The organism is Sphingomonas cannabina, assembly GCF_021391395.1.
GTDB classification, from domain to species: domain Bacteria; phylum Pseudomonadota; class Alphaproteobacteria; order Sphingomonadales; family Sphingomonadaceae; genus Sphingomonas; species Sphingomonas cannabina.
The window spans coordinates 1,310,005-1,365,657 of the sequence record NZ_CP090059.1 but is presented as its reverse complement, the minus strand read 5'-3'; the positions used below and the strand labels follow the sequence as shown (position 1 = coordinate 1,365,657).

Here is a 55,653-nt window from a genome sequence, read left to right as displayed (position 1 = left end):
TCGATCGTCATGGGACACCTCAGGCAGCAGCGGGAACGCGCTCGGTCAGCGCATGGAAGCGGGGAAGGACATGCTGGCCGATGCGATACGCTTCCTCGAGCGAGGACGGCGCGGTCAGCACGAAATGGGTGATGCCGAGCGCCGCCAGCGCGGCCAGCCGCGCCGCCACCTCGTCATAGGTGCCGACGATCGCGTCGCCGCCGATGGCGATGCGGTTCGCGTCCGCCCGGGCCTCGTCCTGATCCTCGCGGGCGAGCACCGGCTGGATCAGCCCGAAGGCGACCGACCGACCCTCCCTCAGCGCCAGCGTGTCCAGCGTCTCGACCAGCGCCCGGAGCTTCGCCAGCGGTGCCGCAGCGAAGAGATGCACGTCGGCGGCGCGCGCCGACAGCGCCAACGCCTCCTCGCTCTCACCCTGGAGGAATACGCGGGGAAACGCCACGCGGTTGAGCGGCGCGTCGAAACCGCCATCCTGCACCTCGAAATGCCTGCCGGCGAAGGAATAGGGCCGCTCGCCATGGACGCCGCGCGCGACCTCGAGCAGTTCCTCGATCCGTTCGACGAGCTCGTCCTCCGGCACGTGATCGCCGTCGCGGGCGCGGACGGCGGGATCGGCCGACGGCGCGATCGCCCAGCCGAGCCGGCCGTGCGCCGCCCGCTGGAAGCTGACCGCCTGCTTGGCGGCATAGACCGCCGAGCCGGACCAGGCCGGAAATTCCGCGATCAGCGTGATCCGCCGCACCTCGCGCGCGATCGCGGCCGCGACGATACGGCTGTCGTCCGATTGCGGCCGATGCGGCAGGAACACGCCATCGAACGCCGTCTGCGCCGCCGCCTGCGCGATCTGGGCGTAATAGTCGTAGCGGTTCAGCGTCGGTGTCCGCACGTCGCGGAACAGCGTCGGCCCGCGCGGCCGCGCGCTCGGTTCCGACCGCGCCGGCTCCTCGGCGACGTCGATCTGCCAATAGCTGTGGATGGTCATGCCGCGTTCCTCTCGCTTGCGAAGGCGGGCAGCCCCAGTCGGCCCGCGAACACCGTCTCGTCGAGCGGCCGGCGGCCACTGGGGCTCTCGCCCGCGTGGAATTCGGGATGGAGCGTATCGAGGCTCCCCAGCCGCCCGAGCGCGACGATCATCTCGACCGCATGGTCTTCTGGCACCGCGAGCCGCTCGCGTGCGGCCGCGCGGTCGAAGCCGCCGATGCCATGGGTATGCCAGCCGAGCAGCAGCGCCTGATGCGCGAAGTTCGTCCAGGCCGCGCCGGTATCGAAGCTGTGCGAGACGTTCGCCACGATCTCACCGCGCCGTTCGACCTGCAGCACCGAGAGCACCACGATCAGCGCCGACGCCCGGCTCGCCCAGAGCGCGTTGCGCGGCGCCAGCAGGCCGACGAAATCCTCCCAATGCGCGTCGCCGTGGCGCGCGATCAGGAAGCGCCACGGCTGCGCATTCGATGCCGACGGCGCCCAGCGCGCCGCCTCGAACGCGCTCAGCAGCACCGCATCAGGCACCGGCTCCGCGGTGAAGCTGCGCGGCGACCAGCGGTCGACGAACAGCGGCTCGACGGGATGATCCGGCCGACGCGCCATCAGCGCTCCTCCCGCGCCGGCAGGCGCACGAGATTGGCGGGATCGCTTGGCGTCGCGGTCAGCTCTGCGAGGATCTCGTCCTTGAGCTTGTGGAGCAGCGGCGCGCCGCGCTCGCGCGGGTGCGGCAGGTTCACCTCGACGATCCGGCGGATGCGGCCGGGGCTCGGCGCCATCACCACCACGCGGTCGCCGAGGTAGAGCGCCTCCTCGACGTCGTGCGTCACCATCAGCATGGCCGAGCGCTGCGCCATCCAGATGCGCTGCAGCTCGTTCTGGACATGCACCCGCGTCAGCGCGTCGAGCGCGCCGAGCGGCTCGTCGAGCAGCAGCAGCTTGGGCGCGGTCACCAGCGCGCGGGCGATCGCCGCGCGCTGCGCCATGCCGCCCGAGAGCTGGTGCGGATAGGCCTGCTCGAACCCCTTGAGGTTCACCAGCGCGATATGGTCGGCGACGATCTGCGCCCGGCGCGCCTTGGGCGTGCCGGTGTTGAGCAGCGCCAGCTCGATGTTCTGCTCGAGCGTCATCCAGGGAAACAGGCGATGGTCCTGGAAGACGATGCCGCGATCGAGGCTGGTGGTGGCGATCCGCTCGCCGTCGAGGCGGATCTCGCCGCCATAGTCGTGATCGAGCCCGACGATCAGCCGGAGCAGCGTCGACTTGCCGCATCCGGAGGCGCCGACGATGCTGACGAACTCCCCGGGCTTGACTGTCAGGTTGATGCCCTCGAGCGCCGGCCGCGGCGTGCCGCCGATGGTGAAGCTCTTATGGAGATCGGTGATCGACAGCGCGCCGCGCGGTACAGGTGGCGCCTCGGCGGCCGGTTTCGGCAGGGCTTCCTGAAACATCATGGTCTCCCGGTCAGAGGGGCGCCGCCTGCCAGCGCAGCAGATGCGCGCGGAGGCGGCGGAAGAGGTGATTGATGACGAAGCCCAGCAGCGCGGTGGCGATGATCGCGACCAGGATGATGTCGAGCCGCTGCTGCATCTGCGCGAGCTGCATCGTCACCCCCAGCCCGCCGCCGGTGCCGAGCAGCAGCTCGCTCGCGATCGAAGCGATCCAGGAGAAGGCGAGCGCCTGGGTGAGTCCGGTCAGGATCAGCGGCATCGCCGCAGGCAGCAGGATCAGCCGGAAACGCTGCACGGGCGTGAAGCCATAGACCTGCCCGACGTCGAGATAGCGCCGCTCGACATTGGCGACGCCCTCATAGCTGTTCAGCATCGACGGGAAGAAGGCCGACATGCTGACCACGATCAGTTCGGTTCCCCGACCCGTGCCGAACCACAGGCCGAGCAGCGGCAGCCAGCCGATCAGCGGCACCTGCCGGACCGCATGCAGCAGCGGGCCGAGCACGCGGTCGAGCGGGCGCCAGACCGCCATCGCGACGCCGATGGCGATGCCGAGCGTGCCCCCGATCGCCAACCCGGTCAGGCTGCGCGACAATGTCGCGAACATGTCGAGGAACAGCGAGCCGTTTCCGGCGAGCTCGACGAAGGCGGATCCGATCGAGCCCAGCGGCGCGAAGGCGAGCGCGCGGGCGTCGCCGGAGGTCGCCTGCCATTGCCACCAGGCGAGGATCAGCGCCGGCGCTGCCAGCCCGATCGCGACCCGCGCCCAGCGGCGGGACAGCAGGGCGCTCATGCCGTCCTCCACCGCGTCGCGCGGCGCTCGATCGCCTTGGCGCCGCGATCGAGCGCGAAGCCGATCAGCCCGCTCACCACCACGCCCGCCAGCACCACGTCGATGCGGAAGAGCTGGCGGCCCATCTCCATCATCTGCCCGATCCCGCTGTCGGCCGCGAGCAGCTCGGCGGCGACGAGCACCACCCAGGCGCGGGTCAGCGCCACGCGCAGCCCGGTCAGCACGGCGGGCACGGTCGCAGGGATCAGGATGCGGCGGATGAGGTCGGGCAGCTGAAGGCGATAGACCCGCGCCACCTCGAACCAGGCCCGGGGCACGCCGCGCACGCCGTCGAAGGTCGCGAGCGCCACCGGGAAGAACGCGGCGAGCGCGACCACCGCCACCTTGAAGGGCTCGTCGATGCCGAGGAAGATCACCAGCATCGGCACGAAGGCGATCACCGGCACCTGCCACAGCGCCAGGAACAGCGGCGCCAGCGCGGCCTCGGCCAGCGGCGACAAGGCGATGCCCGCCCCGAAGGCGAGGCCGGCGGACGCGCCGATCGCGAAGCCCAGCGCCAGCCGGAACATGCTCTCACCGATGTGGCGCTGCAACTCGCCGGTCTCGGCGAGCGAGGCGAGCGCGCGCGCCACCTCGCTCGGCGGCACCAGCACCTGCGCCGGGAACACGCCGCTGAGGCAGGCAAGCTGCCACAGCGCGAGCAGGACCAGCGGCGCGATCAACGCGGAGCGCGCCGTCACGAGTCCGTCCTTGCCGCCACCGCCGACGCGGCCGGCGCGTTCCAGAAGCCTTCGAGCTTCAGATTGTGCAGCGATCGGGTGACGAACCGGTCGTCGAGCAGCCGGTCGGCGTCGATCTTGCTGCGCACCAGCCCGCGGTCATAGGCGTAGGCTGCGGCAGCGCGGTAATGCTCCGCGACCTCGGGCCGGAACAGCGGGGAGAAGCGATCCCGCCACGGGATGCCGGACTCCGCATAGTCCCTGGCGATGACGTCCTCGGGCACCGATCCGCGTGCGGCATCGCGGATCACCTCGGCACGGTTCTCCTCGCGCGCGGACCAGGCGGCGGCGCGGACATAGGCATCGACCACCAGCTGCGTGAGCTGCGGATTGTCGTCGACGAAATCGCCGCGCCCGAACAGCTCGGCGCGCATCTTCCAGTCCGCCGGCGCCTGCTTGGTCGACCAGATCACATGGCCGATCCCCTTCTGCTCGAGCAGCAGCCCGTCGAACAGCAGGAAGGCCGCGTCGACGTTGCCGGAGGCGAGCGCCGCAGGCGTGGCGGCGGGGTTGATGTTGACGATGGTGAAATCGCTGAGCTTCAGCCCGTTGGCGTCGAGCAGCTTGGAGAAGGGCAGCTCCCACGGCCGCCCGCGGTGGAGCGCGATGCGCTTGCCCTTGAGGTCGGCGATGCTCTTCGCCGCGAGGCCGTTGCGGACGACCAGGTAGGAGTTCTGTCCGCTCCCGATCGGCGCGACCAGCTTGAGCGGTACGCCCCCCGACACCGCGATGATCGCCGGGAAGTCTCCGTATCCCGCGAAATCGATCCGCTTGCCGGAGAAACCCTCGTTGATCAGCGGCCCGCCGACCGCGGTCGGCACCGGCGTGAAGGCGAGCTCGACGCCGCGCTTCGCCAGCTCCGACTTGAGCCAGCCCTGCTCGATGACCACGCCGGTCAGTCCGTTGTAGACCTGCCGTCCTTCGTAGGGATAGGCGATACCGGCGATGGTCACGGTCTTGGGCGGATCGCTGGCCCGGTCCCGGCCAAGGAACTGAAACGCGACCGCAGCGGCGACCAGGGCGAGGACGACCGCACCGATCCACAGGCTGCGCGATTTCGGATTTGCCACGTCGTGAGGCTCCTTTCCGCCGGCACGATGCACTTCACGTGCCAAGCGCGGGCCCCAGAGCGGGAAGCCGGAACCAGGCGTTGGGGGGCCGTTTCACTGCGCAATTCGAAGCAGCGCGCCGCATGGAACTGCGCGAAATGCAGCGGTCCGGTCGACAGGGGTATGAGCCGATCAGCCTCCGACGACTTGGCACGTCCTTTGCTCAATCCTTTGCTGGCGCCTAGCCTCGCCAATGAAAGGGAGACGGATCGGATGTCCGGATGCGCCGCCGCACTGGATGAGGACACGCCCGACTGCATCTGGATCACGCGATGTCCCGTCCCAGCGGCATCGGGCGTCGCCTGGTCGCTCGGCTGGATGACCGAGGAGTTCGGACGCGACGGCATCGCGGTCAAGCGCGTCCGCGAGGGCGGGCTCAACCTCGTCGCGCCCGATCCGGAGCGCCAGGCCCGCTATCTCTTCCGCGAAGGCGGCAACATCCAGGCGCTCGCCGCGCGGGCGCTGGGCGCGCCGACGCGCGTGATCGGCCTCACCTGGATCGACGAGCGCCAGGCGATCATGGTCCGCCCCGACACGCGGATCATGGCGCCGGCGGACCTCAAGGGGCTACGCTTCGCCCTCCCAGGCTTCGCGCGCACGCGCGGAGAGAGCATCGCGCGGGGTATGTCGCTCCACGGCATCCGCAGCGCGCTGGTGCTGGGCGGGCTCGATCTCGAGGATGTGGAACTGGTCGACGTCCCGGCCCCGCCGGTGGAACAGCCGAGCGCACAGGGCATGCGGCGCCTGTGGCTCGGCCTAGAGTGGCTTGCCGCCGGCCGAGTCGACGCGGTCTATGTGAAGGGCGCCGCCGCGGCGGAGAACGCCGCCCGGCTCGGTCTGTCGATCGGCATCGACCTCGACGCCTATCCGAGCCGGCTCGCGCGCGTGAACAACGGCACGCCGCGCCCGATCACCGTGCACGAACATATGATCGAGCATCACTTCGACCTCGTCGTCCGCTTCCTCGAGCAGACCCTCCGCGCCGCCGACTGGGCCTCGACCAACCTGGCGCGGCTGAAGCACATCCTGGCGCAGGAGACGCTCGCCGGCAGCGTCGGCGTCGACGCCGCCTATCGCAATGACTTCCATCGCTCGCTCCATCCCGATCTTTCGGCCGACCGGATCGGGATGCTCGGCACGCAAGCCAACTTCCTGTGGTTGCACGGTTTTCTGGAGGAGCCGGTGGACATCGCCCGCTGGGTCGATCCGCGTCCGCTGCAGGCCGCGATGCGCCGGCGCGCCGCCCTCGGCACGGACTCGCCGACGATGGTTGAAAGCTGAGCTAGGTCCCGCCCTTTATTTCCTACTTATTCACTAGGGATTATACTGCTATCCTTCCGGGCAGATCGGGAGGAACCCATGGTCGCAATTCCACAGGCCGATCTCGCAGAGCGAACCAATGTCGGTGCCGGTGCCTCACCGCGCCTTGGCGGACACCCGGTCCTGTCCTTCGATTCGGGCAAGCATCATTCGGTGGGCGTGCGCGCCCGTGCGTTCGTCTTCTCCGATCCGCAGTCGCGCGCGCTGGTTCCGCTGATCGAGAAGACCGCGCCGAGCGAAGCGAACATCCTGGTGATCGGCGAAACCGGGACCGGCAAGGAACTGGTCGCGCGCTACGTCCATGCGCTGAGCGATCGTGCGCAGGGGCCGTTCATCGCGGTCAACTGCGGCGCCTTCTCCGAGACGCTGATCGAGGGCGAGCTGTTCGGCTATGAGAAGGGCGCCTACACCGGCGCCCATATCGCGCGGCCGGGCTGGTTCGAGGCGGCGAACGGCGGCACCCTGTTCCTCGACGAGATCGGCGACCTGCCGCTGTCGCTCCAGGTCAAGCTGCTGCGCGTCCTCCAGGAGCGCGAGGTCGTCCGGCTCGGATCGCGCACGCCGATCCCGCTCGACGTGCGGGTGATCGCCGCGACCAATGTCGACCTCCACCAGTCGGTGGCTGCCGGGGCCTTCCGCGCCGATCTCTTCTACCGCCTCCAGGTGGTGACGGTGCCGCTGCTGCCGCTCCGTCGGCGGCGTGCGGACATCCTGCCGCTCGCCCGGCATTTCCTCCAAATCTACGGCGACAGGATCCAGCCGAACCGGCTCGACCTCAGCCCCAGCGCGGAAGAGGCGCTCTACCGCTACGACTGGCCGGGCAACATCCGGGAGCTGGAGAACGCCATCCATCGCGCCGCGCTGGTATGCCAGGACGGCCTGATCCAGGTCGAGGACCTCGGGTTGCTGCCCGCGGGCGATACGCTCGCGCTCATCGGATATGAAGAGCCGGGCGATAGCGCCGCACCGGCGAACCTCGAGGAGATCGTGCGGCCGATGATCGCGAAGCTGCTCGACGGCGGCCATGACGCGCTGCTGGACCGGCTGATCAGCGCGGTGGTGACCCAGACGTTCGAGCAGCACGGCTCCAACCAGATCAAGACCGCCGCCGCGCTGGGCGTGACGCGCAACGTGGTGCGGACCTATCTCAAGAACTTCGGGCTGATCTGACGGGCGACGCGAGGGCGCTTCGGTGAAAACTCACCACGCTCGCTGCTGAATATCGCGCACCGTCCCGCCGCCCCTGCGTCCAGACCGACGCAATTCCGGGCGGATCGCGCTTGGCACGTCCCTTGCTCCTTCTTCCGGCAGGAACCGCCGAAGGAGACTGGCGATGGCAACGGTGTTGGAACAGGCAGTGGACAGCACGCCTGCGGAGCTCTGGTTCACGCGCTGCCCGGTGCCCACCGCGACCGGCATCGCCTACAAGCTCGGCTGGCTCGCCGAGGACTTCGCCGCCGACGGCATCGCGATCCGCACGTTGCAGGAATCGGGCTCCGAGCTTGCCCGGCACCATTATGACCACCGCCTGCCGACGCTGATCCGCGAAGGCGGCAACATGCTGGCGATCGCCGCCCGCGCGCAGGGCGAACCGACCAAGCTGGTCGGCCTCACCTGGATCGAGGAGAGCCAGCTCATCCTCACCCGGTCCGACACCGGCATCCGCAACGCCGCGGACCTCGCCGGCCGTCGCCTCGCCCTTCCCGGCTGGACGAGGAACGACATCCCCAGCCACGTCCGCGGCACCAGCATCGCACGCGGCATGTCGCTCGCCGGCTACAAGGGCGCGCTCGCCTCGGCCGGCCTGACCCTCGACGACGTCGTGCTGGTGGAGGTCGAGGACCATCTCCGCAACATCGGCGGCAGCGGGCGCGACCTCGCGCCGCGCCGGTCCGGCGTGGGGCGGCTGTGGCCGATCCAGGCACTGGTCGACGGCGATGTCGATGCGATCTACGTCAAGGGCGCAGCGGCGCTCGACCAGGCGCGCGAGGCGGGACTGGTCGTCGCGATCGATCTCGATGCCCTCCCCGACCGGCGCTTCCGCGTGAACAACGGCACGCCGCGGCCGATCACCGTCCACCAGTCGCTGCTCGACGATCATTTCGACCTGCTGGCGCGCTTCCTCGCGGTGACGCTGCGCGCCGCCGACTGGGTCGCCGATCAGCCGGACAGGCTGCGCACGATCCTGGAGTTCGAGACCGAGGGCAGCGCCGCCGCGGTCGTCCAGGCCTATGGCCGCCTGCACGAAGGGCTGCACCCGACGCTCGATCCCGAACGGGTCGCGCTGTTCGACCAGCAGAAGAAATTCCTGTTCACCCACGGCTTCCTCGACGCGGATTTCAGCCTGTCCGACTGGATCGACCCGCGCCCGCTCGAAGCCGCCCGCGCGCTCAACGACCGCGCCGCCATCCGCGCCCACCAACCTGCCTGAGGAGGATCGTCATGTCCGTACAGTCCAGCCTGTCGCCCGAAGCCATCGCCTTCGTCACCAAGACCGAGCAGGAGGCCCGCCGCGCCTTCCGCCTGCTGCGCGAGACGCGCACCGTCTCGGCGAGCGGCACCCTGTTCTTCGCCGTCCGCATTCCCGGCGAGGACAAGATCGTCACGCTCAACTACCTCGGCCTGTGGGAGGACGATCCCGATCAGCCGCAGACGGCGGTGATCGATTTCGACGGCAACAGCCTGTGGAGCAACAAGCCCGGCGGCGCCGCGCGCTACCTCAAGCTGTTCAAGACCCACGCCGACGTCCAGGCGATCAGCCACGTCCACACGCCGCATCTCGGCGCCTATTCGCAGGCGCATCAGGCGCTGCCGCTGCTCTATGTCCCCAACCGCCGCTTCCGCTTCACCGCCGAGCTGCCGGTCTACATCAACCGGCGCCAGGCCGAGGTCGACTTCATCCTCGACTCGATCGAGCAGGACCATGAGGTGCCCGGCATCGTCGAGGCGAACGGCGGCGCCACCATCTGGAGCTGGAAGGGGCTGCGCGACCTCGTCAATACCATCGTGCTGCTTGAGGAAGGCGCGCAGTTCCAGATCCTGGGCGCGGCGCTGGGCGGCTCCAAGCCGTTCGGCCCGGGCGTGCTCGAGCAGCAGTGGAAGATGGGCAAGCTGGTACCCCAGGACGCTCATGTCGACGACGACGGCACGATCCACTACGCCGACGCGGCGGCGGAAGCGGCGGAGTAACGCCGATGACGGCCAGGAAGCGGCAGCTCGCCCTCGGCGTGTTCCTCACCCGCCATGGGCATCACCCCGGCGCATGGCGCCAGCCCGGCTCGGCGGAGAGCGGGCGGCCCGATTTCCGTTACTGGGCCGGACTGGCGAAGACCGCCGAGCGCGGCAAGTTCGACACTGCCTTCTTCGCCGATTTCGTCGGGATCGCCGGCGACAGCACCAAGGGGATCGAGCGGCGCCACGCCTTCCTCGATTTCGAGCCGCTGACGCTCACCGCCGCGCTCGCCGCCGTCACCAGCCGGATCGGGCTGGTGGCGACGGTGAACACCAATTTCGATCATCCCTATGCACTCGCCCGGCGTTTCGCCGCGATCGACCATATCAGCGGCGGGCGGGTCGGCTGGAACATCGTCTCGTCGCTGGCCGACGGCGCCGCGCAGAGCTTCGGCGTCGAACAGCCGCTGAGCCATGCCGAACGCTACGAGCGCGCGTCCGAGTTCGTCGACGTCGCCCGCGCACTCTGGGACAGCTGGGAGGACGACGCGTTCGACCACGCCGACCGCGACAGCGGCCTCTATCTCGATCCGAACGACGTCCATCCGGTGCGCCACCAGGGCAGATACTTCCAGCTCAGCACCGTGCTCGACGCTGCGCGCCCGATCCAGGGCCATCCCGTCTTCGCCCAAGCCGGCAATTCGGAGGTGGGCCGCGAGTTTGCCGCCAAATATGCCGAGATGATCTATGCCGCCGCGCAGTTCATCGAGGAGGCGCAGCGCTTCTATGCCGATGTGAAGGGTCGCATGGCCAGGCACGGCCGCGATCCCGACACACTCAAGGTGATGCCGGGCCTGTCCTTCGCGATCGGCAGCAGCCGGCAGGAAGCGCAGGACAAGTTCGCCGCGCTCGAGGCCGCCGTCGATTTCTCCGGGGAGCTCAACCTGATGGGTCAGGATGTGAGCGGCTATCCGCTCGACGGCCCGCTGCCCGATCTGCCCGAGCCGGAGAACGGCAAGGGCCGTTGGCGCCAGCTCACCGAGCTCGCCCGGCGCGAGAATCTCACGATCCGCCAGCTCTTCCTGCGCTTCAACGCCGTCAGGGGGCATCGCGTGGTGATCGGCACGCCGGCCGACATCGCCGACCAGATCCAGGACTGGTTCGAGCGCGGCGCCGCCGACGGCTTCAACCTCATCCCGCCGCTGCTGCCGAGCTCGCTCGACGAATTCGTCGACCTGGTGGTGCCCGAACTGCAGCGCCGCGGCCTGTTCCGCACCGAATATGAGGGAACCACGCTGCGCGAGCACCTGAACCTCCCGCGTCCGCGGATCGCCTCCGCCGCGCCGAGCGAAGCGCCGGCGCCGCCTGCCCTCGCCGCTGTCTCCTGATTGAGGATCTGCCCATGACCGACACGCTCGACACGCTCTGGTACACGCGCTGCCCGGTTCCGACCGGGCTCGGCATCGCCATTCAGCACGGCTGGCTGGAGGAAGCCTTTCGGGCACGGGGCACGAAGCTGTCCTCGCTGCTCGAATCCAACGACTTCGCGACGCGCGAATCGCATTTCAGCCACACGGTGCGCAATTCGGTACGGCACGGCGGCAACATCCCGGCGATCAGCGCCAAGGCGCGCGGGCGCGACACGCGGGTGATCGGCCTTTCCTGGGCCGACGAGACGCAGCTGATCCTCGCCAGCCCGGAGTCGGGTATCCGAAGCGTGAAGGACCTCAAGGGCCGCCGCTTCGGCCTGCCCAACTGGAAGCAGGTCGAGATCGACTTCACCCGCGCCCAGGCGATCCGCGGGCTGGAGAACGCACTGAGCCTCGAAGGGCTGAAGGTCTCGGACGTCGAGCTGGTCGATCAGGACATCGACAGCCACTACAGCGACGAGCAGGCGGTGAATGTCGGCGGCACGCTCGCACGCCGCGTGGGCAGCCGGGCACGGGCGAACAACCTGGAGCTGATCGCGCTGCTGCGCGGCGAGGTCGACGCGATTTTCCTCAAGGGCGTGCACGGCGCGCAGGCGGCGAACCAGTTCGGCCTGACCACGGTAATCGACACCGGCGCCCATCCCGAGCCGCTGATCCGCTCGAACAACGGCACGCCGCGCACGCTCGCGGTCGACGGCCATCTGCTCGACAATCACTTCGACGCGGCGGTCACCATCCTCGACCAGGTGCTGCGCGCCGAGGCCTGGGCGCAGGATCATCCGTCCGAAGTGCGCCGCTATCTCGCGCGCGAGACCAATTCGAGCGAATATTGGGTGTCGGTCGCCTATGGCGAGGACGCGCAGAAGCGCCTCAAGACCGATCTGGCGGGACAATCGATCGCAGCGATCCAGGATTTCACGGATTTCCTGCACCGCTGGAACTTCATTCCGCAGAGTTTCGACGTCCGCGGCTGGGTCGATCCCCGGCCGCTGGAGACGCTCAGGTCCGCTCATATCGCAGCCTGACGCCGTGATCCCGGCACCGGTAGCTTGAGCAACCGGAAACATATGGCTGGCTGTTGCCGGTGAAATTAGAACCGGGGAAACGCCGGGATCTGTTCGACCATCACGCTGAGCAAGCCATAGATGCTTCCGACGACGAGCAACGCGCCGACGAGAGACATCATCGTCTTGGGAGCAAGCCGCTTGACGAGGAACGCGGCGACCGGCGCCGCCACCGCGCCGCCAACTGCAAGCCCGACGGCAAGCGGAGCAATCGTCTCGAGCCCCAGCGTGCCGACAAGCGCGCTGAACACGGTGACCGTCACGAAGAACTCGGCCGCGCTCACCGTCCCGATCACCGTCCGGGGGTTTGCGCCCTGGGCCATCAATGTCCCGGTCGCGATCGGGCCCCAACCGCCGCCGGACGTGTCGATCAGGGCGGCGACAAACCCCAGCGGCGCCACCAGCCGCTGGCGGCGATAGGCCTGCGGCCGGCGCGCCCCGCGCCACAGCAGGTAGATGCCGAGTGCGGCGAGATAGGCCAGCACCACCGGACCAACGATCTCGGCGTGGACGCGCAGCAGCAACCATGCGCCGAAGAACGCCCCAAGGATTCCGGGAACGACCAGCCGGGCGAACAGCGACCAGTCGACATTGCGCTGCAGCGCATGACTCAGGCCGGAAAGGCCGCTGGTGAAGCTTTCGGCGGTACGGACCGTCGCCGATGCCGCAGCCGGAGGTATCCCCAGCACGACAAGAAGCGCGTTTGACAATAGGCCGAAGCCCATGCCGAACGCGCCGTCGACAAGTTGCGCGCAGAAACCGATGACCACGAAGGGCGCCAGCTCCGCCCACGGAATCGCTGCCCAGTCCATCAGCGCGAACGGCTCGATGGCCGCCTGGCCGCAGCGATGCGGCGGGCGCGCCCCGATGGCGCTGTGAGCAGGAACACGACCGGGAACAGTATGGCGAGGATGGACAGGGTGCCGCTCAGCCAGACCCCCGCGCCCGAAAGCCAAGGCAGGGCGGCCGCCCATATCGAGACCGCGAGCGTGACGATCAGCGTGCGCTCCTGTTCGGCTTCGTCGAGACGAATCTGCGGGGTCGCCGCGGCATTGTCATAGAGCGCACGGAGGCTGGAGCCGGTCGCGCCCTGCCGGTCGACCACGCCGTCAGGCAACGACGCATGGGCAAGCACGGACATACCGCCCCCGATCAGACGCACGCCGACTGCCTTGGCGAAGCCCGCATAGCTCGTGCTGCGGTCGCTGATCTCGCGAAGGCCGGTGCGCCCGCCGAATATGAGATCGACGACCGCGTCACCCTCCGAATGGACGGGAACGGCCGGCGCCGGCGCATGGGTCGAGACGATCCAGTCGAGGATCGCCGACGGCACATCGAGGCCGGTCGCACGCTCCAGCCCCTGAAAGCCGGGCGCGGAATTGGCTTCGCAGATGCGATAACCATGTTCGTCGAACAGAATGTCGATGCCCGTGACGTCGAGGCCCAGCGTCTCGGCCGCCCGGACGGCCAGCTCGGCCATGTCGCGGGGCGGATTGTAGCCGATGCCGACGCCGCCCAGTGACACATTCGATTTGAAGCCGCCCGTCAGCGACCGGCGCTCCATCGCGGCGACGACCCGCCCGCCGACCACCAGGACGCGGACGTCGCGGCCGTGGCTGGCGCGGATATAGTGCTGAAGGATGAACCCGGCCTGCGCACCCGCGCTTTCGAGCAGGCCGGCAAGGTCCTCGAACTGACTGCGGTCCTCGCACTTGAGCACGCCGGCGCCGCGCGTGCCCTTCAATGTCTTCACGATCACGGGGAAGCCGAGCTCGCGCTCGATGAGATCGGGGTCGAGCGGGAATTTGGCCAGGATCGTTCGCGGGACCGGCAGCCCGGCACGCGCCAGCGTCTGCAGCGTGTGGAGCTTGTCCGCGACCAGCTCGATCGTCGCGGGCCCGTTGATCAGCCGGATGCCGCGCCGTTCAAGGTGCCGGAGCAGCGCCAGCGTGGCATAGTCGGTTTCCGCGCCTGTCCGGCACAGGACGAAGTCGGGTCGCTCGACGGCCCTGTTCTCATATGTCGCGGTCCAATCGTCACCGGCACCGACGATCAGATCGAAATTCTGCGGCTTGAATACCTCAAGTTCGACGCCGGCGAGTGCGGCCGCCTCCTGAAAGCGAAAGACCTCCGGCACTTCGGGCAGCGACGGATCGAGATTTTGATGGAAGAGTACCCAACCTCGCAAACCCGATCCTCCTCAACGCAATCCTCGATGGGCGAGACCACCGGGGATATATGACGGCATGCTGGGTCATGCTCCCTCGACCTCATTCCATTGAACTCTTTAAGGTCTCGGGGCATCTGCTTTGGAGTATTGAGTTGTGGCAACGGCAGCTAATGGGCGCAAAAGGTCTTCGAGTCCCGCCGTCCGCACCATTGCCGGCGCGATCGCGCTGGCGCTGACGCTCACGGCCTGCGGATCGCGGCGAAGCGACGATCAGCCGGTCGAGGTGAGCGTGATCGGCGGCCCCGCCGCGCTCGGCGATCCCAGCCGGGAGTCGCTGAGCCCCGCCAGCCGGCTGCTGCTCGATGCGACCGCCGAGGGTCTGGTCCGCTTCGACGCCGCAGGCGGCATCGAGCCGGGGCTCGCCGAGCGCTGGATCGTGATCGACGACGGCAAGAGCGTGATCTTCCGCCTGCGCGACGCCGAATGGCCCGATGGGGAGACCATCACCGCCGACGACGTCGTGACGATCCTGCGCCGCGCGATCGCGCGCGGCAGCCGCAATCCCCTCCTCCCCTATCTCAGCGCGATCGACGAGATCGTCGCGATGACGCCGCAGGTGATCGAGGTCCGGCTGTCGCGGCCGCGGCCGGACATCCTCAAGCTCTTCGCGCAGCCGGAGCTCGCGATCCTCGCCCGCCGGGGCGGCAGCGGGCCGTTCCGCATCGAGCGCGACCGAGGGCCGGGCATCCTGCTCCGCCCCGCATTCGATCCGGTGCGCAGCCCCGACGACGAACCCGAGGAGCCCAAGCCGGAGGAGTTCGTGCGGCTGCGCGGCGAGCGGGCGGCGCTGGCGATCGCGCGGTTCGCGGGCAAGCAGATCGATCTGGTCGAAGGCGGCACCATCGCCGACTGGCCGATCCTGGCCCAGGCGCCGATCGAGCCGATCAACCTGCGCGTCGACGCCCCGAACGGCCTGTTCGGGCTGGCGGTGGCGAACCGCAACGGCTTCCTCGCCGATCCGCTGGGTCGGGGTGCGCTGGCGATGGCGATCGACCGGGCGGCGGTGACGGCCGCGTTCCGGGAGAATTGGCCGGCGGCCGAGACGGTGCTGCCGGCCCAGCTCGATTCGGCCGCACCGCCCACGGTGCCCGGCTGGGCGAGCGTGGCGCCTCAGGACCGGCTGGCGACGGCTCAGGCGCGGGTGGCGCTCTACAAGCAGGTGCACGGGCCGGTCATGCTCCGCATCGCGCTTCCGGCCGGGTCCGGCGGCACTTTGCTCTACGGGAGGCTGGCGGCGTCGCTGGGACAGATCGGCATCGGCGCCGTGCGGGTCGGGATGCGCGATGCGGCGGACCTGCGGCTCGTCGACGCGGTCGCGCCCTACGACAGCGCGCGCTGGTATCTGCGCACCGCCTGCCAGCCGTGCGGCGGGGACGCGGCGAGGCTGATCGAGGCCGCGCGCGACGCGCCGACGCTGCGCGCGCGGGCCGATCGGCTGGCGGAGGCCGATGCGGCGCTTGCCGCCGATGTCGCCTTCATTCCGCTCGCCCAGCCGCTGCGTTGGTCGCTGGTCGCGGAGCGGCTGCGCGCCTGGACGCCCAATGCCCGCGCCTTCCATCCATTGAACCATCTGCGCGGCGTTCCCAACTGATTGCGATGGCCAAGCCGACTCGCATGACACCGACCTTCCCGCTCGGCACCGATCCCGCATCGGTGCGCCAGCGCGTGGAGGCGCTGGAGAAGCTGCTCGAACGCAGCATACGGATTCCGGGACTCAAGACTGCGTTCGGGCTCGACGTGATCCTGGACCTGCTGCCGTTCGGCGGCACCACCATTGCCGCGGCGATGGGTGCCTATATGGTGTGGGAGGCGCGCAACCTCGGCATGTCCAAGGGGCAGATCGCGCGCATGGCGGGGAACATCGGCTTCGACTGGGCGCTCGGGATGATCCCGTGGGTGGGCGCGATTCCCGACTTCTTCTTCCGTTCGAACACGCGCAACCTCAGGATCATCCGCAAGCACCTCGACCGGCATTACCCGTCGAGCGTGGTGATCGAGGGCTGACCGATCAGGCCCCTCCGCCCCGCCAGATCTTCAGCCGGGCGGAGGGCTTGAGCCCGCCCTGGTGCGCCGGGCAGGCGGCGAAGGCGAAGCGCTTGTCGAGGCACAGCCATACCTCCTCGAGCCAGCCCTGCCGGTTGGCGGTGATCCGCATCATGTTCGCGCGCAAACCGGGATTGGCGCGGGCGAAGGCCGTCGCGAACTGGCCGGCGGTGAGGTTCGGCCGCCGCGACAGCGCGTTCATGTCCGGATAGCGCAGCCGCCCGTAGAGGCCGGTCGAACGCGCGAAATATTGCGCCGGCGGCAGCCCCATGCAGGTGCCGTGCTTGGCATATTCATGCTGGAGGAGCTGGACGGAGGGCGTCGCGCACAGGTTGCGGCGCAGCACCTCCTCGCCGAGCAGCGGCGCCGGGCGGCAATATTGCGGCCATTGCCGTCCGGTGCCGTCCGGCCACAGCCCATGCAGCGTGAAGCCGAAGCGGTTGCCGCTCGCGCACTGGAAGCGCGCCGACGCCTCGCGGGCGTTGTCGTGGCAATGCTGCGCGGCCCAGGTGATCGCGAGCGTGTAGCCGCCGATCGGTACCACGCGCTTCGGCTCGCGCGTGTCCGGCCCGTCGGCGCGCGGGCGCGGCAGATCGCCGGGAACGGCGCAGCGATAGGCCTGCGCCGAGGCGGCGACCGGGGTCAACAGCGCGGCGGCTGCAAGCGCAAGGCGGATCATGCCTCGGCCTCGGGCTCGCGCTCATCGGCCTCGGGTTCGCTTTCGCCGAACCAGGGCCCGGTGTCGGGGCGGAACAGCATCGCGACGGCGATCGCCTGCAGCACCAGCGCGATCGCCGCGAGCACGCCGGACAGGCCGCTCGGGAAACGCCCGCTCATGACCGTGAAGACGAGGCCGAGGATGCCGATGCCGAACAGGACCACCAGAATCCACTTGGCGATCGCGCTGCCACGGCGGGCGATGAAGAACCACAGCAGCAGCGGGATCGCGAGCCCGACCGCCGTGGTCGCGTAGAGGAACCCCGGCCCCATCGCCGCGACCGCAGGATTGCGCATCGCGATGCTCAGCGAGCGGTCCCACGACATCACGGTGTTGACGAGGCCGACGAGCCAGTAGCCGATGTAGAATTGCTCGAAGCGCACGATCGAAAGCGGTCGCGTCATCTCTCTTCCCCCTCTGCTGTGCGGAACGATAGCGCCGCTCACGCGCCGGGCAAGCGTGGTGCGAAGTCGAGGCCGATGTCGGCGGCGGGCGCCGACTGGGTGAGCCGGCCGACGCTGATGTAGGTGACGCCGGTCTCGGCGATCGCGCGGATCGTTTCCAGCCGGACGCCGCCGGACGCCTCGGTCGGCACCCGCCCCCTCACCAGCGTCACCGCGCCGCGCAGGGTCGGCGGGTCCATGTTGTCGAGCAGGAGGTGGGTGGCGCCGGCACCGAGCGCGGGCTCGATCTGGTCGATGCGGTCGACCTCGACGATGATCTCGCCGATGCCGGCGGCAACCGCGCGGCGCACCGCCTCCTCCACCGAACCGGCAACGGCGACGTGATTGTCCTTGATCATCGCCGCATCCCACAATCCCATGCGATGGTTCTGCGCGCCGCCCATGCGGGTTGCATATTTCTCGAGGAGGCGGAGGCCCGGAATGGTCTTGCGCGTGTCGAGCAGCACCGCGCCGGTGCCGGCGATGCGATCGACATAGCTGCGGGTCAGCGTGGCGATGCCCGACAGGTGCTGGACGGTATTGAGCGCCGATCGCTCGGCGGTGAGCAGGGCGCGTGCCTTGCCGGAAAGGCGCATGAGATCGGTGCCGGCCGCCACCTTGTCGCCGTCGGCGACGAGCGGCTCGACGACGACGTCGGGGTCCAGCGCTCGGAAGAAGGCGGCGGCGATCTCCAGCCCGGCGACGACGATCGCGTCGCGGCTGTCCATCACGCCGTCGAACAGCGCGTCCTCCGGGATCACCGCAGCGGAGGTGACGTCCCCCGCCTCGCCCAGGTCCTCCGCCAGCGTCGCGTGCACGAAAGCGTCGACGTCGAAGTCCCCCATTGCCTGTCCTTCCCCGCCGTTGCTGGTCAGCCGGCGCGCTTGTGGCATAATCCACCGGAGTTAGGCAGAGGGGAATTGCGCCGATGGCCAAGCACCGCGACGACGATCTCGACGAGCTGGAGACGCTGCAGCTCGGGCTGGTGAGGATGCAGCAGGCGGCGGCCGAGAGCGGCGACCGGGTGGTGATCGTGATGGAAGGGCGCGACACCGCGGGCAAGGACGGATCGATCAAGCGGATCACCGAGCATCTCTCGATCCGCAACACGCGCGTGGTGGCGCTGCCCAAGCCGAGCGACCGCGAGCGCAGCCAATGGTATTTCCAGCGCTATGCGGCGCAGCTTCCCGCCGCGGGCGAGCTCGTGATCTTCAACCGCAGCTGGTACAACCGCGCAGGGGTCGAGGTGGTCAATGGTTTCTCGACGCCGGAGGAGCAGGCGCAGTTCCTGCGCGACGCCCCCGATTTCGAACGGATGCTGGTCGAGAGCGGGATCAGGCTGATCAAGTTCTGGCTCGACATCAGCAAGGACGAGCAGGCCAAGCGGCTCAAGGAAAGGCGCAGCGATCCGCTGAAGGCGCTCAAGGTCTCGTCGCTCGATGCGGTCGCGCAGAAGAAATGGACGGAATATTCGGCGGCGCGCGACGCGATGCTGCGGCACACCCATACGCCGGTCGCGCCCTGGACCTGTGTGCTGGCGGACGACAAGAAGGCGGCACGCAAGGCGATCATCCGCCATATCCTGCGCACCGCCGCGCCGGCGAAGGTCGCCAGGAAGACGGCGGCGCCCGATCCGAAGCTGCTGTTCACGTTCGAGCCGGCGGCGATCGAGGACGGACGACTGGCCCGATAGCGTCACTGAGGTGGCATAATTTCATGCCTGCGCCGGATGCGGAATCTTGCGAATTCCCGACGCCCGTGCAGGATTGATCACCGAAATGGATCGGTCCGGACAACGAACGATCCACGGCACCTGGAGCAATGACATAATTCCGTCATAAGACGTTTCCAACGGTCGATTGCCGGCAATCGGCAAGTGTATTACGATCGACTTTCTCCCATCGTGAGAGGAGGTCGTAATGGCGGAAGATTGGATTGCAGACGTCAGACGATATGTTGCCAATCTGGACGAGGCGGCCGTTGCCGGCATCATCCGGTACTGCGGTATAGCCTTACGCAATCGCGATTCGTCGCTGGTGTCGTTCAGCGACGCCACCGAGACCGGGCGGGTGCGCGAGAATTTTCTCAAGAAGAAGCTCGCGCTGACCGATCCGGACGAGGAGCTCGACCGCGCGATCGCCGCCGTCGGCGACCGGATGAAGGAGGATCGGACCAAGAACCGCGTCACCGTCTACTACCTGCTCGCCGAGCATTTCGGGAAGCTCGGCCTGTTCGGCGGCGGTGCGGCGGCGGGTACGGCGAGTGCGGCCGGCGCGGCGGCGCTCGCCGACGATGACGACAAGATCGACGCTCCGGCCGCCGGCGCGGCGGGGATCGGCCGCACCGCGACCGGTGCCGCCGCCGCGGGCGCGGCCGGGCTTGCAGCGCTCGGCAGCGGTGCCGCTTCGGCGGCGACCGGTGGGAGCGGAGGCGGTGGCGCATCCACGGGCGGCGGATCGGGCGGCGGCGGCAGCCAGCCGCTCGGCGATCTGCCCGACGGGCGGGGCGGCGGCTCCTGGTTCGGCAAATGGTGGCCCTGGCTGCTGCTGGCGCTGGCGCTGATCGCACTCGTCCTGCTGCTGAAGTCCTGCCAGAACAGAGAAGCCGGTCTTGCGACCTCGAACACGACGCTCGAGAACCTGAGCGGCAACGACGCCGGGATCGTCTCCGATGCCGACCTTGCCAACGTCACCGACGGCAACCTGAGCGGCACCGCCGGCGAGGAGCTCGGCAACGTCAGCGGCAACGCGGCCGGCGCAGCCACGGCGGCGGCCGAGCCTGCGGGCGCGGCGGTGCTGGCGGAGGCACGGAACGGCCTGCCGGCGCTCACCGTCTACTTCGACACGGGCAAGTCGAACGTCGCGAGCGGCTTTGCGGAGAAGGCGGCGGACGTGAAGGCCTATGTCGCCGCGCATCCGGGCGCCAAGCTGGCGGTGTCCGGCTTCAACGACGCCACCGGCAATGCCGCGCTGAACGCCGAGCTGTCGAAGAACCGCGCGCAAGCGGTCGCCGCGGCGCTCAAGGCAGCGGGCATTCCCGAGGACGCGGTCGTGCTCGAGAAGCCGGCCGAGACGACCGCCGCCGCCGGCAGCAGCGCCGCTGCCCGCCGGGTCGAGGTGACGGTCAAGCAGTAAGCGTCAACGACAACGGCTGCGGGGGCGATCGTCCTCCGCAGCCGCCTTTTCGACCGGCCTCAGTCGCCGGTCACCTTCATCGGCCCGAGATCGCCCATCCCCACCGTGCCGCTCGCCAGCGCGAGCATCCGGTCGAGGCTGGTCTTGGCGCGCAGGCGCAGCCCCTCCTCGATCTCAATGCGCGGCTCGAGGTCGCGCAGCGCGACGTAGAGCTTCTCCATCGTGTTGAGCGCCATGTACGGGCAGATGTTGCAGTTGCAGTTGCCGTCCGCACCGGGCGCGCCGATGAAACTCTTCTCCGGCACCGCCTTTTCCATCTGGTGGATGATGTGCGGCTCGGTGGCGACGATCAGCGTGTCGCCTGGAAAGGTCTTGGCGAAATTGAGGATGCCGCTCGTCGAGCCGACGTAATCGGCATGGTCGAGCACATGCGGCGGGCATTCCGGATGCGCGGCGACCGGCGCATCCGGATGCTGCGCCTTGAGCTTCAGCAGCTCGGTCTCGCTGAACGCCTCGTGCACGATGCACACGCCCGGCCACAGCAGCATGTCGCGGCCGGTCTTGCGGTTCATGTAGCCGCCGAGGTGCTTGTCGGGCCCGAAGATGATCTTCTGGTCGGCGGGGATCTGCGAGAGGATTTTCTCGGCGGACGAGGAGGTGACGATGATGTCGCTGAGCGCCTTCACCTCGATCGAGCTGTTGATGTAGGTGAGCGCGATATGGTCCGGGTGCTGGGCGCGGAAGGCGGCGAACTGCTCGGGCGGGCAGCTGTCCTCCAGGCTGCAGCCGGCGTCCATGTCGGGCAGCACCACGATCTTGTCGGGCGAGAGGATCTTGGCGACCTCCGCCATGAAGCGCACGCCGCAGAAGGCGATGACGTCGGCGTCGGTCTCCGCCGCCTTCTTCGACAGGTCGAGGCTGTCGCCGACGAAATCGGCGAGGTCCTGCAGCTCCGGCTTCTGATAGTAGTGCGCGAGGATGACGGCGTTGCGCTCCTTGCGCAGCCGGTCGATCTCGGCGCGGAGGTCGACTCCCGTCAGCGTGCCGCCGATGCCGTTGCGTGCGTCCATGAATGCGGTTCCGATCCTCTTCGCCTTCCGGCGGTCAGATGGACGGGCTGCGCCCCGTTATCAAGAGGCCGGGAGGCGGCGGCGGGAACGCGAGCGGATCGATCGCGGCACCGGGCGATCCCGCCGTCACCGCGCGATAGAGCGTCAGCCCGAGCGGGCTGTAGGTGATCGCCTCGATCACGATCACGCAGGCGACCATCGCGCCGATCCCCCACCACCAGGCGGGATGCACGCGGCCGCTTCGGCGCAGATCGGCGGCGACGCCGATCGCGGGGAAGATCATCGCGGCGGCGAAGGCGGCATGGAAGGCCCAGGGGATCAGGAACGGCAGCGGCAGCAGGCGACCGAAGGCGGGGCCGAGCAGCAGCGACATGCCGCAATAGTGCAGCCGGCGATGCCAGTCGGTGTGCCGGCGGAGCGCGATCGCCGCTGCCGTGAGCCCGGCGAAAGTGACCACGGTCGCAGGATCGAACACCAGGAAGTGGAGCGGCCGGAAGAAGAACGGCACGCCGCCCCGCCGCACCATCGCGACCGTCACCGCGAAGCCCAGCACGACCATCGCGACGACCCAGACCGCGCCGATCCAGCCCAGCCGGCGGTGGAGCGGCATCAGGTCGCGCGACACCAGCACGTTCTGCGTGACGTAGAGCGCCACCCAGCCCATGAACACGATCGCATGGGCATGGAGCAGCGGCGGCGAGGCGAAGGTCGAGCGCCCCGCGGCGAGCTGCAGCGAGAAGCCGGCGACGACGGTCAACGCCATCGCGATCGCGGTGATCAGGAAGAAACGCTCGTCGCGCCGCATCGCGGGCGCGTCTGCAATCACGGTTGCCATGTTCCGTCCCCCGACGAAACCACCCCTGCGGCGATCCTAGCACGGTTCGGGCATGGGACCAATCAGCGCCGATTGCCGAGCACCTCGTCGACCGAGCGGGTCGTATCCCAGCGTTCGAGGCCGATCCCCGGCCGCTCGTCGGGGAACCAGGCATCGACCCTGGCGTCGATCCCGGCGGCGCGCAGCGGCATCGCGAAGCTGCGCTCGATCGCGCGGCGGGTGGCGTCGCGGGCGAGCCGCATCGGCACCGGCTCGCGCGCCTGGCGGACGAGCTCGGCCTGGCCCGCGCGGCGGTTGGCGGTATCGAGCCGTGCCTCGGCATCGGTGAATTTGGTGAGCAGCCCGTCGCCGCCATATTCGCGGATCGCGGTGAGATCGACCTGCGGCCCGACCAGCTCGACCGGCGGCAGCTTGACCGAAAGCGTGCGGGTGCCGGCGTCCCACTTCACGTCGCCCTGGTTCAGCTTACCGAGATCGACCTCGTAGCGGACCATGCCGGGCATGATCAGCGTCTTCTGGGCGGTGAGGCCGAGGCGCGACTGGCTCGAGGTGACGACCGCGACGTAGCGCGCGGCGAAGGCGGACAGGCGGTTCTGCTCGCGCAGCCCCTGCAGGCTGGCGCTGGCGACGGTGACCGGATCGGGATCGAGCTGCTTGTCGACCCAGCGCGTCGCCAGCCAGAAGGCGCCGGCCGCCGCGAGCGCCATCAACGCCAGCGCACCGACCGCGACGCCGATCGCGATGGGGCAGCCGAGCGTCCGCGAGCCGCCCTTGGCCGGCGGGGACGGCGGGGTCACGCTGCCAGCGTCCATGGCTCGCCCTCGTCGCCGGCGACGAGGCCGCGCCGGCGCAGGTCCAGGAGATGCGCGAGCACCGATCGCGCCGCCGCCGGATGCATCCGCCGGTCGAGCCCGACGTACATCGCCTCGACCATCGCGCCGACGTCGCCGGTGCCGCGCTGGAGCAGGCGGAGGATTTGCCCCTCGCGCTGCTTGCGGTGGCCCATCATCCCGCGCACCAGCCGCTGGGGATTGTCCACGGCCGGACCATGGCCGGGATAATAGATGCGGTCGTCGCGGCTCAGCAACTTGTCGAGGCTGTGCATGTAGTCGCCCATGTCGCCGTCGGGCGGCGAGACGATGCTGGTCGACCAGCCCATCACATGATCGCCGCTGAACAGCGCCTTGCTCTCGACGAGCGCGAAGCAGAGATGGTTCGAGGTGTGGCCCGGCGTCGCGATCGCCTCCAGCGTCCAGCCGTCGCCGGTGACGGTATCGCCGTCGGCGAGCACGCGGTCGGGCGTATAGTCCGGGTCGAACGACGCATCGGCGCGCGGGCCGAGATCGTCGAGCGCGAGCGGCGCGCAGCCGACGACCGGGGCACCGGTCGCGGCCTTGAGCGGCGCCGCGAGCGGGCTGTGGTCGCGGTGCGTATGGGTGCAGAGGATCGCGACGACCGGCCGACCGCCGATCACGTCGAGCAGCGCGGCGAGATGGGCCTCATCGACCGGCCCCGGATCGATTACCGCCACGTCGCGGGTGCCGACGACGTAGCTCTGGGTGCCGTCCTTGGTGAACGGCGAGGGATTGTTCGCGGTCAGGCGGACGACGCCGGGCTCGAGCGTCTCGGGCGTGTCGTGCGGCACGTCGGTCATCGCCATCAGATGGCCGCTCCGCGCGCGGCTCACAAGAGCCGCGCGCGTGCGGAAGACGGCGCGGCCCGGCGCACGAAGGGTCGCCGGGCGGCCCTGCCCTCCTCCCTCAACTCAGTCCTTGCCGGACTCCATGTCGGCGATCGCCTGGTCGATACCCTTGAGTGCATGGGCGCGGGCGTCGTCGCCCATGTCGGCGCGCTCGACGCTGGCGCGGGCACGACGCAAGCCGGCGAGCGCCTGGGCCCTGGCGTTGCGCTCGATGCTGGCGACGTCGACCTGCGCCAGCGCCTGGGTGCGGGCAAGCTCCGCCTGGTTACGAGCGAGCGTCGCCTGGGCACGGGCGAGGTCCGCCTGGCGCTCGATACGATCGGTGCAGATGATGATCTTGCGCTTCTCGCCTTCCTTGGTGTGGATCACCATCTGGTTGGCGCTGCCGGAGCCGTTGCCGCAGCTGCGCGAGCTGACTTCGGGGATAGCCTTCATCTGCCGGCGGAACTCGGCGCGTTCCTTGTCGTTCCAGGGGAAATCCTTGTCGTCCATTCGCCGGAAGGCAAAGCCGCGCCCCTTGCCGTCCTCGTCGAGATCGACGTCGAAATCGTCGTCCGAGAATTCGTGCGTCGTGACCTTGCCGTCCTTGTCGCGCGTCACGACCAGCTTGCGCTTGTGCTTGGCCGCTTCTGGCGGAGCAGGCGGAAGCGGCGGGGTTGGAGCGGCTTGCGGCTCCGGAGCGGGCGCAGGCGCAGCCGGCGGCGCAACCTGCGGGAGCGGCGGCAGCTCGAGGCTGGCGATGTCGACCCCGGTGGTGCTCTCGATCCCCGAGCGGACGCGCTCGGCGGCCTGGGTGCCCGACGCGGTGAGGCCAAGGCCGGCCAGCGTCAGCGCCGCTAGCGCGCCGGTGCCGGCGGCCAGCCGCCCGCGCGACGCCTTCTCATGCTTGGTCAGCATCCGTAACCTCCCCTTCAGCTCGTTGACGGTGTGGAGATGGCAGGCGGCGGACACCGCGCCGCCGTGCGCAGACTTGACGATCGCGCGGCCATAGGCGTGGCGCAGCTCCGGCGCGCGGCCGGACAGCACCAGCGCGTCGCACGCCATCTCCTGATCGGCGCGGAAGGCGCGGAACGCCCGCCAGGCGATCGGATTGAACCAGTGGATGCCGAGCACCACCAGCGCGACCCAGTTGGCGATCAGGTCGCCGCGGGCGTGGTGGCCGAGCTCGTGCGCCAGCGCGAGGTCGCGCTCGAGCGGGTCGTAGCGTTCGGCGAAGTCGCGCGGGAACGCGACATACTTGCGCCTGATGCCGAAGGCGAGCGGACCGGTGGCGGCTCCCGTCTCGATCACTTCGACGTTGCCGGCGGCGACCACCCGCACACTGCCGGCCATCTCGCGAACCCGCGCGCAGAAGCGGCTGTGGGTGATGAGATGATAGGCAAGGAACGCGGCTGCTCCCACCGCCCAGGCGATCAACACCCAGCTGGGCCAGCCGATGCCGGACGCCGGTTCCACCGGCAGCGTCATCACCGGCTCGCCGAGATAGATGGTGATGTCCTCCGGCGCAGGCAGCGCCGGGAGCGCGCTCATGGTGCTCTCGCGCCAGCTTTCGGGCAGCGGCGGCAGCAGCAGCCGCAGCACCGGCAGCGCCCACAACGCATAGGCGACATCCGGCCCGAAGGCGCGGCGCACCGGCTGGCGGATCGCGAGCACCAGCAGCATCAGTAGCGTGGTGGCGATCAGCGTCTCGATCGCCCAGGCGATCATTGCTTGAGGTCCTTGAGCAGCGCCTCGATCTCGGCGATGTCCTCGGCGGTGAGCTGGTCGTGCTCGGCCATATGGGCCACCAGCGGCGTGAGCTTGCCGCCGAACAGCCGGTCGATCAGCCGGCGCGACTCGCCCGAGACATAATCGCCGCGCTCGACCAGCGGCCGGTAGAGATAGCGCCGGCCGACCTCCTCATGCCCGACCACCTTCTTGGCGAGCAGCCGGCCGAGCAGGGTCTTGACGGTATTGGCGCTCCAGCCGCGGACGGGCGCCACCCGCTCCGCGACATCCTGCGCAGTGAGCGGCGACTCGTCCCAGAGCACCTCCATCACCGCATGTTCCGCATCACTGATCCGCTCGGCCATATTCGCTCGCTCCCTCGGTCAGCCCCGTTCGTTGTCGGCGTGATTACGAATGTAGTCAAGAGGGTGAATGGAGGATGAATGGCATGTCCGATGTCCGACCAATGCCTGCCCACCCACTGCGTCACCCCGGACTTGTTCCGGGGTCCACCGAGCCACCGGCGCCGCGGCTCATTGATGAGTGGATGCCGGAACAAGTCCGGCATGACGGTCAGGAGTGTCGGCCCAGCTTACACTTCGGTTCAACGTAGAACTTCATTAACCAGCGAATCTCGCGGAAATTGCTGACTGGCACTGTTTGGCACGCACGCTGCAACGCTGGCAGCGGCCGAGCGGTTCTCCGCTTCAGTTAGCCGGGCGGGTCGCTCAGTCTCCGGGTCGACCCGCCCGCACCCGGCCTCCTCAGCCTCGATAAGTACGCGAGCGCGGATCGCGCCTGGGCGGGAACAGCAGCGCCGCGTCCTCCTCGAGTCGCACCGCGGTATGCGACAGGGCGGCTGGATAGATGGTATCGAACAACAGCTCGAACGTGCGGCGCCAGTCATAGATGGACGCCGCCGTCGCGCGCGCCCTTACCCCCATCGCCGCCGCGCCTTCGCGCCAGATGCGAACGACGTTGCGCGCCATCGCCGCGGTATCGTCGACCGGCCCCAGATAGCCGGTGCCGGGCGGCACCCGATCGGGCATGGCCCCGCCGGCGACGCCGACCACCGGCAGGCCCGACGCCTGCGCCTCGACCACCGAGATGCCGAAGGTCTCGTCCGCCATCGCCGAGACGTAGATGTCCGACGAGGCGAGCGCGCGGGCGAGCTCGGCCCGATCCTTCTCGAAGCCGGGGAAGGCGATCGGCAGCCCGGCCGCCTCGGAGGCGAGACGGTCGCGCAGCTTGCCGTCGCCGACCATCACCATCGCCGCGCCGAGATCGGGGGGAAGCGCCTTGAACATCGCGAGCAGCCGGTCGGCACGCTTCTCGTTATCGATACGGCCGGCGTAAATCAGCAGCGGCCCGTCACCGGACGGCAGGCGAAGCTCGGCGCGGTAGCCGGGGTCGCGCTTGCCGGGATGGAACAGATTGGCGTCGACGCCGAGCGGCAACACGCTGGTGCGGGTGATCTTCTTGCGCGCGAACTGGGTGCGCGCATCCTCGCTCAGCGTGTAGACGTGGTCGAACTCGCGATAGGTGACCTCGGCATAGCCCCAGCTCACCAGACGCAGGAAACGGCCCGCGACCTCGCCGAACATGTCGCGGCCGACGCGATAGACATGGGCGTTGGGAAAATCGGTACGATAGCCCGCTACCAGCGCCGTCTCGGGAAAGGCGCGCCGGTAGCGGATCGCCGTCCAGGGCAGCACCCAGGGGCAGAGCGACTCGATGATGTCGGGCCGGTATTCCTCCAGCACCTCGCGCACCTTCGACGTGCGCAGGATGAAGCGGTAGTTGGGGCTGCCGCGCACCGGGGGCGCGCCGACCTCGACGAAGACATGGCGGCCGTTGACGGTCACCCTGTCCTCCGGACCCGGTACGATCTGCAGCAGGTGATGGGGCGTGTGGGTCAGCACATAGTCGCGCTTCTCGCGCAGATAGGTGCTGATCCCGCCGCCGCCCGACGGCGTATAGCTCTGGGTCAGGTCACAGACGAGCAGCGGAGACCGCGGCGGCGCAGTCGTATCGGCGGCGCTGGACGAGCCGGTCTGCCTCAACACCGCTCATCCCCTTCGTCCGCGGTCGTTATGCCGCGTGCGCAACTCCCTTTTCGGCCAGCAGTTCCTTGAGCTCGCCGGTTTCGTACATCTCCATCATGATGTCCGATCCGCCGATGAACTCGCCCTTGACGTAGAGCTGGGGGATGGTCGGCCAGTCGCTATAGGCCTTGATGCCCTGGCGGACGTCCTGGTCCTGGAGCACGTCGACGCTGTCGAACTCGACGCCGAGGTGCTGGAGGATCGCCACCGCGCGGCTGGAGAAGCCGCATTGCGGGAACATCGGCGTGCCCTTCATGAACAGCAGCACGTCGCTGCCCTTCACGATCCCGTCGATGCGGGTGTTGATGTCGGTCATTTCGATTACTCCTCGGGCGGGGCCGCGGTGGTGAGCTGGAGCGCATGGAGCACGCCACCCATTCGCCCGCCGAGCGCGGCATAGACCGCCTGGTGCTGGCGGACGCGGGGCATGCCCCGGAAGCTCGCGCTGGTCACATGCGCGGCATAATGATCGCCGTCGCCGGCAAGGTCGTCGATCCGCACTACGGCATCGGGGATGCCCTGACGGATCAGCGTCTCGATCTCGGCGGCGTCCATCGGCATGTTACTTGGATTCCAAGAGCTGGCGGCGCGCGTCGACCAGCGCCTCCTCGAGCGCGCGGCGGACCTCCGCCTCGTCGGTGTCGATGCCGGCGGCGGTGAGATCGCCGACGAGCTTGCGGACCACGTCCTCGTCGCCGGCTTCCTCGAAGTCGGCCTGGACCACCGCCTTGGCATAGGCGTCGGTCTCTTCCGGGGTCAGCCCCATCTTGGCGGCCGCCCACTGGCCGACCAGCCGGTTGCGACGGGCGGTGATGCGGAACGCCATCTCCTCGTCGCGGGCGAATTTGGTCTCGAACGCGCGCTTGCGGTCCTCGAAATCGGTCATGCCTGGCCCCTGAACTGTTACGCCGGCTGAGATAGGGGGGCGACGCGAGGGGCGCAACGGCTAAGCCCTCTTAAGCTCCCACCCGTACCACCAGCTTCCCGATCGCCCCACGCGCAGCCATCTTGGCGATGGCCTTGCCGCCGTCGGCGAAGGCGAAGGTCTCGGTGACGCGGGGCGCGATCTTCCCCTCCGACCACAGACGGAAGAGGTGGTCGACATGCGCCTGGTTGGCCGCGGGATCGCGCATGGCGAAGGCGCCCCAGAACACGCCGCAGACGTCGCAGCTCTTGAGCAGCGTGAGGTTGAGCGGCAGCTTGGGGATGCCCGCCGGAAAGCCGACGACGAGATAGCGCCCCTCCCAGCCGATCGCGCGCAGCGCCGGCTCGGCATAGTCGCCGCCTACGGGATCGTAGATGACGTCGGCGCCGTCCGGTCCGACCGCCGCCTTGAAGGCGTCGGCGAGTGCCCTCGACTGTTCCTTGTCGAACGGAGCGCGGGGGTAGATCAACGTCACGTCGGCGCCGGCCTGCTTGGCCGCCGCGGCCTTCTCCTCGGACGAGACGGCGGCGACCACGCGCGCGCCGAATGCCTTGCCGAGCTCGATCGCTGCCAGCCCGACTCCGCCGGCCGCGCCGAGGATCAGCAATGTCTGCCCCGGCTTCAGATGCCCCCGGTCGAGCAGCGCGTGGATGGTGGTGGCGTAGGTGAGGAGCAGCGACGCGCCCTCCTCGAAGCTGCGGCCCTCGGGCAACCGGTAGAGCCGGGCTGCCTCGACCGCCACCTTCTCGGCCAGCCCGCCGTTGCCGACCATCGCCAGTACGCGGTCGCCCGGCGCGAAGCCGGCGACGCCCTCGCCCACTGCCTCGACCACGCCGGAGATTTCGCCGCCGGGTGCGAACGGGCGCGGCGGCTTGAACTGGTATTTGTCCTCGATGATCAGGACGTCGGGATAATTGATCGAGCACGCCTCGACCGCGACCAGCACCTGGCCGGGCCCCGCCGCCGGATCGGGCAGCTCGGCCAGCTTCAGGGTTTCAGGTCCGCCCGGCACCTCCGACAGCAACGCCCGCATCAGCAGCTCTCCTCGCGATCCACGGGCGGCTTTGCGCCATGCCCGATTCATATTTCGAAATCGCGGTATCCTGCGCCAGCGTCAAGCCGATCTCGTCCAGTCCCTGCATCAGGCACATGCGGCGGAACGGGTCGAGGTCGAACGAAAACCGATCCTGGAAGGGGGTGGTGACGGTCATCGTCTCGAGGTCGACGGTGACCGGATGGTCCTTCGCCACCTCGACCAGCCGGTCGACCGCCTCCTGCGGCAGCACGACCGGCACGATGCCGTTCTTGACCGCGTTGCCGGAGAAAATGTCCGAATAGCTCGGCGCGATCACCGCCTTCACGCCCATGTCGGCAAGCGCCCAGGCGGCGTGCTCGCGGCTGGAGCCGCAGCCGAAATTCTCGCCCGCGATCAGGATCGGCGACCCGGCATAGCGGGGGTCGTCGAACACGTTGCCGGGCTCGGCGCGGACCGCCTCGAACGCGCCCTTGCCCAGCCCCTCGCGCGTCGTGGTCTTGAGCCAGTGCGCGGGGATGATGATGTCGGTGTCGATGTTCTTGGCACCCCAGGGATAGGCGGTGCCCTCGACCGTGGTGATCGGCTCAGCCATGCGGACGCGCCGCCTCCTGCGCCGGTTTCGAATGCGCCGAAGCCCAGACCGCGCCGATGGCGCTCACCAATGTGCCGACGACCAGCAGCACGATCACCCTCTTCATGCCGTTCCTCCCCCCATGAGCTCGCGGACATCGGCGAGCCGACCGGTCACCGCCGCCGCCGCCGCCATCGCCGGCGAGACTAGGTGCGTGCGCGCGCCCGGTCCCTGGCGGCCGACGAAATTGCGGTTGGACGTCGAGGCGCAGCGCTCGCCCGCCGGTACCTTGTCCGGGTTCATCGCCAGGCACATCGAGCAGCCCGGCTCGCGCCACTGGAATCCCGCCTCGACGAAGATGCGGTCGAGCCCCTCCGCCTCGGCCTGGCGCTTGACCAGCCCCGAGCCGGGGACGACCAGCGCCTGGCGGATGCGGTCGGCGACATGGCGGCCCTTCACCACCGCGGCGGCGGCGCGCAGGTCCTCGATGCGGCTGTTGGTGCAGCTGCCGATGAAGATGTGCTCTACGGCCACGTCCTGCATCCGCGTGCCTGGCTTGAGGCCCATATAGTCGAGCGACTTGGCCGCAGCGGCGCGCTTGGCGGGATCGGCGAAGCTCTCGGGATCGGGGACGACGCCGGTGATCGGCACCACGTCCTCGGGGCTGGTGCCCCAGGTCAGCGACGGCGCGATGTCGGTGGCGTCGAGCACTACCGTCTTGTCATAGACCGCGCCGGCATCGGTCGGCAGCCGCCGCCACGCCTCGATCGCACGCTCCCAATCCTCGCCGCTGGGCGCCATCGGGCGGCCCTTGATATAGGCGAAGGTGGTCTCGTCCGGCGCGATCAGGCCGGCGCGGGCGCCGCCCTCGATCGACATGTTGGAGACGGTCAGGCGTCCCTCGACCGACATCGCGCGGATCACGCCGCCGGTATATTCGATGACATGGCCGGTGCCGCCCGCGGCGCCGATCCTGCCGATGATCGCCAGCACGACGTCCTTCGGGCTCACGCCGAAGCCGAGCGTGCCGTCGACGCGCACCTCCATCGTCTTCGACTGCTGGAGCAGCAGGGTCTGCGTCGCCAGCACGTGCTCGACCTCGCTGGTGCCGATGCCGAACGCCAGCGCGCCCAGCGCGCCGTGCGCCGAGGTGTGGCTGTCGCCGCACACCAGGGTGGTGCCGGGCAGGGTGAAGCCCTGCTCGGGGCCGACGACATGGACGATGCCCTGCGCGGGGTCGGTGGCGCCGATATAGTCGATGCCGAACTCGCGCGTGTTCGCCTCCAGCGCGGCGAGCTGGTTGGCGCTCTCCGGGTCGGCGATCGGCAGCATATGCCCCGCCGCGTCGACGCGCGGCGTGGTCGGGAGGTTGTGGTCCGGCACGGCGAGCGTAAGCTCGGGCCGGCGCACCGGCCGCCCCGCCGCGCGAAGGCCGGCGAAGGCCTGCGGACTGGTCACCTCGTGGACGAGGTGGCGGTCGATGTAGATCAGGCAGGTGCCATCGTCCCGGCGCTCGATCACGTGATCGGCCCAGATCTTCTCGTACAAAGTCAGTGGTCGGCTAGCCATTTGCGCGCTTTAACGCTTTCGTGCGCGGGCACAACCCGTCGCGACATTGTATTGCGCGGCCTAGGTACGACGGAAATCCTCCGGCGGGATCGGCGGGCCGATCCATTCCATCCCGTAATCGCGCAGCACCGCGGCGTCCTCGCGCGTCTGGGCATAGTGGCCAGGCTTGATCCCACGCGCCTCGCGCTCGCGGAAGAAGGCCTCCATCTTGTTCGCCGGGGCGAAGGAGATCAGCAGTCGGCCGGTGGTGTCTCCGACGAACGCCCAGGCATGGGGAATGCCGCGCGGGCCGAGGACGCAGTCGCCCGGCCCCAGCCACGACTTGGTGTCGCCGATCTCGACCAGATACTCCCCCTCCAGCACGAAGAAGAGCTCGTCCTCATTGTGGTGGAGGTGGCGTGAAGGGCCGCCCTTGCGGGTGTTGCTCTGCTCCATCACGAACAGATCGCCGCCGGTCTCGTTCGACAGCACCTTGAAGCTCGTCGCGCTGATACCGACGGCGCGCTTCTGCCCCTCGCGGTCGGCGCCCGACGGGACGCGGCCGATCGGCGGCGCATCGGGTGCGCGGGTCTGCGCGAGCAACGAGGTCGACCAGGCAAGCAAGGGCAGCTGAAGGATCGAGCGGCGCAGCATCGGAATCCCCCTTCCGGTGTCACCTAATCTACCCGATTCGCCCTGGCCTCACAACGCGGCGGCCGGCTCCTTTGGCGAGATATAATCCGGATCGTGCGCGAACGGCAGCGGCGCGCCGTCGCGCAGCGCCGCAAGCACCGCGGCGAAATCGGTCTCGCAGCGGAAACCGAGGTCGCGCTCGATCGCCGAGGCGTCGTAGACGCGGCCGATGCTCGCCGGCAGCGACCAGCCACGCCGGGCGTAGAGCGCGGCGGCGTCGGGGAAGTGGCGCGCGATCACCGCCGGCGCGTCGGTCTTGAGCGCCGCGACCTCGTCGCGGTCGAACGGCGTCGGCGCGGAGACGACGTAGAGGCCGAACCCGACCTCCGGCGCCTTCTCCAGCGCGATCAGGTGCGCACGGGCGCAATCCTCGACCGTCAGGCGGCGGTTGAGGAACTCGTTGGCCTTCATGTTCTCGCCTGAGAGCGCGCGATGAGTATCGTCCTCCTCGGGGAAGAAGCGCGCAGTGCGGAGCACCACCACCGGCAGGCCATGGTCGGCGTGGATCAGGCGGCACAGCTCCTCGGCGGCGCGCTTGGTGGCGCCGTAGATGTTGCGCGGAGTGAGCGGCCCGCTCGTCTCGTCGAGCCATACCGCCTCGTTCGCAGTCTCGTCGCGGATCGCCTGGGTAATCATCAGCGAGGTGGTCGAGGTGAAGACGAACCGCGACGCGCCATGCGCCACCGCCGCTTCGAGCAGATTGAGCGTGCCGGTGACGTTGACATCGACGAACGCCTGGCGCGGGTAGCGGGCGATGTCGGGCTTGTGCAGCGCGCCGGCGTGGATCACGCCGTCGAAGCCATGCTCACCGAACAGCCGGTCGACCAGCGCGCGGTCGGCGACGCTGCCGACGATGTCGGTGTCGGCGCCAGCGGCGACGTCGAGGCCGAGCAGGTCATGCCCTTGGCTCCGGAGCAGCGGCGCGAGGAAACGGCCGAGCCAGCCGGAGGAACCCGTCAGAAGTATCCGCATGGCCGATCTATGCGATGGCGGGGATCGGCGAAGCAAGCCTCTCGGCGGATTCCCGCGCGTCCGCCCATTCCGTCCGGCGCTTAAGCCGCGGGTTGAGGAACAGCACCGGCAGCTTGATGAGCAGCAGCTCGGAATGGATGAAGCTGTCGATCGCACGCTCCCACCAGCGCGGATCGCGCTTGCCGTGCGCCTTGAGCCAGCTTTCGTACGGCGCCCAATGGCTCGGCTCGTCCTTCTCAATCACCTGAAAAATGCGGACGAGCGCCCGGTCCTTCGTCACGATCGGGTGCCTGAGCAGGATCTCGACCTGCCTGAAGCCCCGCTGCTCGGTGAGCGCGATCACCCGGCAGAGCTTCTCGAACTGGGCATCGTCGGCGATGATCGCCTGGGTGTCGAGCTCGTCGATCGTGCGGCGGAACATGATCTCGACGAAGCGGTCGATATGGCCGCAGGTGCGGTCGACCATCAGCGGCATCCTGCCCTGAAGCTCGAACCATCGCTTGAACATCACATAATGTTTGCGCTCGTCGGCGCGATGCTTCTCGATCGCGGCGATCAGGGCATGGTCGTCCGGAGCGCGGGCGCGAACGGCTTCGAGCACACGGTCGATGCTCGTGTACCCGCGGTGCTCGTTGTAGATGTAGATCGAGCCCAGCAGGTCGAGATAGCGGCGGCGGAACCAGCCGAACATGGGGAGAACGCTACGCCTCGGCGGACCTAGCGTCAACGTGGCAGGTCACCCGACGTCGTGCGATGCCCGGGCGAGCTGCTTGAGCGCGCCTTCATAAGTCAGTGCGCGGTGCGCACCGGCGTAGCGCGGCTCCATGCGCATGAGGAAATCGAGCGGCTTGCGCTGGAGGCCGCACAGCCAGACTTCGACATTCGACCAGGCGGCCTGACGTACAAAGGTCTCCAACGCCGCCGCACCGGTCGCGTCGATGTAGGGGACCTGCTCCATGCGCAGGATCACGGCGCGCGGGCTGCGGCCGATCCGGCGCAGCGCCTCCAGCATCTCGCTCGCTACGCCGAAGAAGATCGGACCGGTGAAGCGGAACACCTCGACGCCTTCGGGGAGATTGGCGCGCTGATCGGGATCCTCGTCGGGATCGACAGATACCAGCCCGGCATGTTCGCTCATCCGGCGCATGAACAGCAGCGCCGCCAGCGTCACGCCGACGCCGATCGCGACGGTCAGATCGACCAGCACGGTCAAGGCGAAGGTGAGCAGCAGCAACGCCCGCTCGCCGGGGTCGCTGCGCAGGAGCGCGACGAAGCGCTCCGATTCGCTCATCCCCCAGGCGACCATCAGCAGGATCGCCGCCAGCGCCGCCATCGGCACATAGCCGATCAGCACGCTCGCCAGCAGCAGGAAGAGGAGCAGGAACAGCGCGTGGAACATGCCCGCCATTGGCGTCAGCGCGCCTGCGCGGATGTTGGTCGCTGTACGCGCGATCGCGCCGGTGGCGGGCAATCCGCCGAACAGGCTCGAGGCGATGTTGGCGACGCCCATGCCGACCAGCTCCTGGTTCGGACGGTGGCGATAGCCGGTCATGCCGTCAGCCACGGCGGCGGAAAGCAGAGCCTCGATGCCGGCGAGGAAGGCGATGGTGAAGGCGCTCGGCAGCACGTCGCGCACCGCCTGGAGCGACATCTCGGGCAGGTGCGGCCAAGGCAGGCCGGCCGGCATCCGACCGAACCGACTGCCCACCGTCTCGACCGGCAGGCCGAATGCCCAGACTATGAAGCCGCTCGCGACGATCGCGGCAAGATAGGCCGGCACGCGCGGTGCGAAGCGCCGGAGAAGGAGAATGAGTCCCAGCGTACCCACACCGATCCCCAGCGCCGCCCAATTCACCGTGTCGAGCGCACGGATATAGGCGATCCACTTCTCGACGAACTCGGCCGGCACCGCACCCGCCCTCAGGCCCAGGACATCGCCGACCTGGCTGGAGGCGATGATCACCGCGATGCCGGCGGTGAAGCCGGTGATCACCGGCATCGGCACGAAGCGCATCAGCCGCCCGACCCCGGCATAGCCTGCACCGATCAGGACGAGGCCGGCGATCAGCGTCGCCAGCACCAGCCCAGACAGGCCGTGCGCGGCGATGACACCGGCGACGATCACGACGAAGGCGCCGGTCGGCCCGCCGATCTGCACCCTGGAGCCGCCCAGCGCCGAGATCAGGAAGCCGGCGACGATCGCGGTGACGAGCCCCTCGCGCGGTGATGCGCCGCTGGCGATGCCGAGCGCCATCGCGAGCGGCAACGCGACGATCGCGACGGTCAGGCCCGCGAGCACATCGGCGCGCAGCCGCGCCGGGCCATAGCCTTCGCGGAAGGTGGTGAAGACCTTCGGCGTGAAGGCCTCCGCCGCCATCAGGCGTTCACGGCCGCCGACAGAGGTTCATACTGTGCGGTCGTCTTCGCCGCGACCTCCTCCTCGGTCACGCCCGGCGCCAGCTCGATCAGACGGAACGGCGACTGGTGATCGGCGCGCTGGAACACGGCGAGGTCGGTGATGATCATGTCGACCACGTTCCTGCCGGTCAACGGCAACGTGCATTCGGGGATGAACTTGGGGTCGCCGTTCTTGGAGACATGCTCCATCACCACGATGATCTTCTTGACGCCGGCGACCAGGTCCATCGCGCCGCCCATGCCCTTGATCATCTTGCCGGGGATCATCCAGTTGGCGATATCGCCGCCTTGCGACACCTCCATCGCGCCGAGCACGGTCAGGTCGATATGCCCGCCGCGGATCATCGCGAAGCTGTCCGCCGAGCTGAAATAGACCGACTGCGGTAGCTCGCTGATCGTCTGCTTGCCGGCGTTGATCAGATCGGGATCGACCTCGTCCGGATAGGGGAATGGACCGATGCCGAGCATCCCGTTCTCCGACTGGAGCGTTACCTCGACGCCGTCGGGGATGTGGTTCGCCACCAGCGTCGGGATGCCGATGCCGAGATTGACGTAGAAGCCGTCGCGAAGCTCCTTCGCGGCACGGGCGGCCATTTCGTCGCGGGTCCAGGGCATCACTTCACTCCTTCGGCCGGATCGCTCCAGCGCCTGTCGGTCGGGAAAACATCGTCGAAGCCACCCTTGAGGCCGGTGCCGTAGACCGGGTTGGGCAGCAGGAACCAGCCGTTGCCCCACAGCTCCGCGACCGGCGATGTGGCAGCGAAGGCGCGGCGGGCGGCGGGAGTCATACGCGGATCATTGAACAGGTCGCTGAAGTCGCCGAGCTGGTCGCCGACCATCGCGACCACGCAATAGCCGCTGGCGATCGCCCAGCGGCGGTCGTCCTTGCCCGAACCACCGCCGTCGTCGCCCTTCAGCCACAAGGTCTCACCGTGCTTGGCGGGGCCGAGCCCGGCATGATCGAGCGCCGCTTCGGTCGCAGTGGCGTTGGCGTTGCTGCGGTTGGAATTGAAGATCACGGTGATGCCGGCCTTGCGAGCGGCGTCGAGCGCCGCCTTAGCGCCGGGAACCGCAACGACCTTGTCGGCGCCGCTCGCCTCCCAGCGCCCCCAGCGGGCATCGTCATAGCCGCCACCGCGCCGAGCCGCGTCGGCCTCATAACCGAGGTTGAGCACCGCAGTCTCGTCGATGTCGAGGACGACGGCGAGTGGCTTGGCCCCGCACGGCTCGAACAGCGGCGCGTTGAGCGAGGAACCGTCGCTCAACACGACCTGACGCAGCGTCTCCCTGCGGCGATAGACGACGTTCTTGGTGAGATAATCGGCCAGCGCACGATAGGCCTGCATGCTGAGCCCGGCGCTTTCCCCCGAGCCGTAGAGATACTGCATCGTCTCGGGCACCGCTCCACCCGCCGCTGCGGCGGCAGCCGCGGCCGGCGGCGTACCGGTCGGCGGGGGCAGCGCAGTCATACCCTTGATGACCGTTACGCGTCCTTCAGGCGTGTCGACACTTTGTGCCGGCGCGGCCGCCTGAACCTCGACGCGCCGCTCGCGCTTCTTGTCCATCTGCGACTTGACGATCATCGAGCCGGCGACCGCCGGGATCGCGGCGGCCGCGACGCAGCCGCCCGCCAGCGGCGACAGCATCAAGGCCGCGACCGCGCGGATCACGCCGCTTCGCGCTCCCGGGTGGTCACGAACTCGATCTTCTTGTCATAGGGGCTGCCCACGATCAGCCGCTTCACATAGATGCCGGGCAGATGGATGCCGTCCGGATCGAGGGCGCCGACCGGCACCACCTCCTCCACCTCGGCGACACAGATCTTTCCCGCCGTCGCCATCGGCTGGTTGAAGTTGCGCGCAGTCTTGCGGAAGACCAGGTTGCCCGCCTCGTCCGCCTTCCAGCCCTTGATGATCGACAGATCGGCGCGGATGCCGCGCTCCAGGATATAGTCCTCGCCGTCGAAGACCTTCACTTCCTTGCCCTCGGCGACCTGCGTGCCGACGCCGGTCTTGGTGTAGAAACCCGGGATGCCCGCCCCGCCCGCGCGGCAGCGCTCGGCGAGCGTGCCCTGGGGGCAGAACTCGACCTCGAGCTCACCGGCAAGATACTGGCGCTCGAACTCCTTGTTCTCGCCGACATAGGACGAGATCATCTTCTTCACCTGGCGCGAGCGGAGCAGCTTGCCGAGCCCCTCGTTGTCGATGCCGGCATTGTTGGAGGCGATGGTAAGGTCCTTGACCCCCGAGGCCTGGATCGCGTCGATCAGCCGCTCCGGGATACCGCACAGGCCGAAGCCGCCCGCGCAGATCGTCATGCCGTCGAACAGCAGCCCCTCGAGAGCAGCGGCGGCGTCGGGATAGAGCTTCTTCATAGGCCCGAGTCTCTCCTTCGCCGCGGCGATAGGCGGCCGCCGCGGGGGTGGTCAAGCGAACCTGAATCGACTTTCAACTTCCACCCCCTCCCATTTTCCGCCGACGCGGTTACACCCACGCCATGACGACGCAACACATCGCGCATCGCACCGGCGGCCGCATCCTGGTCGACAACCTCGTGGCGCAGGGCTGCGACCGCATCTTCCACGTACCGGGCGAGAGCTTCCTCGCGGTGCTCGACGCGCTCCACGACACGCCCCAGATCGACGTGGTGACCTGCCGTCAGGAGGGCGGCGTGACCTTCATGGCAGGCGCGGACGGCGCGATGACGGGGCGGCCCGGCGTCGCCTTCGTGACGCGGGGCCCCGGCGCAACCAACGCCTCGATCGGCGTGCATGTCGCTTGCCAAGATTCGGTGCCGATGATCCTGTTCGTCGGCGACATCGACCGCGGCACGCGCGACCGCGAGGCGTTCCAGGAGATCGACCTGCCCGCGATGTTCGCGCCGCTGGCGAAATGGGCGAGCCGGATCGAGGACCCGAAGCGCATCCCCGAATATGTCGCGCGCGCCTATGCGACCGCGATGAACGGGCGGCCGGGGCCGGTGGTGCTGGCGATCCCCGAGGATATGCTGGTCGAGACCGCCGAAACCGTGGACCGGCCGCGCGTGGAGAGGATCGCGCAGGGTTGCGACCCCGACTCGATCGACCGGCTCGCCGACCTGCTCGCCACCGCCGAGCATCCGATCGCGATCGTGGGCGGCGCGGACTGGAGCAACGTCGCCGGGCAGGATTTCGCCGCCTGGGCCGATCGCACCGGCATCCCCGTCGCCGCTGCCTTTCGCCGGCAGGACGCGATCCCCAACGACTGCCCGGTCTATGCCGGCAACCTCGGCTACGGCCCCAATCCGAAGCTGGTCGAGCGGATCAAGGCGGCCGACCTGCTGCTCGTGGTCGGCGCGCGGCTCGGCGAAGCGACCACCGACGGCTACACGCTGATCACGCCGGAGCATCCGGGCCAGCGGCTCGTCCACGTCCATCCCGACCCGGACGAGCTCGGCCGCACCTATCGCGCCGACCTCGCGATCTGCGCCGGCATGGCCGAGTTCGCCGAGGCGCTCGCCGCGCTCGACGGGCCGCCCCGTCCTATGGGTGCAGACGCCAATGCGGAATGGCGGGCTTGGTCGACGCCGCGCCCGCGCGAGGGCGTCGCACTCGACCTCGGGCAGTGCGTGGCAGCGGCGCGAGAGCTGCTGCCGGCCGATACGATCATCTGCAACGGCGCGGGCAATTTCTCGAGCTGGTGGCACCGCTACTGGCCTTACGCCGCCAAGCCCTCCCAGCTCGCCCCGACCGCCGGCGCGATGGGCTATGGCGTGCCGGCAGCGGTGGCGGCGGCGTTGCGTTTCCCGGAGCGGCAGGTGGTGGCAGTGGCGGGCGACGGCGATTTCCTGATGAACGGTCAGGAACTGGCGACCGCGGTCCAGCATGGCGCGAACCTGATCGTGATCCTGATCGACAACGGGGCCTACGGCACCATCCGGATGCACCAGGAACGGGAATATCCGACACGGGTGAGCGGCACCGGACTCCGCAATCCGGACTTCGCCGCGCTGGCGCGCGCCTATGGCGGATGGGCGGAGACGGTGGAGCGGACGGAGGAATTCGCGCCGGCGCTGGAGCGGGCCAGGGCACGACGCGGCGTCCGGCTGCTCCATCTCAGGACCGATGTCGAAGTGATCACACCTGCGACAACGATCTCCGCGATCAGGGCCCGCTGATCGCGCGACGGCGGGTCGGTTCACTAGGGTCTGAACTCAATTGGAACGAGGATCGAGATCGCCCATGGGCGACCGGGCAGCGGCGGCCGAATTTCAATTGAGTTCAGACCCTAGCGCATCACCCGCTCGAAGCGCTTCCCCAGGCCCGTCAGTAGCTCATACTGCGACATGCCCGAGGCCTCTGCCGCCGCCGGCAGGGCATAATCGATCGTCACCCAATCCCCCTCGCCGAGCTCCGGCGCTGCGTCGACGTCGAGCGCCGCCAAATCCATCGACACGCGTCCCAGCACCGGCAGCCGCTTCCCGCCCGCCTGCGCGATGCCGCGACCGGAGAAGCCGCGCCAATAGCCATCGGCATAGCCAAGATTGATCACCGCCACCTCGGTCTCCTCCGGCGCGGTCCAAGTGGCATTGTAGCCGACCGTGCCGCCCGCCGGCACGCGGCGGCGCTGGAGGATCTGTGCCTCGGGAAAAACGACCTGCCGCACCCCGCTCAGCTCCGCCCGCGGCACGCCGCCGTAGAGCGCCAGCCCCGGCCGAGTCAGGTCGAACGCATAGTCGGTGCCGAGCGCAATCCCCGCCGAGTTCGCGAGGCTCAGCCGCCGCGCATTGGTCCGTCCCTTGAGCTCAGCCAGCGCGGCCTGCTGGCGCGCGTTCATCGGCGAATCCTCGTCGGCGCAGGCGAGATGGCTCATCAGCACGTCGACAGCGAGGCCGTCGAGCAACCCGCCCGTCACCTCCTCCACCGACAGGCCGAGCCGGTTCATGCCGGTGTCGACCATCACGTCGCACATGCCCCCGCCGCCTTCGCGCCAGCGTTTCACCTGCTCGGCCGTGCTGAGCACCGGGCGCGTATTCGGCAGGCCGGCGAGTTCCATGTCCTCCGCGCGCACGCCGTGGAGCACCGCGATCGATACCTCCTGCCCCGCGAGCGCCAGCGCCTCCGCCCAGGTCGCGACGAAGAAATCCCGGCACCCTGCCTCCGCCAGCCGTGGGACGACCTCGCCCGCGCCCAGGCCATAGGCATCGGCCTTCACCGCCGCTCCGCACGCCGCGCTGCCGCTCATCCGGGCGAGCAGCCGCCAGTTGTGGACCAGGGCGGAACCGTCGAGGATCAGGCGATGCGGGGCGGACGGAGTCATGCAGACCGGTTAGCCGCCCCGTTGCGGGGACGCTACTCCTTGATCAGGTCGCGTTCGCGCAGAAATACGATCACCACCACGAGCGACATCGCCACCACGCCCCAAGTATACCACAACCCCGCGAAAGGATCCCCCGTCCGCGCAACGATATACTGGCTGATCAGCGGCAGGAACCCGCCGAAATAGCCGGTGCCGATATGATAGGGGATCGACATCGAGCTGTAGCGGATGCGCGGCGGGAACAGCTCCGTCAGCAGCGCCGCGACCGGTCCGTAGGTCGCCCCGGACAAGGCCGCCAACAGGAAGATCGCGACGAGGATGCGCACGATGTTGCCGGGCGACGGCACCACCTTGTCGAGCTGATAGCCCGCCCCTGCCAGCGCGGCGTCGATCGCAGCCGGGCTGTTGTCGCCGCCCACCGGCACGCCGCCGATCGTCACCGCCACCGCCGGCGCCTCGGCGGTGGTGTAGGCGATGCCCTTCTTCGACAGATAGTCGAGCAGCTGGCCGCATTCGTCCTTCTGCTTCGCCGCGAAGGGGGCATAGTGGCATTGCGGCCCGGCCACGATCACCGGTGCCTCGCGCGCGGCATGGGCGAGATGGGGATTGGCGGCGGCGCCCATGTACCAGAAGATCGGGAACAGCAGCACCAGCGTCGCGATATAGCCGATCACGATCGGCTGCCGCCGCCCGACCCGGTCGGACAGCCGCCCGGCGAGGAGGAACCAGACCAACCCCATCACCGCGCCCGCGCCGGTGATGAGCTGCGCGGTGGTCTCCTCGACCCGCATCGTCGTCTGAAGGAACGACAGCGTGGTGAACAGGGCGGTGTACCAGATCACCGTCAGCCCCGCGGCGATGCCGAACAGCGCGACGAACAGCCGTCGGCAGTTGCCGGGATAGGTGAAGCTCTCGACGAAGGGATTGCGCGCGGTCTCGCCCGCTTCCTTGATCGCCTGGAACACCGGGCTCTCGGACAGCTTGAGGCGCATGTAGAGCGACACCGCCAGCAGCACGATCGAGAAGAGGAACGGCACGCGCCAGCCCCACGCCTGCCATACCGCATCGGTCATCGTCAGCTTGGCGGAGAGCACCACGATCAGGCTGAGAATGAAGCCGCCGCTGACGCTCGCCTGGATGAAGCTGGTGAAGAAGCCGCGGCGGCCGGGCGGCGAATGCTCGGCGACATAGATCGCCGCGCCGCCATATTCGCCGCCGAGCGCGAGCCCCTGCGCGACGCGCAGCAGCAGCACGATCACCGGCGCCGCCATCCCGATCGCCGCCGCCGACGGCACCAGTCCGACGCCGGCGGTGGCGATGCCCATCAGCGTGATGGTGATGAGGAAAGTGTATTTGCGCCCGAGCCTGTCGCCGAGATAGCCGAACAGCACCGCCCCCAACGGCCGAAAGCCGAAGCCGACCGCGAACCCCGCCCAGGCGAGCAACGTCTGCACCATCTCGCTGCCGGCAGGGAAGAAGGTGCGCCCGATGATCCCGGACGCGGCGAGCGTGCCGTAGATGAAGAAATCATACCATTCGAACACGGTGCCCAGCGACGAGGCCGAGATGACCAGCCGCATGTCCTTCGCGCTCGGTTCGCTTGTCGGCGCATTCTCGGCGGTGGTCGCCATCATCCCCTCCGTTGCTCGGCGGAACCAAGCAAAGCCGATCCCATTAGGGAAGTGAATTCTTTGTCTTCAAGCTCCTCCCCGGCACGGGGAGGGGGACCGCTCGCGAAGCGAGTGGTGGAGGGGCCCGCCTAGACGGATTCCGGCGTTGAGGGCCCCCTCCACCAAGCCGCTGCGCGTCTTGGTCCCCCTCCCCGTGCCGGGGAGGAGCTTGAGTCCCATCTACGCCGCCATCCGCTCCCGCGCCGCCAGCACGGCGCCGAAATTGGCTTCCGCCCATTCGACCAGTCCCAGCAGCGGCGCGGCGAAGCTCTTCCCGAGCGGGGTCAGCGAATAGGTGACGCTGGGCGGCACGGTCGGCCGGACGTCGCGGTGGACGAGCCCGTCGGTCTCCAGCGTGCGCAGCGTCTGGGTCAGCATCCGCTTCGAGATGTCGGGCACCGCGCGGGCGAGCGCGCTGAATCGCTTCGGCCCGCCTGCCAACGCGCCGAGCAGCAGCATCGACCAGCGATCGCCGATCCGGTCGAGCAGGCTGCGCACAGGGCACCGTGTCTCGTTGAACCCCATCGCCAGCCATTGCTCGAACTTCACACCCAGCGTCTCATGCGCGTCCATCGGGTATCTCCGGCGTAACCAGGTGACGGGAAAGTGCCGTCTTCCGGATCGATTTGTAGTCTCTATTTGAGACCATGGTCAATCATCGAGACCGGAGACCGCAATGACCGTACAGCCTCGTTTCTTCGTCACCGCCGCCAGCGGCCAGCTCGGCCTGCTCGTTGTCGCCGCGCTCGCCAGGCGCGCAGGACCTGCCGCCGTCGCGGCGATCGTCCGCGATCCCGCTCGCGCTGCTTCGCTCTTTCCCGACGGCGTGACGATCCGCCAGGGCGACTATGAGCGGCCGGATACGCTCGACACGGCCTTCGCCGGTGCCGAGCGGCTGCTGCTGATCTCATCGAACGCGGTCGGCCAGCGCGTCCCGCAGCACCGCAACGCGATCGAGGCGGCGAAGCGCGCCGGCGTCGCGCGGATCGCCTATACCAGCGTGCTGCGCGCCGACACGTCGAAGCTCGCCCTCGCCGAGGAGCACCTCCAGACCGAAGCGCTGATCAAGGCGAGCGGCCTTCCCTACACCCTGCTGCGCAACGGCTGGTATACGGAGAACTACACCGCCTCGATCCCCGCCGCGCTCACGCACGGCGCCGTGATCGGCAGTGCCAGGGACGGCCGCATCTCCGGCGCCACGCGGACCGACTATGCCGAGGCCGCGGCGGCGGCGCTGCTCGACGAGGATGCGCCGTCCGACGCCGTCCATGAACTCGCCGGGGATGAAGCCTTCACGATGGCCGAGTTCGCCGCCGAACTGTCGCGCCAGGCCGGCCGCGAGATTCCCTATGTCGATATGCCGGAAGCGGAGTACCGCACGGCGCTCGTCACCGCGGGGCTGCCCGAGCCCTATGCCGCGCTGATCGCGGACTCCAGCGCCGCCACCGCCGACGGCGCCGTGTTCGACGACGGACACGCGCTTTCGCGCCTGATCGGCCGGCCGACGACGCCGTTCGCTGCGACGATTGCGGAGGCGCTCAAGGGATAGGATCAGGCGACGCTCAAATCCTCCCCCGCCAGGGGGAGGTGGCGTGCGAAGCACGACGGAGGGGGAGGAAGCATACCGGTTCGCCGTCCTCCCCCTCCGTTAGCCTTAGGCTGACACCTCCCGCTGGCGGGGGAGGATTGAAAGGGACGCGCGTTTCCCGAAACGCCACGATTGACCGGTGCAAACCCTCCCGCCATAGCCCGGCATCACGCCAGGGGTGGAGAAGACGCGCATGGGGGCGATATCGGCGGTCTTCTATTTCCTCGGCCACCATCCCATCCTGGCAATGCCGCTCTATCCCCTGATCGCCTTCTCGATCGGGGCGTTGCTGGCTCGGGTGACGCGACGATCGGGATGGATGGTCCTGGGAATCCCGGGATTCATCATGGGCGTGCTCAGCCCGTTCTTCGGCTCGGCCGTGAACGCGCTGTTCCTCAACGTTGTCGGAACGCCGGGCACGGCGGTGATCGTCCATTCGGAGGAAACCAGCTCCACCCTGAACGACAACAACATCTGGTACTATGAGGCGGTCGTGCGGACGGCGGACGGGCGCGACGTCGAAACCAGCTTCGACACCATGACGGCGGCGCTCTATCCGTGGCGCAACGAGATCCTGATCCCGCCGGAGGGCGAGCGCTTCGCCGTCAAATATGTCCCGGGCTTCCCTCGCAACATCGCGATCATGGTCGATCAATCGCCCTATGGCCGCAGGCGCCTGATCGCGCGGGACAGGGAACCTGTCGAGACCGCGTCGGCGAAACTGGATGCGGCGCCGGACAATGCGAAGTTCCGCGACGAGTTGAGGCAAGCGCTCGCCGACTTCGTCGTACGTCACGCCGAGGATGCCGATCCCGCGCTGCTGGCGGACTATCGCGCGCGGCTGGCCGCCTTGGAAACGGTGCCGGCACACGGTCAACCGGACTGACGCACATTCAAATCCTCCCCCGCCAGGGGGAGGTGGCAGCTGCAGGCTGACGGAGGGGGAGGATGGCGACTTACTGCCGGTGTGCTTCCGCCCCCTCCGTCACGCTTCGCGTGCCACCTCCCCCTGGCGGGGGAGGATTTGAATGAGGCTCTAATCCAAATTCGGCCGCAGCCAGCGGGTCGCCTGCTCGACGCTCACGCCGCGCCGGGCGGCATAGTCCTCGAGCTGGTCCGGGCCGATCCGCGCAACGCCGAAATATTCCGCCTGCGGGTGTCCGAAGTAGAAGCCGCTGACCGCCGCAGTCGGCAGCATCGCGAAGCTCTCCGTCAGGCTGATGCCGGTCGCATGGTGCGCGTCGAGCATGTTGAACAGCAGCGGCTTGAGGCTGTGCTCGGGACAGGCGGGATAGCCCGGCGCCGGGCGGATGCCGCGGTACTGCTCGCGGATCAATGCCTCGTTGTCGAGCTGCTCGCCCTCGGCATAGCCCCAGAGCGTCGTGCGGACATGCTGGTGCAGCCGCTCGGCGAACGCCTCGGCGAAGCGGTCGGCGAGCGCCTTCAGCAGGATATCCGAATAGTCGTCGATCGCCGCCTTGAACCGCGCGAGGTGCGGCTCGATGCCATGGATCGAGACCGCGAAGCCGCCGATCCAGTCGCCGTCGCGGTCGACGAAATCGGCGAGGCACATGTTCGCCCGCCCCTCGCGCTTGGCGATCTGCTGGCGCAGGAACGGCAGGCGGACGAGGCTGTCACTTTCGATCAGGCCGAGGTGGTCGAGCGACTTCAGCTCCTCGGGCGTCCACACACCCTCGGGATCGACGAACACGTCGTCGTCGTGGCGCACGCACGGCCACAGCCCGACCACGCCGCGCGCGGTCAGCCATTTCTCGGCGATGATGCGGTCGAGCATCTTCTGCGCGTCGGCGAACAGGCTGCGCGCGCTCTCGCCGACCAGCTTGTCGTCGAGGATCGCGGGATAGACCCCGGCCAGCTCCCAGGCGCGGAAGAACGGCGTCCAGTCGATGCACTCGCGCAGGTCGGCGAGGTCCCAGTCGGGGAAGACATGGACGCCGGGCTGCTTCGGCTTGCCGGGCTTGAGCGCCATGTCGGCGGGGAAGGCGTTGGCGCGCGCCTTCTCGATCGGCAGCAGCTCGCTCTGGCCCTTGCCCTCGCGCGCGGCGCGGACGGCGGCATAGTCGGCGGCGACCTTGGCGACATAGTCGTCGCGCTGGGTGTCGCTGACCAGCGTCGTGGCGACGCCGACCGCGCGGCTGGCGTCGAGCACATGCACCACCGGCCCCTCATAGGCCGGCGCGATGCGGAGCGCGGTGTGGACCTTCGACGTGGTCGCGCCGCCGATCAGCAGCGGCATCGTCATCTTGGCGCGGGTCATCTCCTCGGCGACCGTCACCATCTCGTCGAGCGAAGGGGTGATGAGGCCGGAGAGGCCGATCATGTCGGCGTCGTTCTCGTTGGCAGCCTCCAGGATCCGCGACCAGGGCACCATCACGCCGAGGTCGACCACCTCGAAGCCGTTGCACTGGAGCACCACGCCGACGATGTTCTTGCCGATGTCGTGGACGTCGCCCTTGACGGTGGCCATCACGACCTTGCCCTTGCCCTTGGCGCCCTCCTCCTTCGCGGCCTCGATGAAGGGGAGCAGGTGGGCGACCGCCTTCTTCATCACGCGCGCCGACTTCACCACCTGCGGCAGGAACATCTTGCCCGAGCCGAACAGGTCGCCGACCACGTTCATGCCGTCCATCAGCGGGCCCTCGATCACCTCGATCGGCCGGGCGAACGCCAGGCGTGCCTCCTCTGTATCGTCGACGATATGGGCGTCGATGCCCTTGACCAGCGCGTGCTCGAGCCGCTTGGCGACGTCCCAGCCGCGCCATTCCTCGGCCGCCTTCTCGGCCGCCGCGTCGGTGCCGCGGAACCTCTCGGCCAGCGCGACCAGCCGCTCGCCGGCCTCGGGATCGCGGTTGAGGATTACGTCCTCGCAGGCGGTGCGCAGCTCCGGATCGATCGTGTCGTAGACGTCGAGCTGCCCCGCGTTGACGATCGCCATGTCCATGCCGGCGGGGATCGCGTGGTAGAGGAACACCGAATGCATCGCGCGGCGCACCGGCTCGTTGCCGCGGAAGCTGAAGCTGAGGTTCGACAGGCCGCCCGAGATGTGGACGTGCGGGCAGCGTTTCTTGATCTCACGCGTCGCCTCGATGAAGTCGACGGCGTAGTTGTTGTGCTCCTCGATGCCCGTCGCCACCGCGAACACGTTGGGATCGAAGATGATGTCCTCGGGCGGGAAGCCGATGCCGGTCAGCAGCTTGTAGGCACGCTCGCAGATCTCGACCTTGCGGGCCTGGGTGTCCGCCTGGCCGACCTCGTCGAACGCCATGACGACGACCGCGGCGCCATAGGCCATGCATTTGCGGGCATGGTCGAGGAACGGCTGCTCCCCCTCCTTCATGCTGATCGAGTTGACGATCGGCTTGCCCGACACGCACTTGAGCCCGGCCTCGATCACTTCCCATTTCGAGCTGTCGATCATCACCGGCACGCGCGCGATGTCGGGCTCGGCGGCGATCAGCTTGAGGAAGGTCGTCATCGCCTCGACGGCGTCGAGCAGGCCCTCGTCCATGTTGACGTCGATCACCTGCGCGCCGTTCTCGACCTGCTGGCGCGCGACGTCGACCGCCTTGGCATAGTCGCCGGCCATGATCAGCTTCTTGAACGCGGCGGAGCCGGTGACGTTGGTCCGCTCGCCGACGTTGACGAAATTGGTGGAGGATGGGGTCATCGTCTTCTCTGATCCTCCCCGCAAGCGGGGAGGATCTGATCAAGCCGCCATGGTGAACGGCTCGAGGCCCGCCAGCCGCGTCCGCACCTCCGGCGTCGGGATCGCGCGCGGCGGCAGTGCCTTCACCGCTTCCGCGATCGCCTTGATGTGCGCGGGGGTCGACCCGCAGCAGCCGCCGAGGATGTTGACCTGACCCTGGTCCGCCCATTCCTTGACCAGCGCCGCCGTCGTCTCGGGCAGCTCGTCATAGGCGCCGAGTTCGTTGGGCAGGCCGGCGTTGGGATAGACCATGATCAGCGTGTCGGCGATCTTGGCCAGCGATGCGACGTGCGGGCGGAGCTGCTCCGCGCCGAACGAGCAGTTGAGGCCGATCGTCAGCGGCTTCGCGTGCCGCACCGCGTGCCAGAACGCCTCGACCGTGTGACCGGAAAGGTTGCGGCCGGAAAGGTCGGTCAGCGTCATCGACAGCATGATCGGCAGGTCGCGGCCGAGCGCCTCGGCGGCCTCGATCGCAGCCATCACCCCAGCCTTGGCATTCAATGTGTCGAACACCGTCTCGATCAGGATGAAGTCCGCCCCGCCCTCGACCAAGGCGTCGATCTGCTCGCGATAGACCTCCTTCAGGTAATCGAAGTCGATCTCGCGATAGCCGGGGTCGTTGACGTCGGGCGACAGCGACAGCGTCTTGTTGGTCGGTCCGAGCGAGCCCGCAACGAAGCGCGGGCGGCCGTCCCTGGCGGTGAATTCATCGGCGATCGATCGCGCGAGCCCCGCGCTCGCGACGTTGATCTCGCGGACGAGATGCTCGGCGCCGTAATCGGCCTGGCTGATCCGGTTGGCGGAGAAGGTGTTGGTCGACGCGATGTCGGCCCCCGCCTCGAAATAGGCGCGGTGGATCGAGCCCGGCACCTCGGGCTTGGTCAGCGCGAGGATGTCGTTGTTGCCCTTCTGGTCGTGCGAGAGGCCGAGCGTGCCGGCGTAATCGGCCTCGGACAGCTTCCAAGCCTGGATCTCGGTGCCGAACCCGCCGTCGTTCATCAGAATGCGCTTGGCGGCTTCGGCCAGCAGTATCTCGCGTGCAGTCATCATTCCGTCCTTACTTAAGCCCCTCCCCTTCAGGGGAGGGGTTGGGGTGGGGGCTGTCCGCGAACCGGACGGCCTGCCGCACTCCCCCACCCCCAACCCCTCCCCTGAAGGGGAGGGGCTTTATATTGCTACATATTGCTACGCCGCCGCCTCCCGCGCCTTGCCCTGCGGCCTCAGCCCCAGCAGGTGGCAGATCGCGTAGCTGAGCTCCGCGCGGTTGAGCGTGTAGAAATGGAAGTTGCGTACCCCGCCCGCATAGAGCCGGCGGCACAGCTCCGCCGCCACCGTCGCCGCGACGAGCTGGCGCGCGCCGGGATGGTCGTCGAGCCCCTCGAACAGCCGCGCCAGCCACGAGGGCACCGCCGTCCCGCACATCCCCGCCATCCGCTGGATGCTGGCGAAGTTGGTGACGGGCATGATCCCCGGCACGATCTCCGCGTCGATCCCCGCCGCCGCGACGGCGTCGCGGTAGCGCAGGAACGTCTCCGCCTCGAAGAAGAATTGCGTGATCGCCCGCGTCGCGCCGGCGTCGAGCTTGCGCTTGAGGTTGTCGAGGTCGGCCGCGGGATCGGGCGAGTCCGGATGGCATTCGGGATAGGCCGCCACCGAGATCTCGAACGGGTGCAGCTTCCTGAGGCCCGCGACCAGCGCCGCGGCATTCTCGTATCCGCCCGCCGGCGACACGAACTTGGCGCCCGCCACCGGCGGATCGCCGCGCAAAGCGACGATGTGCCGCACGCCCGCCGCCCAATATTCCTCCGCGACCGCATCGATCTGCTCGCGCGTCGCCTCGACGCAGGTGAGGTGCGCCGCCGCCGCCAGCGACGTCTCGCGCTCGATCCGCGCCACCGTCGCATGGGTGCGCTCGCGGGTCGATCCGCCCGCGCCATAGGTCACCGAGACGAAGCGGGGGCCGAGCGGCTCGAGCGTCTTGACCGACTCCCACAGCGTCTCCTCCATCTTCTCCGTCTTGGGCGGGAAGAACTCGAACGACACGCCGATATCGCCGGCGAGATCGGCATAGAGCGGCCCCGCCGTCGCGCGCCGCGCTTCCTCGTCCTGCCGGGTCATGCCGCTTTCACCTCCTTCATGTCCGTGCCGGTTTTCCTCGCCAGCCACAATTTCACCGTGAGCTCGCCGCCCTCCAGCGTCTCGACCTGCACCGGCGCCAGCCCGGCGCTCTCGAACCAGCCGAGCATCTGCTCGTCCGAAAAGCCGAGCCGCGTGTGCCCCTCGCGGCTGCGCAGCTCCTCGCGATCGTGCGGCGCGAAATCGGCGATCAGCAGCCGGCCGCCGGGCGCGAGTACCCGCGCCGCCTCGGCGATCGCCGCGCCCGGCTGCTGCGCGAAATGGAGAACGTGGTGGATGATCGCGAGGTCCGCCGCATCGTCCACCATCGGCAGCGCGTAGAGGTCGGCCTGGCGCAGCTCGGTATTGGCGGCGCCGGCGAGCTTGGCCCGTGCCAGCCGCAGCATTTCCGACGAGCGGTCGATGCCGAGCGCCGTCTCCGCCCGGGGCGCGAACAGCTCGAGCATCCGCCCGGTGCCGGTGCCGATGTCGATCAGCCGGCCGAGCGGCGCGTCCCCGACCACGCGGGCCATCGCCGCCTCGACCTCGCTGTCGGCGACGTGGAGCGATCGGATCGCGTCCCATTCGCCGGCATGTGCCTCGAACCACTCGGCCGCCGCCGCGGCGCGATCGGCGCGCACCGCCGCCAGCCGCGCGCTGTCCGCCACCGCCCAATGGTCGGGCGCTTCCCTGTTCCATTCGTCGAGCGCCGTCAGCACGGGTCCGACCCGGCCGGCCTTGCCCAGCGCGACGAACACCCAGCTCCCTTCCTTGCGCCGCTCGGCGAGGCCGGCGTCGCACAGGATCTTGACGTGGCGACTGACGCGCGGTTGGCTCTGCCCCAGCACTTGCGCCAGCTCGCCGACCGACAACTCCATCGTGCGCAGCAGCGCCAGGATGCGCAGCCGCGTCCCATCCGCCAGCGCACGGAAGATGTCGAGGACCATGGTCATAGCCATATAGATATAAAGATATCTTTATATGAGGTCAACGCGGCCGTTGCGGCATCGAATTGCGGCGGGTTGCGGCACCAATCGGGCTCGGTTAGCGTTCACGTCCCAATCCACGGGGGAGAAAGACATGACCAAGCGACTGATCCTGCCGCTCGCCGTTGCCGCGACCGCCCTCGGCCTCGCCGCCTGCTCGGACAATAGCCAGACCGCGGTCGGCAATGCCGCCGATGCGGTGGCCGCCGACGCCAATGCCACGATGAGCGAGGCCGTCAACGACGTCGATGCCGCCGCCGACCAGGCGTTCGGCGCGGCCGAGAACGCGACCGATCATGCCGCCAACATGGCCGACCATGCTGCCGATACGGCCGGCAACGCGCTCCACGCCGCCGGCAACGAGATCGCGCACTGATCCGGCCATTGATCGCGGTCGCTCCGCTGCTGCTGCTTGTGGGCTGCGGCAGCGGAGACGACCAGAGGGCTCCCGGCCAGCTCACCGCCGACCAGGAGCAGGAGCTCAACGAGGCCGCCGCCGCGCTCGATGCCAATCAGGCGGCCGCCGCCAACATCGCGCCGGAGGACCTGAACTGATGCAGCCGCGCCGCCTGGGAGCCACCGACCTCGACATCGCGCCGCTGGTGCTGGGCGGCAACGTGTTCGGCTGGACCGCGGACGAGAAGGCGAGCTTCGCCGTGCTCGACGCCTTCGTCGACGCGGGCGGCACGATGATCGACACCGCCGACGTCTACTCGGCCTGGGTGCCGGGGCATCGCGGCGGCGAATCCGAAAGCATGATCGGCGCCTGGCTCAAGGCGTCGGGCAAGCGCGGCAAGGTCCAGATCGCGACCAAGGTCGGGATGCTCCCGGGCGAGGGCGGCGAGAAGCTCGCCCCCGCGCGCATTGCCGCCGCCTGCGACGCTTCGCTCGAGCGGCTGGGGGTCGAGCGCATCGACCTCTATTATGCGCACCAGGACGACGAGAGCGTGCCGCAGGAGGACGTACTGGAGGCGTTCGGCAAGCTCGCCGACGCCGGCAAGATCCACGTGCTCGGCGCCTCCAACTTCCACGCCGCCCGCCTCAAGTCGGCGAACGAGACGGCGGCGGCGAAGGACCTGCCGCGCTACCGCGTGCTGCAGCCCGAATACAATCTCGTCAGCCGCCATCGCTTCGAGGGCGAGCTCCAGGATTATTGCGTCGAGCACAACATCGGCGTGCTGCCCTATTACGGGCTCGCCTCGGGCTTCCTCACCGGCAAGTACCGCAGCGAGGCCGACCTCGGCAAAAGCCCGCGCGGCGGCCGCATGTCCGGGCTTCTCAAGGAAAAGGCCGGCGTGCTGGCGGCGATGGATCAGGTCGCGGAAGAGACCGGCGCCACCCTCGCCCAGATCGCGCTCGCCTGGCTGATGGCGCAGCCCGGCGTCACCGCCCCGATCGCCAGCGCGACCAGCGTCGATCAGCTCCGCGAGCTGGTGGGCGCGTGGGACGTGACGCTCACCACCGACCAGCTCGACCGGCTGACCGCTGCGGGGGCGTGATTCCGACACTCAGATCCTCCCCGGCACGGGGAGGGGGACCATCGCATAGCGATGGTGGAGGGGGCAGGCCACAAGTGACGGCCGGGAGGTGAGCCCCTCCACCCCCGCGCTGCGCGGCGGTCCCCTCCCCGTGCCGGGGAGGAGTTGACGATCATCACAGGTGCGCCGTCACCTCGGGCTTGTTCCACCAAGCATTGTCGCGTCCGTTGAAGAAATTCACCGGCACCGCGGCGAGTTCCTCGTCGCTCGCATTGTCGATGCAGCTGATGCTGATCGAGACGAAATCGCCGCCGATCTCCTCGACATAGCCGTCGCCGAACGGTGCCGCGCCGCAGGTGCTGCAGAAATAATGGTGCCCCTGCTTGTTGCCGAACTGATAGTCGGTGAGCGCATCCGCGCCGGCCAGCAGCCGGAACTGCTCGGGCTTGATGTTCACGCCCCATTTGCGACGCTTCATGCAGATCGAGCAGTTGCACCTGCCCGTCCCCGCCGACAGATCGATGTCCGCCTCGAAGCGGACCGCGCCGCAGTGGCAGCTGCCGTGATAGGTCTTGAGCATCGTCGTCTCCCTTGATTGCCCAGGCTTGAATGCTGGTGCCACCTACTGCCATGCTGCTGCCACCATGCTGTCAGCATAGTGACATTATGTGTTTGCGGCATCGGCCCCGCTCCCCCCACCCGGCTACCCAGCGGCAGTATCTTATGGGTTGCCCGGCGGGGGAGCGGGCCGGTGCCGGTCTCCAGGAGAGGAAATGCGACGCGCCGACCGCCTGTTCCAGATCGTCCAGATCCTTCGCCGCTCGCACCGTCCGGTGACGGCGGAGGCCATTGCTGAAGAACTCGAGACCTCGAAGCGCTCGGTCTATCGCGACGTCTCCGCGCTGATCGGCCAGCGCGTGCCGATCCGCGGCGAGGCGGGGATCGGCTATGTGCTCGATGCCGGCTTCGACCTGCCGCCGCTGATGCTGACGCCCGACGAAGCGGAGGCTGCGGTGCTCGGCGCGCAATGGGTGGCGGGTCATGCCGATCCCGCGCTCGCCCGTGCCGCCCGCGACCTGCTCGCCAAGGTCGCGGCAGTCGTCCCGTCCGAGATGCGCACGCTGATCGACGATCCCACCGCCCGCACCACGCCCGGCTGGCGGATCACGCCCGAGACGATCGACGTGACCGCATTGCGTGCGGCGATCCATGCGGGGCGCAAGATCCGCCTCGACTATCGCGACGAGAAGGGCGCGGCGACCGAGCGCACCGTCTGGCCCGCGCTGATCGGCTATCTCGACGCCGCGCGCATCCTCGTCGCCTGGTGCGAGCTGAGGCAGGATTTCCGCAGCTTCCGCCTCGATCGGATGGTGGCCTGCGAGACGCTTGCGGAGCGTTATCCCGCCCGGCCGGCGGCGCTGCGCGCACGCTGGCTTGCGCTGATGGACCAGCCGCCGGGCGCGTAGCCGCGCTTCAGGGGCGCCGCGCGAAATCGCTGACCCAGTTGACCTCCCAGGTCGCCCCTCCATCGCCGGACATCGCCTGTTCCCAGCGCGCCGAACCGGATGTGATCCGCGACCATTGCGTCCGCGTCAGGACGGGCCGGCCGTTCAGCTGGTCCTCGCCGGTGAAGGTTCCCAAACCGTCGGCGAATCGGCCCCGCACCGGCGGTGCGAAACCGGCGGGGTTGCGCCCGTCCAGCCACCAGCTCAGCCATTCGCCGCGCGCAGGATCGAACGTCCTGAGGCCGATCCCGCGATGGGCGCCGTCGGCGCGCGCGAAAAGATTGTCGCCGACGTTGCCGTGGCCGCCGAGCACCGGCCAGTTGGTCAGGGTGCCGGTGAACTCCTCCCAGTCCGTGCTGCCGGCGAGCCGCTGCCGCAGGCGACGATGCCGCACCGACCAGCGCCCATGGAGAAAATCGAAGTCGCGGCTCCTCTCCGCCAGCAGTGGCAAGGGCGTCGCGACCGGCGCGGTGCGGCTGAAGAAATTCTCCCAATTGATCTCCCAGCTCCGGCCGCCGTCGGTCGAGAGCGCCTGTTCCCAATGCGGCCGTGCGCTGTGGATATCGAGCCAGCGGAAGCGCGCGATCACCGGGCGCCCCTTGAACAGGTCGGGCCCGGTGAAGACGCCTGCATTGCCATCGAAGCCTCCGCGCACCGGCGCATCGATCACGGTCGGATTGCGGCCGTCGATCCACCAGATCGACCACCGCCCCTGCACCGGATCGAAGGCGCGGACGGTGAGGCCGCGATAGGTGCCGCTCGGGATGTCGACGATATTGTCGTCGATCGTGCCGAGCCCGCCGAGCGTCGGCCACAGCGCGCTCTTGCCCGCGAACTCCTGCCAGTCGTTGCTGCCGGCCAGCCGCTCCTTGAGGCGGCGGTGCCAGACATCCCAATTGCCGACCAGCCAGTCCCAGTCGTGCGCTCGCGCGGAGAGATCGAGGTCGCGGCCTTGGGCAAGGGTCGGCACCGAGAGGCCAAGCATTCCGCCAGCCAACGCGACGCCGGCGATCACGTCCCTGCGCCGCAACCCCTTTCC

The 55,653-nt window shown here is 68.8% G+C and carries 58 protein-coding genes (2 of these 58 cut by a window edge); 17 read left to right on the top strand and 41 right to left on the bottom strand.

Annotated elements, in window-relative coordinates; all coding sequences use genetic code 11:
* The 7 genes in view from LZK98_RS06640 to LZK98_RS06610 are tightly spaced (at most 13 nt apart) and all read right to left on the bottom strand, a layout consistent with a single transcriptional unit that may run on beyond the window.
* Positions 1-11: the start of an LLM class flavin-dependent oxidoreductase gene (locus LZK98_RS06640; protein ID WP_233785615.1), read on the bottom strand. The gene continues 1,147 nt to the left of window position 1, outside the view; the window shows 11 of its 1,158 coding nt (coding positions 1-11); its start codon is at positions 9-11; the stop codon falls past the left edge of the window.
* Between the two features lie 8 nt (positions 12-19).
* Entirely contained in the window at positions 20-982 is a 963-nt protein-coding gene (locus LZK98_RS06635) for an LLM class flavin-dependent oxidoreductase (protein WP_233785614.1), read from the bottom strand.
* The gene (locus LZK98_RS06630; RefSeq protein WP_233785613.1) at positions 979-1,587 is read right to left on the bottom strand and encodes a nitroreductase family protein; all 609 of its coding nucleotides are present in this window, start codon (positions 1,585-1,587) and stop codon (positions 979-981) included. Before LZK98_RS06630 ends, LZK98_RS06635 begins: the two co-directional genes overlap by 4 nt.
* Complete coding sequence (locus tag LZK98_RS06625; protein WP_233785612.1) at positions 1,587-2,432, bottom strand: ABC transporter ATP-binding protein; 846 nt, start codon at positions 2,430-2,432, stop codon at positions 1,587-1,589. Before LZK98_RS06625 ends, LZK98_RS06630 begins: the two co-directional genes overlap by 1 nt.
* Before the next feature lie 13 nt (positions 2,433-2,445).
* Entirely contained in the window at positions 2,446-3,225 is a 780-nt protein-coding gene (locus LZK98_RS06620) for an ABC transporter permease (protein ID WP_233785611.1), read from the bottom strand.
* Positions 3,222-3,965 (bottom strand): ABC transporter permease, encoded by a 744-nt coding sequence (locus tag LZK98_RS06615; protein ID WP_233785610.1) that lies wholly within the window; start codon positions 3,963-3,965, stop codon positions 3,222-3,224. Before LZK98_RS06615 ends, LZK98_RS06620 begins: the two co-directional genes overlap by 4 nt.
* Entirely contained in the window at positions 3,962-5,074 is a 1,113-nt protein-coding gene (locus tag LZK98_RS06610) for an ABC transporter substrate-binding protein (protein ID WP_233785609.1), read from the bottom strand. The genes LZK98_RS06615 and LZK98_RS06610 overlap by 4 nt, the downstream gene beginning before the upstream one ends.
* 252 nt (positions 5,075-5,326) lie before the next feature.
* Here LZK98_RS06610 and LZK98_RS06605 point away from each other — a divergent pair, with 252 nt between their 5' ends.
* The 6 genes from LZK98_RS06605 to LZK98_RS06580 all read left to right on the top strand — a co-directional run bounded on the left by LZK98_RS06605 (position 5,327) and on the right by LZK98_RS06580 (position 12,059).
* Positions 5,327-6,394: an ABC transporter substrate-binding protein gene (locus tag LZK98_RS06605; protein WP_233785608.1), complete on the top strand. Its 1,068-nt coding sequence runs from the start codon at positions 5,327-5,329 to the stop codon at positions 6,392-6,394.
* A gap of 78 nt (positions 6,395-6,472) precedes the next feature.
* On the top strand, positions 6,473-7,603 hold the full coding sequence (locus tag LZK98_RS06600; RefSeq protein WP_233785607.1) for a sigma-54 interaction domain-containing protein: 1,131 nt from the start codon (positions 6,473-6,475) through the stop codon (positions 7,601-7,603).
* A 163-nt stretch (positions 7,604-7,766) separates the two neighbouring features.
* Entirely contained in the window at positions 7,767-8,864 is a 1,098-nt protein-coding gene (locus tag LZK98_RS06595) for an ABC transporter substrate-binding protein (RefSeq protein ID WP_233785606.1), read from the top strand.
* An 11-nt stretch (positions 8,865-8,875) separates the two neighbouring features.
* On the top strand, positions 8,876-9,622 hold the full coding sequence (locus LZK98_RS06590) for a class II aldolase/adducin family protein (protein ID WP_233785605.1): 747 nt from the start codon (positions 8,876-8,878) through the stop codon (positions 9,620-9,622).
* A gap of 5 nt (positions 9,623-9,627) precedes the next feature.
* Positions 9,628-10,992 carry an LLM class flavin-dependent oxidoreductase gene (locus tag LZK98_RS06585; protein ID WP_233785604.1) on the top strand — a complete coding sequence of 455 codons (1,365 nt, stop codon included), beginning with the start codon at positions 9,628-9,630 and terminating at the stop codon, positions 10,990-10,992.
* Positions 10,993-11,006: 14 nt separating this feature from the next.
* A complete protein-coding gene (locus LZK98_RS06580; protein WP_233785603.1) occupies positions 11,007-12,059 on the top strand; it encodes an ABC transporter substrate-binding protein in 1,053 nt (350 codons plus the stop codon).
* 65 nt (positions 12,060-12,124) lie between these two features.
* On the opposite strand, the gene LZK98_RS06575 is transcribed toward LZK98_RS06580, so the two are convergent.
* Both LZK98_RS06575 and LZK98_RS06570 read right to left on the bottom strand, forming a co-directional pair.
* Positions 12,125-12,910, bottom strand: a complete 786-nt coding sequence (locus tag LZK98_RS06575) for a sulfite exporter TauE/SafE family protein (protein WP_233785602.1) — start codon at positions 12,908-12,910, stop codon at positions 12,125-12,127.
* Positions 12,910-14,286, bottom strand: coding sequence for an ATP-grasp domain-containing protein (locus LZK98_RS06570; protein ID WP_233785601.1), 1,377 nt, complete (start codon positions 14,284-14,286; stop codon positions 12,910-12,912). Before LZK98_RS06570 ends, LZK98_RS06575 begins: the two co-directional genes overlap by 1 nt.
* A gap of 136 nt (positions 14,287-14,422) precedes the next feature.
* Here LZK98_RS06570 and LZK98_RS06565 point away from each other — a divergent pair, with 136 nt between their 5' ends.
* Positions 14,423-15,919, top strand: coding sequence for an ABC transporter substrate-binding protein (locus LZK98_RS06565; protein ID WP_233785600.1), 1,497 nt, complete (start codon positions 14,423-14,425; stop codon positions 15,917-15,919).
* Between the two features lie 23 nt (positions 15,920-15,942).
* Entirely contained in the window at positions 15,943-16,332 is a 390-nt protein-coding gene (locus LZK98_RS06560; RefSeq protein WP_233785599.1) for a DUF4112 domain-containing protein, read from the top strand.
* A gap of 4 nt (positions 16,333-16,336) precedes the next feature.
* On the opposite strand, the gene LZK98_RS06555 is transcribed toward LZK98_RS06560, so the two are convergent.
* The 3 genes from LZK98_RS06555 to nadC are packed head-to-tail and all read right to left on the bottom strand — an operon-like array spanning position 16,337 to position 18,377.
* Complete coding sequence (locus tag LZK98_RS06555; RefSeq protein ID WP_233785598.1) at positions 16,337-17,050, bottom strand: ribonuclease T2 family protein; 714 nt, start codon at positions 17,048-17,050, stop codon at positions 16,337-16,339.
* Positions 17,047-17,493 (bottom strand): hypothetical protein, encoded by a 447-nt coding sequence (locus LZK98_RS06550; RefSeq protein WP_233785597.1) that lies wholly within the window; start codon positions 17,491-17,493, stop codon positions 17,047-17,049. Before LZK98_RS06550 ends, LZK98_RS06555 begins: the two co-directional genes overlap by 4 nt.
* A 38-nt stretch (positions 17,494-17,531) precedes the next feature.
* Positions 17,532-18,377, bottom strand: coding sequence for a carboxylating nicotinate-nucleotide diphosphorylase (nadC, locus tag LZK98_RS06545; protein WP_233785596.1), 846 nt, complete (start codon positions 18,375-18,377; stop codon positions 17,532-17,534).
* An 83-nt stretch (positions 18,378-18,460) separates the two neighbouring features.
* On the opposite strand from nadC, the gene ppk2 reads away from it, so the two are divergent.
* Together ppk2 and LZK98_RS06535 are read left to right on the top strand one after the other, a co-directional pair.
* Entirely contained in the window at positions 18,461-19,225 is a 765-nt protein-coding gene (ppk2, locus tag LZK98_RS06540) for a polyphosphate kinase 2 (RefSeq protein ID WP_233785595.1), read from the top strand.
* 226 nt (positions 19,226-19,451) lie between these two features.
* Positions 19,452-20,666, top strand: coding sequence for a DUF2853 family protein (locus tag LZK98_RS06535; protein WP_233785594.1), 1,215 nt, complete (start codon positions 19,452-19,454; stop codon positions 20,664-20,666).
* 59 nt (positions 20,667-20,725) lie between these two features.
* Here the strand turns inward: LZK98_RS06535 and nadA are convergent, their stop codons facing one another.
* From nadA to LZK98_RS06435, 20 genes are all read right to left on the bottom strand, one after another.
* Positions 20,726-21,736 (bottom strand): quinolinate synthase NadA, encoded by a 1,011-nt coding sequence (gene nadA / locus LZK98_RS06530; RefSeq protein WP_233785593.1) that lies wholly within the window; start codon positions 21,734-21,736, stop codon positions 20,726-20,728.
* A 34-nt stretch (positions 21,737-21,770) separates the two neighbouring features.
* Positions 21,771-22,571, bottom strand: coding sequence for a hypothetical protein (locus tag LZK98_RS06525; RefSeq protein WP_233785592.1), 801 nt, complete (start codon positions 22,569-22,571; stop codon positions 21,771-21,773).
* Positions 22,572-22,633: 62 nt separating this feature from the next.
* Positions 22,634-23,383: a DUF4230 domain-containing protein gene (locus tag LZK98_RS06520; RefSeq protein ID WP_406693962.1), complete on the bottom strand. Its 750-nt coding sequence runs from the start codon at positions 23,381-23,383 to the stop codon at positions 22,634-22,636.
* Positions 23,365-24,225 carry an MBL fold metallo-hydrolase gene (locus LZK98_RS06515; RefSeq protein WP_233786517.1) on the bottom strand — a complete coding sequence of 287 codons (861 nt, stop codon included), beginning with the start codon at positions 24,223-24,225 and terminating at the stop codon, positions 23,365-23,367. The genes LZK98_RS06520 and LZK98_RS06515 overlap by 19 nt, the downstream gene beginning before the upstream one ends.
* A gap of 111 nt (positions 24,226-24,336) precedes the next feature.
* On the bottom strand, positions 24,337-25,980 hold the full coding sequence (locus LZK98_RS06510; protein WP_233785591.1) for a M56 family metallopeptidase: 1,644 nt from the start codon (positions 25,978-25,980) through the stop codon (positions 24,337-24,339).
* A complete protein-coding gene (locus LZK98_RS06505) occupies positions 25,977-26,345 on the bottom strand; it encodes a BlaI/MecI/CopY family transcriptional regulator (RefSeq protein WP_233785590.1) in 369 nt (122 codons plus the stop codon). The genes LZK98_RS06510 and LZK98_RS06505 overlap by 4 nt, the downstream gene beginning before the upstream one ends.
* Before the next feature lie 399 nt (positions 26,346-26,744).
* Positions 26,745-28,046 (bottom strand): glycosyltransferase, encoded by a 1,302-nt coding sequence (locus LZK98_RS06500; RefSeq protein ID WP_233785589.1) that lies wholly within the window; start codon positions 28,044-28,046, stop codon positions 26,745-26,747.
* 25 nt (positions 28,047-28,071) lie between these two features.
* On the bottom strand, positions 28,072-28,401 hold the full coding sequence (gene grxD, locus LZK98_RS06495; protein ID WP_233785588.1) for a Grx4 family monothiol glutaredoxin: 330 nt from the start codon (positions 28,399-28,401) through the stop codon (positions 28,072-28,074).
* A 5-nt stretch (positions 28,402-28,406) separates the two neighbouring features.
* On the bottom strand, positions 28,407-28,646 hold the full coding sequence (locus LZK98_RS06490) for a BolA/IbaG family iron-sulfur metabolism protein (protein ID WP_233785587.1): 240 nt from the start codon (positions 28,644-28,646) through the stop codon (positions 28,407-28,409).
* Position 28,647: 1 nt separating this feature from the next.
* Positions 28,648-28,971, bottom strand: coding sequence for a DUF1476 domain-containing protein (locus tag LZK98_RS06485; protein WP_233785586.1), 324 nt, complete (start codon positions 28,969-28,971; stop codon positions 28,648-28,650).
* A gap of 70 nt (positions 28,972-29,041) precedes the next feature.
* The gene (locus tag LZK98_RS06480) at positions 29,042-30,043 is read right to left on the bottom strand and encodes an NADPH:quinone oxidoreductase family protein (protein ID WP_233785585.1); all 1,002 of its coding nucleotides are present in this window, start codon (positions 30,041-30,043) and stop codon (positions 29,042-29,044) included.
* Positions 30,006-30,638, bottom strand: a complete 633-nt coding sequence (gene leuD / locus LZK98_RS06475) for a 3-isopropylmalate dehydratase small subunit (RefSeq protein WP_233785584.1) — start codon at positions 30,636-30,638, stop codon at positions 30,006-30,008. Before leuD ends, LZK98_RS06480 begins: the two co-directional genes overlap by 38 nt.
* Before the next feature lie 102 nt (positions 30,639-30,740).
* Positions 30,741-32,186 carry a 3-isopropylmalate dehydratase large subunit gene (gene leuC, locus LZK98_RS06470; protein ID WP_233785583.1) on the bottom strand — a complete coding sequence of 482 codons (1,446 nt, stop codon included), beginning with the start codon at positions 32,184-32,186 and terminating at the stop codon, positions 30,741-30,743.
* A 60-nt stretch (positions 32,187-32,246) separates the two neighbouring features.
* Positions 32,247-32,819, bottom strand: coding sequence for a cupin domain-containing protein (locus LZK98_RS06465; protein ID WP_233785582.1), 573 nt, complete (start codon positions 32,817-32,819; stop codon positions 32,247-32,249).
* A gap of 48 nt (positions 32,820-32,867) precedes the next feature.
* A complete protein-coding gene (locus LZK98_RS06460; protein WP_233785581.1) occupies positions 32,868-33,830 on the bottom strand; it encodes an NAD-dependent epimerase/dehydratase family protein in 963 nt (320 codons plus the stop codon).
* Between the two features lie 7 nt (positions 33,831-33,837).
* Entirely contained in the window at positions 33,838-34,521 is a 684-nt protein-coding gene (locus LZK98_RS06455) for a ferritin-like domain-containing protein (protein WP_233785580.1), read from the bottom strand.
* A 45-nt stretch (positions 34,522-34,566) separates the two neighbouring features.
* The gene (locus tag LZK98_RS06450) at positions 34,567-36,207 is read right to left on the bottom strand and encodes a SulP family inorganic anion transporter (RefSeq protein WP_233785579.1); all 1,641 of its coding nucleotides are present in this window, start codon (positions 36,205-36,207) and stop codon (positions 34,567-34,569) included.
* Positions 36,207-36,863 (bottom strand): CoA transferase subunit B, encoded by a 657-nt coding sequence (locus LZK98_RS06445; RefSeq protein WP_233785578.1) that lies wholly within the window; start codon positions 36,861-36,863, stop codon positions 36,207-36,209. Before LZK98_RS06445 ends, LZK98_RS06450 begins: the two co-directional genes overlap by 1 nt.
* A complete protein-coding gene (locus LZK98_RS06440; RefSeq protein ID WP_233785577.1) occupies positions 36,863-37,918 on the bottom strand; it encodes an HAD family acid phosphatase in 1,056 nt (351 codons plus the stop codon). Before LZK98_RS06440 ends, LZK98_RS06445 begins: the two co-directional genes overlap by 1 nt.
* Positions 37,915-38,622, bottom strand: coding sequence for a CoA transferase subunit A (locus LZK98_RS06435; RefSeq protein WP_233785576.1), 708 nt, complete (start codon positions 38,620-38,622; stop codon positions 37,915-37,917). The genes LZK98_RS06440 and LZK98_RS06435 overlap by 4 nt, the downstream gene beginning before the upstream one ends.
* A gap of 122 nt (positions 38,623-38,744) precedes the next feature.
* On the opposite strand from LZK98_RS06435, the gene LZK98_RS06430 reads away from it, so the two are divergent.
* Positions 38,745-40,403 carry a thiamine pyrophosphate-binding protein gene (locus LZK98_RS06430; protein WP_233785575.1) on the top strand — a complete coding sequence of 553 codons (1,659 nt, stop codon included), beginning with the start codon at positions 38,745-38,747 and terminating at the stop codon, positions 40,401-40,403.
* A 110-nt stretch (positions 40,404-40,513) separates the two neighbouring features.
* Here LZK98_RS06430 and alr read toward each other — a convergent pair whose 3' ends face one another.
* From alr to LZK98_RS06415, 3 genes are all read right to left on the bottom strand, one after another.
* The gene (gene alr, locus LZK98_RS06425; protein ID WP_233785574.1) at positions 40,514-41,545 is read right to left on the bottom strand and encodes an alanine racemase; all 1,032 of its coding nucleotides are present in this window, start codon (positions 41,543-41,545) and stop codon (positions 40,514-40,516) included.
* A gap of 32 nt (positions 41,546-41,577) precedes the next feature.
* The gene (locus LZK98_RS06420) at positions 41,578-43,179 is read right to left on the bottom strand and encodes an MFS transporter (RefSeq protein ID WP_406693955.1); all 1,602 of its coding nucleotides are present in this window, start codon (positions 43,177-43,179) and stop codon (positions 41,578-41,580) included.
* 216 nt (positions 43,180-43,395) lie between these two features.
* Complete coding sequence (locus tag LZK98_RS06415; RefSeq protein ID WP_233785572.1) at positions 43,396-43,788, bottom strand: winged helix-turn-helix transcriptional regulator; 393 nt, start codon at positions 43,786-43,788, stop codon at positions 43,396-43,398.
* A 103-nt stretch (positions 43,789-43,891) separates the two neighbouring features.
* On the opposite strand from LZK98_RS06415, the gene LZK98_RS06410 reads away from it, so the two are divergent.
* Both LZK98_RS06410 and LZK98_RS06405 read left to right on the top strand, forming a co-directional pair.
* Positions 43,892-44,764, top strand: coding sequence for an SDR family oxidoreductase (locus LZK98_RS06410; RefSeq protein ID WP_233785571.1), 873 nt, complete (start codon positions 43,892-43,894; stop codon positions 44,762-44,764).
* A gap of 232 nt (positions 44,765-44,996) precedes the next feature.
* A complete protein-coding gene (locus LZK98_RS06405) occupies positions 44,997-45,689 on the top strand; it encodes a hypothetical protein (protein WP_233785570.1) in 693 nt (230 codons plus the stop codon).
* 150 nt (positions 45,690-45,839) lie between these two features.
* On the opposite strand, the gene metH is transcribed toward LZK98_RS06405, so the two are convergent.
* From metH to LZK98_RS06385, 4 genes are all read right to left on the bottom strand, one after another.
* Positions 45,840-48,491, bottom strand: a complete 2,652-nt coding sequence (gene metH / locus LZK98_RS06400; RefSeq protein ID WP_233785569.1) for a methionine synthase — start codon at positions 48,489-48,491, stop codon at positions 45,840-45,842.
* Between the two features lie 39 nt (positions 48,492-48,530).
* Entirely contained in the window at positions 48,531-49,577 is a 1,047-nt protein-coding gene (locus LZK98_RS06395; RefSeq protein WP_233785568.1) for a homocysteine S-methyltransferase family protein, read from the bottom strand.
* Between the two features lie 138 nt (positions 49,578-49,715).
* Positions 49,716-50,648 (bottom strand): methylenetetrahydrofolate reductase, encoded by a 933-nt coding sequence (gene metF / locus LZK98_RS06390; RefSeq protein ID WP_233785567.1) that lies wholly within the window; start codon positions 50,646-50,648, stop codon positions 49,716-49,718.
* The gene (locus tag LZK98_RS06385) at positions 50,645-51,598 is read right to left on the bottom strand and encodes an ArsR/SmtB family transcription factor (RefSeq protein ID WP_233786516.1); all 954 of its coding nucleotides are present in this window, start codon (positions 51,596-51,598) and stop codon (positions 50,645-50,647) included. Before LZK98_RS06385 ends, metF begins: the two co-directional genes overlap by 4 nt.
* A 127-nt stretch (positions 51,599-51,725) precedes the next feature.
* On the opposite strand from LZK98_RS06385, the gene LZK98_RS06380 reads away from it, so the two are divergent.
* The 3 genes from LZK98_RS06380 to LZK98_RS06370 are packed head-to-tail and all read left to right on the top strand — an operon-like array spanning position 51,726 to position 53,130.
* A complete protein-coding gene (locus tag LZK98_RS06380; protein ID WP_233785566.1) occupies positions 51,726-52,007 on the top strand; it encodes a hypothetical protein in 282 nt (93 codons plus the stop codon).
* Between the two features lie 8 nt (positions 52,008-52,015).
* On the top strand, positions 52,016-52,186 hold the full coding sequence (locus tag LZK98_RS06375) for a hypothetical protein (RefSeq protein ID WP_233786680.1): 171 nt from the start codon (positions 52,016-52,018) through the stop codon (positions 52,184-52,186).
* On the top strand, positions 52,186-53,130 hold the full coding sequence (locus LZK98_RS06370; protein WP_406693952.1) for an aldo/keto reductase: 945 nt from the start codon (positions 52,186-52,188) through the stop codon (positions 53,128-53,130). Before LZK98_RS06375 ends, LZK98_RS06370 begins: the two co-directional genes overlap by 1 nt.
* A gap of 154 nt (positions 53,131-53,284) precedes the next feature.
* Here LZK98_RS06370 and LZK98_RS06365 read toward each other — a convergent pair whose 3' ends face one another.
* Complete coding sequence (locus LZK98_RS06365) at positions 53,285-53,689, bottom strand: GFA family protein (protein ID WP_233785565.1); 405 nt, start codon at positions 53,687-53,689, stop codon at positions 53,285-53,287.
* A 193-nt stretch (positions 53,690-53,882) separates the two neighbouring features.
* Between LZK98_RS06365 and LZK98_RS06360 the strand changes: the two genes are divergently transcribed.
* Positions 53,883-54,575 (top strand): helix-turn-helix transcriptional regulator, encoded by a 693-nt coding sequence (locus LZK98_RS06360; RefSeq protein WP_233785564.1) that lies wholly within the window; start codon positions 53,883-53,885, stop codon positions 54,573-54,575.
* Positions 54,576-54,582: 7 nt separating this feature from the next.
* Here the strand turns inward: LZK98_RS06360 and LZK98_RS06355 are convergent, their stop codons facing one another.
* Positions 54,583-55,653, bottom strand: the 3' portion of a protein-coding gene (locus tag LZK98_RS06355; protein ID WP_233785563.1) for a hypothetical protein. 21 nt of this gene lie beyond the right edge of the window; 1,071 of the gene's 1,092 nt are visible here — the last part of the coding sequence; its start codon lies beyond the right edge, outside the window; it ends in the stop codon at positions 54,583-54,585.

Coding starts and splice junctions, on each gene's coding strand:
- LZK98_RS06635 (WP_233785614.1), bottom strand. CDS start 982: ATGACCATCCACAGCTATTGGCAGATCGACGTCGCCGAGGAGCCGGCG.
- LZK98_RS06630 (WP_233785613.1), bottom strand. CDS start 1,587: ATGGCGCGTCGGCCGGATCATCCCGTCGAGCCGCTGTTCGTCGACCGC.
- LZK98_RS06625 (WP_233785612.1), bottom strand. CDS start 2,432: ATGTTTCAGGAAGCCCTGCCGAAACCGGCCGCCGAGGCGCCACCTGTA.
- LZK98_RS06620 (WP_233785611.1), bottom strand. CDS start 3,225: ATGAGCGCCCTGCTGTCCCGCCGCTGGGCGCGGGTCGCGATCGGGCTG.
- LZK98_RS06605 (WP_233785608.1), top strand. CDS start 5,327: ATGTCCGGATGCGCCGCCGCACTGGATGAGGACACGCCCGACTGCATC.
- LZK98_RS06600 (WP_233785607.1), top strand. CDS start 6,473: ATGGTCGCAATTCCACAGGCCGATCTCGCAGAGCGAACCAATGTCGGT.
- LZK98_RS06595 (WP_233785606.1), top strand. CDS start 7,767: ATGGCAACGGTGTTGGAACAGGCAGTGGACAGCACGCCTGCGGAGCTC.
- LZK98_RS06590 (WP_233785605.1), top strand. CDS start 8,876: ATGTCCGTACAGTCCAGCCTGTCGCCCGAAGCCATCGCCTTCGTCACC.
- LZK98_RS06585 (WP_233785604.1), top strand. CDS start 9,628: ATGACGGCCAGGAAGCGGCAGCTCGCCCTCGGCGTGTTCCTCACCCGC.
- LZK98_RS06580 (WP_233785603.1), top strand. CDS start 11,007: ATGACCGACACGCTCGACACGCTCTGGTACACGCGCTGCCCGGTTCCG.
- LZK98_RS06575 (WP_233785602.1), bottom strand. CDS start 12,910: ATGGACTGGGCAGCGATTCCGTGGGCGGAGCTGGCGCCCTTCGTGGTC.
- LZK98_RS06560 (WP_233785599.1), top strand. CDS start 15,943: ATGACACCGACCTTCCCGCTCGGCACCGATCCCGCATCGGTGCGCCAG.
- LZK98_RS06555 (WP_233785598.1), bottom strand. CDS start 17,050: ATGATCCGCCTTGCGCTTGCAGCCGCCGCGCTGTTGACCCCGGTCGCC.
- LZK98_RS06550 (WP_233785597.1), bottom strand. CDS start 17,493: ATGACGCGACCGCTTTCGATCGTGCGCTTCGAGCAATTCTACATCGGC.
- nadC (WP_233785596.1), bottom strand. CDS start 18,377: ATGGGGGACTTCGACGTCGACGCTTTCGTGCACGCGACGCTGGCGGAG.
- ppk2 (WP_233785595.1), top strand. CDS start 18,461: ATGGCCAAGCACCGCGACGACGATCTCGACGAGCTGGAGACGCTGCAG.
- LZK98_RS06535 (WP_233785594.1), top strand. CDS start 19,452: ATGGCGGAAGATTGGATTGCAGACGTCAGACGATATGTTGCCAATCTG.
- nadA (WP_233785593.1), bottom strand. CDS start 21,736: ATGGACGCACGCAACGGCATCGGCGGCACGCTGACGGGAGTCGACCTC.
- LZK98_RS06525 (WP_233785592.1), bottom strand. CDS start 22,571: ATGGCAACCGTGATTGCAGACGCGCCCGCGATGCGGCGCGACGAGCGT.
- LZK98_RS06520 (WP_406693962.1), bottom strand. CDS start 23,383: ATGGACGCTGGCAGCGTGACCCCGCCGTCCCCGCCGGCCAAGGGCGGC.
- LZK98_RS06515 (WP_233786517.1), bottom strand. CDS start 24,225: ATGACCGACGTGCCGCACGACACGCCCGAGACGCTCGAGCCCGGCGTC.
- LZK98_RS06510 (WP_233785591.1), bottom strand. CDS start 25,980: ATGATCGCCTGGGCGATCGAGACGCTGATCGCCACCACGCTACTGATG.
- LZK98_RS06505 (WP_233785590.1), bottom strand. CDS start 26,345: ATGGCCGAGCGGATCAGTGATGCGGAACATGCGGTGATGGAGGTGCTC.
- grxD (WP_233785588.1), bottom strand. CDS start 28,401: ATGACCGACATCAACACCCGCATCGACGGGATCGTGAAGGGCAGCGAC.
- LZK98_RS06490 (WP_233785587.1), bottom strand. CDS start 28,646: ATGCCGATGGACGCCGCCGAGATCGAGACGCTGATCCGTCAGGGCATC.
- LZK98_RS06485 (WP_233785586.1), bottom strand. CDS start 28,971: ATGACCGATTTCGAGGACCGCAAGCGCGCGTTCGAGACCAAATTCGCC.
- LZK98_RS06480 (WP_233785585.1), bottom strand. CDS start 30,043: ATGCGGGCGTTGCTGTCGGAGGTGCCGGGCGGACCTGAAACCCTGAAG.
- leuD (WP_233785584.1), bottom strand. CDS start 30,638: ATGGCTGAGCCGATCACCACGGTCGAGGGCACCGCCTATCCCTGGGGT.
- leuC (WP_233785583.1), bottom strand. CDS start 32,186: ATGGCTAGCCGACCACTGACTTTGTACGAGAAGATCTGGGCCGATCAC.
- LZK98_RS06465 (WP_233785582.1), bottom strand. CDS start 32,819: ATGCTGCGCCGCTCGATCCTTCAGCTGCCCTTGCTTGCCTGGTCGACC.
- LZK98_RS06460 (WP_233785581.1), bottom strand. CDS start 33,830: ATGCGGATACTTCTGACGGGTTCCTCCGGCTGGCTCGGCCGTTTCCTC.
- LZK98_RS06455 (WP_233785580.1), bottom strand. CDS start 34,521: ATGTTCGGCTGGTTCCGCCGCCGCTATCTCGACCTGCTGGGCTCGATC.
- LZK98_RS06450 (WP_233785579.1), bottom strand. CDS start 36,207: ATGGCGGCGGAGGCCTTCACGCCGAAGGTCTTCACCACCTTCCGCGAA.
- LZK98_RS06445 (WP_233785578.1), bottom strand. CDS start 36,863: ATGCCCTGGACCCGCGACGAAATGGCCGCCCGTGCCGCGAAGGAGCTT.
- LZK98_RS06435 (WP_233785576.1), bottom strand. CDS start 38,622: ATGAAGAAGCTCTATCCCGACGCCGCCGCTGCTCTCGAGGGGCTGCTG.
- LZK98_RS06430 (WP_233785575.1), top strand. CDS start 38,745: ATGACGACGCAACACATCGCGCATCGCACCGGCGGCCGCATCCTGGTC.
- alr (WP_233785574.1), bottom strand. CDS start 41,545: ATGACTCCGTCCGCCCCGCATCGCCTGATCCTCGACGGTTCCGCCCTG.
- LZK98_RS06420 (WP_406693955.1), bottom strand. CDS start 43,179: ATGATGGCGACCACCGCCGAGAATGCGCCGACAAGCGAACCGAGCGCG.
- LZK98_RS06415 (WP_233785572.1), bottom strand. CDS start 43,788: ATGGACGCGCATGAGACGCTGGGTGTGAAGTTCGAGCAATGGCTGGCG.
- LZK98_RS06410 (WP_233785571.1), top strand. CDS start 43,892: ATGACCGTACAGCCTCGTTTCTTCGTCACCGCCGCCAGCGGCCAGCTC.
- LZK98_RS06405 (WP_233785570.1), top strand. CDS start 44,997: ATGGGGGCGATATCGGCGGTCTTCTATTTCCTCGGCCACCATCCCATC.
- metH (WP_233785569.1), bottom strand. CDS start 48,491: ATGACCCCATCCTCCACCAATTTCGTCAACGTCGGCGAGCGGACCAAC.
- LZK98_RS06395 (WP_233785568.1), bottom strand. CDS start 49,577: ATGACTGCACGCGAGATACTGCTGGCCGAAGCCGCCAAGCGCATTCTG.
- metF (WP_233785567.1), bottom strand. CDS start 50,648: ATGACCCGGCAGGACGAGGAAGCGCGGCGCGCGACGGCGGGGCCGCTC.
- LZK98_RS06385 (WP_233786516.1), bottom strand. CDS start 51,598: ATGACCATGGTCCTCGACATCTTCCGTGCGCTGGCGGATGGGACGCGG.
- LZK98_RS06380 (WP_233785566.1), top strand. CDS start 51,726: ATGACCAAGCGACTGATCCTGCCGCTCGCCGTTGCCGCGACCGCCCTC.
- LZK98_RS06370 (WP_406693952.1), top strand. CDS start 52,186: ATGCAGCCGCGCCGCCTGGGAGCCACCGACCTCGACATCGCGCCGCTG.
- LZK98_RS06365 (WP_233785565.1), bottom strand. CDS start 53,689: ATGCTCAAGACCTATCACGGCAGCTGCCACTGCGGCGCGGTCCGCTTC.
- LZK98_RS06360 (WP_233785564.1), top strand. CDS start 53,883: ATGCGACGCGCCGACCGCCTGTTCCAGATCGTCCAGATCCTTCGCCGC.